Origin of the sequence: Pelomonas caseinilytica (genome assembly GCF_021353235.1) — a bacterium.
Classification (GTDB): domain Bacteria; phylum Pseudomonadota; class Gammaproteobacteria; order Burkholderiales; family Burkholderiaceae_C; genus Pelomonas; species Pelomonas caseinilytica.
In genome coordinates this window covers 110835-167191 of the sequence record NZ_JAJTWT010000005.1, presented here as the reverse complement: position 1 = coordinate 167191, position 56357 = coordinate 110835, and the positions used below count along the sequence as shown (strand labels likewise).

Below are 56357 nucleotides of genomic sequence, written 5' to 3'. Positions count from 1 at the left end.
ACGGAAGAGCATGTCACATCGGTCCTCCAGCGCAGCCTGCCCCTCGCCCGGCATCTGTTGCTGGATGGAGAGTTGGCACGAAGGGCCTTGCTGGACCGGCCCCGCGTCGAAGCGACGCTGGCTGGGCGCCCATCGACGAGCGACGCCTACGTGACCGAAGTCCATACCTGCATCGCCGTCGAGACCTGGCTGCAGCGCGCCGCAAACGTCAGGTCTCGCCCCGTAACGGGCTGAGTTCGACTCGCGATGCGTCGCGGCAGTGGGCTCCGAGCCGTTCTGCGCCTGATCAGGGAGGTCGCCGACCCCGTCATATGGCGCGAGATGGCTGCGGCGACCCTGCTCGTCGTCCTCGGGGGCGCCTTGTCGGCGCTTTCCCCGCTGGCACTGCAACATCTGGTCGATGCGGTGGCCGCTGCCCCGGGGGCCCGAGCCGCGTCGCCGTCGTCCATCCTGGCAGCCGTCGCGCTCTACATCGCAGCCCTGTGCGGTGCTCGTTTGTTGGGTGACCTGCGGCCACTGTGCACTGGAGCTGCTGACCAGCGTCTCGTGGCGGCCTTGAGACGACGCTTCTACGGGCACGTCCTGCGCCTGCCACTCTCCCGTCTGCTCAATCGGCGAAGCGGCGAGCTTCTGCACAGCCTCGACCTGTCCTGCGCGGGCATCCAACTGCTCGTGACTCATCTGGTCCACAGCCTCGCGCCGGTCGCCGTGGAACTCTCGGTGATGGCCTGGATCTTGACCCGGCTGCAGCAGCCGGCGCTGATGATGTTGTTCGGTGCCACCGCAACCCTGTACCTGGCTGTCTTCGCACAGGGCGCGCGGCGGTTGACGCGTCATGCCGATGCCGTCACGACGTCGAGCCTGGCCGTACACGGGCAGCTCGCCGACGGATTGGCCAATGTCGAAACGCTGCGCTGTCTGTGCGCGGAAGACGAGGCCGAGCAAGCGCTCGCGGTGGCCTCATCATCGCTGGTCGACCGTTGGCAGGGCTACTACCGGGCCAGCGCTGGCACGGGAGTCGCAGCGACGGCCGTCTTTGCGGTATCGCTGGCCACCAGCCTGGGAATCGCTGCGAACGGCGTGGCCAGTGGATCCCTGAGCGTCGGCGGCTTCATCCTGACCGGCATCTATTTGCTGCAGATGGTGAGACCACTCGAGGTGCTCGGGTCCGCCATGCGAGATCTATCGCGTTCGCTCAGGCTCTCTCAACCGCTGCTTGAGATCCTCCGTGAAGAGATTGAGGGTGCCGCGATCCTGACAGCGACCGTCTCCCCCGGACAGCCATCGGGCAGGCCGTCGCGGCAACCGTCCACGATCCGATTCGAAGGGGTGACCTTTGGCTACGACCCCGAGCGGCCAGTGATCCGTGGACTGGACCTCCATGTCGAGGCGGGGCGCACCATCGCTGTCGTCGGTCCCAGCGGCTCTGGGAAGTCATCGTTGATCCGCCTGCTACTGCGGTTGTACTCGCCGCAAGCGGGGCGCATCCTGCTGGACGGGAATCCGATCGACATGCTGGCGCTCGGCGCGCTGCGCAGGCAGATGGCACTGGTGCCTCAAGACACACCGCTACTGCATGCCTCCATCGGCAGCAACATCGCACTGGGGCGCCCGGGGGCCGGCATGGACAGCATTGTCAGTGCAGCGAAAGCCGCCAGACTTCACGAGGCTATCGAGTCATGGCCTGACGGCTACGGGACGATGGTCGGGGAGCGCGGCCTCAAGCTTTCTGGAGGCGAGCGCCAGCGCCTGGCCATCGCGCGCGCGTTGCTGCGCAGGCCCACCGTCCTCCTGCTCGACGAGCCGACCTCGATGCTGGACAGCAAGACGGAGGCCGAAGTCCTCGTCGAGCTCCGGCAGGCCGCGGCCGGCTGCACGACGCTGGTCGTGGCTCACCGACTTTCGACGGTGATGCGAGCCGACGAGATCATTGTCCTGGTTGACGGGCGAATCCACGAGCGTGGGCTGCATGCCGATCTGCTGGCCCGGGACGGACGGTACGCGCGGATGTGGCGGCAACAGATCGACGGCGCAAGCTGAGCGCGCTTAGCCGACGCTGGCCAGCGGGCAGCGCGGACGTCTGTCGTGGGTTCGCTTCATCGCGGCCATCTGGTCCCAGGCCTCGTACTGGGCCTGCAGCGTGGCGGCGGTCTCGGCTGCAAGCAGCGGCACACTGCGCTTCTCGTTATTCAGCCAGAAATTGAACCAGTCGACATTGCCCTGCAAGGAGATCATGCGCTCGCTGGGCGTTGCCAATCCGTGCGAGCCCCCCGGAATGAGGATCATGTCGGCCGGCTTGTATTGGCGGCGCATCAGCGCGTAGATGTCCCAATAGTTGTGCACCGGGATGCCGTAGGTCTCGATGCGTAGTGCCGCCTTGACGCAGTCCGTGTTCATCGAAGGGTCGGTTTCGATCCAGGCCCCGAGGTTCGGCCGGATAGGAAGGCCTCGGTTCACGGTCTCCTTGTGGCCCCAGGTGTAGTCCGAAAACCCATAGGTCACCGCGTACGAGAACAGTGTGTTGGCGTCGCCGTCGGCGATGGTCGCCGCTCGGATCGGCAGGTCGGAGAACGTGATGGCGTTGAGAACCTTCTCCCCCGTACCGCTCCAGCCGATGATGCCGACGCGCGCCGGGTCGACGCGCCCTGCCCTGACGAGCGCGTCCACGGCCCCTCTGACGCCCTCGTTGAACAGGCGATTCTGGTTCGCGTCATCGCGATGGGGCGCCGTGCCGGGCTGTGCGCGCATGGCAAGGACCAGCACCCCTTCGCGGACGAAGGCGCGTCCCGGGAAGGCGCTGGTGCCGGTGCGGTCGGCAAAGTTGGGGCCGTCCAGGTAGAAGGTGTCCGGGAAGTAGTTGTAGCTCTGGATGACCAGGGGTAGTCGCTTGCCGCGGTCCTCGACCGGCGCCATGAGGCCACCCTGCCACTGCCGTCCCTTGGCGTCGCGCCATTGAAAGGACGACATGGTGCCCCAGGTCTTGGGGTCGAATTGCGGATTCAACGTCGTCAGACGTACCGATTGGCCGGCTGGCCCGACGGCGAAGACATCCGGCGGTTCGTTGGGTCCCTCCTGCAACTGCAGGCGCCAACCCGATCCGGACGCTCGCGGCACCGGCGCCACCTCCTGCCAGCCCCCTGCGTCAAGGCGCTGGAACTGCCGCCTCTTGCCGCTGTCCATGACCACCACACCGTCGCCCGCCGGCAGCGCCTCCTCCAGGCGGCCGTTCAGTTTGGCGACGACGATCCAGCGTCCGCTGTCCGGCCAGTACTCGATGACATGCGAGGCGGCGGATACCTGGCGGCCGTCGATCAGCGGAAGATGCGTGCCGGCAAGCACGACGGAAGATCCCGTGGCCTGCCAGACCTTGTCTCGTCGGGATTGGCGGCCGCCCATGATCGAATCGTCGGGCGCATCGAGGATGGTCTGCTCGTGCGCATCGTCCAGGCGCCAGGCCACCATGCGCCGGGCCGCGAAGGACATGGGACCACTGAAATAGCCCAGCGGATCGCGGCGTATCGCCGGGCCGTATTCCTTTGCCGCCGCTTCGAGCAAGGGGTATTGCAGACTCCAGGCTCGCGTACGGCCGCGCTCGAACCGGGGCAGGATCGCCCAGCGTCCATCAGGCGAGATGTTGGCCTGGGGCCAGCCCAGATTGGCCTGGACGAAGGCGTCTCCGAGCGGCCGCGCCGGCTTGCCGGAGCCGACGTCTGCCACGTAGAAGCGGAAGGCCCGGACCTGTTCCTTCAGCGCCCGCTGTCCGTACAGGACGCCACGAAACCACTGGTTGCCCACCACGATGCTGCGGGCCCCCTCCTTCATGGGCGGATTGGGAACCTGTACCGCGTAGACCACCCGCTTGAGGTCGACCGAGGCGGCAAACGACTCGACCGGCGTCGGAGCGTTGGTCAGTTGCACCAGCTTGCGGGTCGGCAAGTCAAGGCTGTACACCTGATACACCGCGTCGCGGATCTTTGCCCGAAAGACCAGGGTGCGCTCGTCGGCCCACTGCACCTGGGCCAGGGCCGGATATCCCGATTCGTTGTCGTACCTGGCATCGAATGCGAACACGACCTCGGGCGCGGCCGGGCGGCGCTCCGCCAGCCGCTGCGGCGCGAGGTTGAGCATCAGGATCTCATAGTGATTCATGTCGGCCGCGACGTCGGCCTTGCGGGTGACGATGAAGGCGCGCGCGCCGGACGGTGACGTCTGCTGCCGGAACCCTTCGAGGTCGTGCGCCCGCGGAAGGATGACGGACTTGAACTCGACGACGTCGCGAACGGAAGGTCCGGTCGAAGGCTGAGCCCAGGAAGAAGATGCCGCGACGACGAGCCACGGCAAGGTGACGAACAGCGAGAAGCGCATGGTGGGCAGGTGGTAGGCAAAGGCGCAGCCCGCCCTCCTGCGCTCAGGCAGGCAGGCCGCGAACCGGGAGGAGGAAGAAGGAGGAAGGACGGGGAAGGGCCGCTGCGATGGCTACCAATCCAGCGACAGGCGGACGCTGACGTAGCGCCCGCGCCAGTCGGCCTGCGTGACGTCGTAGTAGGGGGCGCCCTGGGCGAACTGCGGCTCGCGATCCGTCAGGTTCGCGACGCTGGCACCGAGCGACGCCGTTCGGAAGCCCGGCAGCAGGTCAGGCCACAGCTTCTTCAGATCCAGCGAGCCGGCGAGGTCGTGCATCCAGTAGTCGCCAAGGCGCCGCTCGCTCGTACCGATGTCCTTGTAGCGCCCCAGATAGCGGCCGGTCAGGCCGAGATTCCAGCTGCCCTGGTCCAGCCCGAAAGAGAGGCGCCCCTTCCAGCGTGGCGCCCAAAAGTCCCTGAACCGACGACCGAGCCGGTCCACGGCCGCGGCGCCGGGGGCCAGCACGACCCGGTACTCATCGGTGCGGCTCGCGCCGCCCGCCGCCGTCAGCTTGCCCATGGCGGTCTTCCACACATACGCCACGTCGACGTCCGTCCCGGAGGTGTCCAGTCGGCCGAAGTTGACCTCGGTCGACTTCACGCTCGTGACCGCGCCCGGCTGGCCGTTCACAGCCGGCTCCCGCGTCACCAGACCCGGAAACAGGTTCTCATAGTCGAGGGCCGACTGCGTTGGAAGCACCGCGATCATGTCGCGGATGCGCATCTGCCAGTGCGTGAGGCTGAAGCGCGTGCCCTGCCCTCCCTCCGGCTCCCACACGACGCCCAGGCCCCTGGCCTGCCCATGCTCAGGCACCAGGTCGTGGTTGGTTGTCCGCACCACGGTGCCCGAAGTGATCGGCTCGCCGCCTCGCGCCGGATCGACGAGGCGAAAGATGGATGCCTGATAGACGATGTCGTTGACGTGGGTTTGCAGGATCGTCGGCGGCTTGAAGGAACTGGCCGCCGAGCCCCGAATCAGCAGGCTGCGGGTCGGCCGCAATTCGAGCCCACCTTGGAAGGTATTGGCCGAGCCGAAGTCGCTGTAGTGGTCACGACGGCCGGCGAGCGTCAGCGCGGCCAGGCTCCAGCCCCCGCCAGCCTCGCCACCGGCCCTCAGCAGCGGTGCCCGCAGTTCGCCATAGGCGGCCGAGCTGGTGCGGGAGCCATGGGTCTCGGTCGAGCTGGAGACGTCATAGGCGTCCCGGGCCGCCTCTGCGCCGACGACCGCATCTACCGCACCGGCCGGCAGATCGATCAGCGTTCCGCGCGCCTGTCCGGACACCTGGTCCTTGCGTCCCACACTGTGCCGCCGGTTGTCGGACCAGATGCCGCGCAGCACCGTATCGCTGGCCACGCGGCCGGACGTGAACGGGTTGAGGGCCGTGGCCGGCGTCGTCGAGGCCAACGCGGCGGTCAACGCCGCGGAGTTGACCGCCTCGTTCCAGGTCTGGGAACCGCCGCGATCGCTTGTCGTCGACGCGGAGACCTCGGCGTCCCAACCAAGGCCCAGCTCACCTCGAACGCCGACGAGGGCCCGGGTGAAGTGGGTCTGGCGCGAGAGCCCCTCCGTGCCATTGTCCGGGCTGAGGGCCGCCGTGACCCTGACGTCGACGCCGAAGGGGTTGAAGGGATTGCCTGCGGGCACGGTGACGTTGCCCAGACGAAGGCCGACGTCAGGCGCGTGCATGCGATCGCGGGTGTAGGTCAGTTCGGTGAATGCCGACCAGCTGCCCAGAATCTTGTGCTCGCCGAGCGCGTGCAATGCGAGGGTCTCGTAGCCATGAAACAGGGCGACGCCCCCGCCGGTGGTCCACACATTGCAAAGGTTCTGCGCGCCTGCCGTTGCCACGAAGTCGGAAACCTTCAACGGCTGCCCCGCGGCAACGTCCGGGATCGCCGCGACGTTCCCGTTCAGGCCCGGCAGGTTGCCCGTCACGCTCCGCACCGTCCCGGGCACGCAATAGCTCATTCGCTCGTCGGTGCTGCCGAACCGGCGGTAGTCCGCATCCCGAAAGAACTCGCGTTGCTGCATCGTCAGTGGCGAAGACCGGCTGTACGAGCCCATCAACAGGAACTCGCCCTCGGCGCTGCGCCCACCGGTGGCCAGAGACAGACTGCCGTCGCTGAAGCCGCGTCCCGAACCAACGCGGCCGGTGAACGACTGGCCGTTGATGGCCTTCTTCAGGATCACGTTGACCACGCCGGCCAGCGCGTCGCCGCCATACACGGCCGACGAACCCAACGGCACGACCTCGACGCGCTCGATCGCCGCCATCGGGATGAGATTGAGGTTGAACACGCTGCCGGTGAACGACCCCACGCCCTGGACCTTGCGGCCATTGACCAGCACCAGCGTCGATCCGAGCGGCAGACCACGGAGCTGGACCGTCCCCTGTCCAAGCGTCGTGCCGAAGCCGCCCTCGCCGGACGAGGCCGAGACCTCCGTGAGCGATGCCAGAAAGCGCTGGAGGTTGGGTTGCCCGCTCCGGTCGATTTCGTCCCGGCTGTAGACGTTCACCGGCGCCGGTCCTTCGGCATCCAGCCGCCTCAGCCGTGATCCGGTCACCTCGACGCGGATGAGTTCGTACGGCTGCCTTTCCTGGGCGGCACCGGCAGCTGCCGTCGACGTGTCCTGCGCCGAGCCCTGGACGCCCCGTTCCTCGCCGCCGTTGAACCGGCCATCGCGATCACTCGCCGGCAACATCGCGGGCGGGTGGCTGGCAGCCCCGGCAGGGGCGGCCGAAGTCGATGCCTTCACCACGACGGCGCCGTCCGCCATCAATTCGGCCGTCATCCCGCTTCCCTGCAGCGCCTGCCTGATGGCCTCGATGGCGGACAGCCTGCCCGAAACCGGGCGGGCCACACGTCCCGCGACGGCCTCCGGTTCGAAGAGCACCGACGTACGGGTCTGCCGCGCGATAGCGCGCAGTGCTTCGGCCATGCCCTGCGACGGTTGCTCGATGGCGTAGCGTGACACGGGCACCGGATCGGCGGCGAACGCAGAGCCGAAGGCGAGGAGGAGAGAAAGCCAGGTACCGTGCGGCAGGAGGTTCTGGCGTTCGGTGACTCGGCGAAAGGGCGTGTGTCTCATCTGATGTCCTTGTTGTGTTTGAGAGGGGAACAACAAGATGACGTTTCAGTCGAGTGCCACGTGGCCAGTGCTTCTCCCTACTGAGCTTTTCCGAGCTCCAACCGTCCGCCCTCCGTCTTGAGCCGCAGGCCATGCAAGTGGGCTACTGCACGGGCGAATCCAAGGTTGTCGCCGGTGCGATAGAGGCCGCTGACGCGCAGCGCCGAGCGACTCAGCCCGTCGACCAACACGATCGGCGTTCGGCTGTAGCGGTTCATCTCGTCCACGGCGTCCCGCAAGGCCGTGGCGTCGAAGACCGCCTCGCTGCGCTTCCAGGCGGTGACCTGGTCCACGTTGGGCCGATCCACCTTCGGCGGCTCGGTCGCTGCAGATCCAGCGCTGCGGTCCAGTCGCAGCCGCTCGCCCGCCTTCATCGAGATGGCCTGGGCGGGTGCGACCGCATCGGCACCGGCGTCGGTCGCCGGCCGGACGTTGACCAGCCCTTCGACGAGCGTCACCGTGAGCTCGCTGGGCGAACTGGCCTGCGCCGCTCCGTAGCGCACCGCAAAGGCCGTGCCCACGGCGACCACCTCGCTGCCGGAGACGCGCACCACGAACGGCCGATGCGGATCCTTCGCCACCTCGAAGAACGCTTCGCCGCGACGCACCTCGATGGTCCGCTGCCGGTCGTCGAAGGCCATCCGCAGCTGCGTGTCGGTGTTCATCAGCATGCGCGAGCCGTCGTCCAGCATCACCGCGCGCTGCTCTCCGATGTCGGTGGTGAAGTTGCCCTGCTCCCACCACTGGCGGCCGAGCAGCAGCATGACGGCCAACATACCCGCTGTCGCAGCGCCTGCCGCCCACCATCGCGCGCCGTGGCGCGGTCGTTTCCGCCAGCTCGAAGGCGACACCGTCTCATAGGCCGTGGCAAGCTTGATCTTGCCCACGTCGATCCAGACGTCGGTGCAGCGTTCGAAAGCCTCCCGATGGACGGCAGACTGCGCCTGCCAGGCGCGGAACTCCCGCTCCATCTGCGGCGACCGGTCGGGACCATGCAGACGCGTCACCCACACCGCCGCCTCGGCGGCGATCTCGCGCGTCACCTTGGGCTTCAATTCTGCACTCTCGGGAGTACCGGCGCGGGGCCGGGTCATGGCTACCAGCCCTCCATCCACGTGGCGGTCAGCATCACGCCTTTGGAGATGTGCTTCTCGACCGCACTCTTCGTGATGCCGTACTGCTGGGCAATCTCCTTGTAGCTCAGCCCGTCGACCTTGTGCGCGAGGAAGATGGCACGCGTCTTCTCGTTCATGCGCGAAAGACATTCGCTCAGGCGGGCCACGCGCTCGCGCGCCAGCACCACCTCGTCGGCGCTGGGACTGCCGTCCACGATGACCACATCCTCCAGCAAGACCTCTTCTCCTCGAACCGTCCGGGCGCGATGGGCGTCGATCGACAAGTTCAGAGCCGCCTTCATCAAGAAGGCCTCCGGCTGATCCACGGGCTGCTCGAGCGCGAACTTGGTGAGCCGGATCCAGGCCTCGTGCACCAGATCATCGGCATCCTGCTCCGAGCGGCCGCGACGCATCAACGCGGACCGCACCCGCAAGAATACGCTTTGCCAATCAATCAGCATCGCAATATCAGCTACGCCAACGTCGGTACGGCGAGGCTATGGGGGGCCGGGCCAGCGGCAACGGAGGCCTGCGCGGCTTGTCGGGCAGCCAGCGCCGCGGCGCGCGCGCGGTCCAGCCTTTGCTCGGTACGCAACAGCGTATCGGCAACGAATGCGAGCGCCGCGTCGGAGTCCACGAAAGGCCCATGCCGGAGAATTGCTCGCGTCAGCCGCTCACGCATGTCCGCGGCGGTCCGGTCGGCCGAACGAACCAGCCCGCGCAACCGCGGATGCAGCCTGTAGATCGGCTCAAATCCTGCCAGGGCGTCGCTCCAGTGCCGCACGACTTCCGGGTATCTTTCACCGAGTCTGGATCCTTGAAATTCCGCCAGTTGCGACAGCCCGGCTTCCTGAGTTGCGGCGTCCGCCGCTGCTCGCAGGTGGCGCGACACCTCTAGGCGGTATCGCGGCGGGACGCTGGCCAGGACTGATTCGAGAATCTGCTCAACAGACGCGACGTTGCGGACGCGAGGGAACGAGTTCGCTGGTGTTTGTCCTATTTCGCCAGCTGTCCCGACTCCAATTCCGATCTCCACCACCCCACGGACGTTCAAGTCGGCCACCGGAAGGATGGGTACCGTCACGGAGCCATGCGGGACGATCCAAACACCGAGCAACTCAAGTTCGCCGTTGCTTAGGCATCCAACGGCCCACCGGAGCGCCTGAAGGATCACCCCTTCTGGCGCCTCAACAGGCACTGCTGTTCTGCGCAGGACTACGGCAGCGTACCTGCGACAGAGCGGTCGCTGATGCGCCGCGACAGGGCGCCACCCACCAGACCAGCTTAAGGGAACGGGGTCAGCCATTTCGCTACTTTAAGTCTGCATACTCAAAGTCATCAAGTCAGAAGCCTCTCTATATGGCGAAGGATGGACCGACGTTCGGTGCCACGACATGGCTCACCGCCCGGCTCTGCATAGTACGGCGCCGTACCGGCCGCTCCGACCCCAGAGACGATCGTGCACAGGCGACGCCGAACCGTCGAAATCCGCTGTAAACCTGGCCTCATCAGTCGCCCTGGCGGCCCCGAGATGCTACTCTGAGTCTGTAGACCAATAATCGTCCTCAGACCAACCTCCGATGCATGACAATGCGCCGGATCACTGGGGGAACCGCAAGAGAACGAGTAGCTCGTCACCTCCGAACCCTGCGCGCCGAGCAAGGGCTTTCGCAAGAGTCTTTGGCCGAGAAGTCGGAGCTCCATCGGACCTACGTGGGATCCATTGAGCGCTGCGAAAGGAACGTCTCCTTGGACAACGTTGAAGCGCTAGCCGCTGCCTTGGGCGTCGACATTAGCGATCTACTTGCGCCATTGGAATTGAATCGCTAACGAGCTCACTTCGCGAAATACTTCTCTGGATCACGGTGTTGCATCGCGACAGGGCACGGTAGCGTGACCACCACGGTGTCAGCGATCCCGATGAGTAGATCACTCGCAACGCTGATCAAAGTCGGCGAGTCTGCACCCATTACGTCTCCTGCCACCTGGTCGTGGTCACACTAAGAGCGGGCGATCAGGCAGCTCGTTTGTTTCTTCCGGAAGGCGCCGGGGAAAATGCCGCACCAGCAGCTCCCCGACGGCCCTGACGCCTGCCAAGGAGCCTTCGGCAAGACGCCCCTCGGTGAACTGGCTCTGCATCTCGACGCAGACCTCGCGCCAGGCTTGGTCGCCGCAGCAAGCATGGATCCCGCGGTCCGCCACGATCTCGACGGCGCGATCTGCGAAAAGCACGTAGATCAACACCCCGCAGTTGTGCTCAGTGTCCCAGATCCGCAACTGCGAGAACAGATCGACGGCCCGCTCGCGCGCAGGCTGCCCCTGCCAGACCGGCGGGCCGTCGAGACCGCCTTCCACCACGAACCGCAACTGGCCACCATGGGCCTGCTCGCCGTCACGGATGGCTTGCTCCACGGCGGCCAAGGTCTCGGACGAGAAGGCGGCCCGGACGGCATGCTGGGTCGTGAATAGATGGCGAAGGATTCGTTGGCCGAGCGTGATCTGGACATCGAGGTCCTCAAGGAGATCAACGCAAAGAATGGCGAGCCCGCTGGCTCGACCTGGAGAGCAGATTTTGCCCGGCCCTGGGGGCCGCCTCAGGCGCGTTGCTGCTGCGACTCAGCGCTCAGGCTCCACAGGTTTCGATGTCGCTGCCGTAACGGGCGTCACCACGACAGGACGGGTCGACAAGGCGCTCGCGGCCATCTGGGACTTGCCCTCTTTCAACGCCGCGCTGTCGGACAGGATGCTGACCGCCTCGTTCAAAACGACGTCGTTGACGGATTTCCGGGTCTTCTCCAGGGCGAGGTCCTTGCTCAACTTACGTTCATTGAATTGCAAGCCATCGTCTGCCAGGGCGCCGCTCTCGGCCGCCCCCTCCGCGCCCAACATGGCGGTCAGGCGGGCCTCCAATGCGGCGCGCTCCTTGCGCCGCACCGCTTCGTTGAGTGAGATCACGTTGTTCTTGCGCCGCTCCCGTGCCTTGGCCAGGTCGTCCAGCAGGCCCTGGTAATCGCGGTCGCGCTGGACGCGGCTTTCGTGCCACGCCAGCAAGCGCGGCAGCTGCGCCTTGATGTCGCCCACGGGCACGTAGTCGGCCGCCTTGATGCGGGTCCAAGGCAAGGCGTTGTCAAAGGTCGACTCGCCGAACAAGGCGTCGTTGTCGCTTTGCAGATAGCCGATGTCCGGTGTCACGCCACGCAGCTGCGTGGTGCCACCGTCCACCCGGAAGAACTGCGCGATGGTCATCTTCAATTCGCCATAGACCGGGCTGGCATTGCGGGCAACCTGGTCAAGGCTGGCCACGGTCTGGACCGTCCCCTTGCCGAAGCTGGGCTCGCCCATGATCAGGCCGCGGCCATAGTCTTGAATCGCTGCCGCGAAGATTTCGGACGCAGAGGCGGAGGCCCGGTTGATCAGCACGCCCATCGGCCCGTCCCAGGACACGGGGGTGTTCACGTTTTTTTCCACGGTGACGTCGCCCTTGGCGTTGCGCGTCTGAACCACCGGCGCCCTCCCAACGAACAGGCCGGTCAGACCGACGGCCTCCCGCAGCGAACCCCCGCCGTTGTTGCGCAGGTCCATCAAGACGGCATCGACCTTCTGGGCCTTTAGGTCCGCCAGCAGCCTGGCCACGTCGCCGCCGGCGCTGCGGTAATCCTTGTTCCCCTTGCGAAGGGCATCGATATCCTCGTAGAACGATGGCAAGGTGATCACGCCGATCAAGCGCTTGCCTTCGCCGGTCGCCACCGAATAGACCTTGGCCTTGGCCGCGCTGTTCTCGATCTTGATCGTGTCGCGCACCAGCACCACCGTCTTGCTCGGCGCGTCGGCGCCCTTGTCGGCGGGCAGCACGTCCAGCCGTACCGTCGAACCCACCGCGCCGCGAATCAGCGCTACCGTGTCGTCCAGCCGCCAGCCCACGACGTCGTCCACCGGGCGGTTCGCACCTTGCGCAACGCCCACGATGCGGTCGCCCACGTGCAGTTGCCCGGAGACGGCCGCCGGCCCGCCCGCGACCAGCTCGCGGATGGTGGCGTAGCCGTCGATGTCGGTCAAAACGGCGCCAATGCCCGCGAGCGACAGCCGCATCGCGATGTCGAAGTTGGCGGCGGCGCGCGGTCCCAGGTAGTTGGTATGGGGCTCGATCGCCATCGTGTAGGCATTCATGAACGCCTCGAACGCATCGGCGCCGGTGATCTTGCCCAGGCGCTTGGCAGTGTTGTCGTAGCGGTTGTCGAGGACTTTCGCGATTGCCGCGTCATCCTGGCCCGCGAGCTTGAGCCGCAGCCAGTCGTTCTTCACGCGCTTGCGCCACAGGTCGAGGGTCTCTGCCTCGGTCGCAGGCCAGGCCTGGTCCTTGCGGTCGATCATCAGCGTCTCGTCGCTATCGAAACTGAACCCCTTGCGCAGCAGGCTGCGGGCATAGGTCAATCGCTCGACGGCCCGGCGTTCGTAGAGGTTGAAGAACTCGAACGGCGCGCGCAGATCCTCGGTCAGGATCGCGTCGTCAAGCCGGGTGCGTTCGGCGGTCAGGCGGTCGACGTCAGCCTGCAGGAAATAGACCTTCTCGGGGTCGAGCGCCTTCAGGTATTGGTCGAACACCTTGCTCGACAAGGCATCGTCCAGCGGCACGGCCTTGTAGTGGTAGCGCGAAAGCAGCTCCGCCGCCAAGTGGGCCGCCTTGGCTTCCTGCACCGCCGGCTTCAGCGGCGGTGGGTAAGCAAGCTGCGAATCCGCCGCGGCGCCCTGCGCCGCGACCGCCAGGGTCAACAAGAACCCGATCAGCTGTTGTTTCAATCTCGCTCCAGAACGTGGCAAGTCGCATTCCAAGACCATGATCCCCCGACGGCGACGCTTCAATACACTCGCAGCACCTCAAACCGCTGTCGGACGGGAGCGCCCTGCAGCGACACCTCATCGCCCTCGCACTTGCCCAGCAAGGCCCTGCCCAACGGGGCGTCGCTGCTGATGACCTGCACCGCCTCGGCGCCGCAGACCAGCTTCATGCTGCCCCCAGCCGGCCCCAGAAAGAGCTGCTGCTCGTTGCCGTCGGCACCTGCCAAGCACACCAGCGCGCCGAGTTGAATCCCCTTGCCGGCGTCGTAGGCGCCCGGGCGGAACTGGCGCCAGTTGGCCATCGCCTGGCGGATCTCCTCGGCGCGGCGCGCCTGTCCGGTCGCCAGGTAGGCGGCTTCGAGGCCCAAGGTGTCGTACTTGTTCTCGGCGATGTTTTCTTCGTGCGTCGCCGTTTCATGCGCCGTCCGCGCGGCCCGCTCGGTTTGCAGCAAGTCTTCGGCCAGCCGTTCCAGCACCTGCTGCTGCAGCAAGAATTTGTCCATGATGAAAGGTGGGTGCATCGAACCGGCGGGGGGCCTGATTATCCGGGGCCGATCTGAGCGAGAGACGCGGCCGCGTTCTCCGTGTGCCGTTCAGGCTCCGCGGTGTGCAGATGGTTTGCTTGGCCGCAGGTCATCGACCGTTTCCGACGGCTGATTCAACCGGTCAAAAGCGCGGTCGTGGTGGCCAGCGGCGGCACGTCTGGTGGCGGCACGTCGGCCGCCAGGTCGACCACGCCGCGTGGCAGCCGCACGGTAGACAGGAAAGGCAGGTGGCGCGAGTAGGCCTCGCCCTGCCCGATGGCCATCAGCGCGATCGCCGGGTCACGCAGTAGCGTGCGGATGAGGCCTGCTTGAGGCGCCGAAATTAGCATGGCGGCGTCCAGCTGACCCTGCCGCAGGGCGGTGCCGGCGGCGTCAGGGGCGAGGTTGGACAGCTGCAGGTCGGTCGGCTTCAGCTGGTTCAGGGCCAGCAGCTTCTCCATGATCTGCGGCACACCGCTGCCGTCCTGATCGACGTTGACACGCAGGCCGCGCAGCTGCGCCAGGCGCTGCAGTTCGCCGCCGGGCTGGCGGCGTGCGATGGCGAGGTCGCGGCGGTAGAAGATCCAGATCGGCTCGTAGGCTGCCCAGCGAAACGATGCCCGCCTCGGTATCGGCCGCGGGGTCGGCCATGCCACCGCGCACGAACCCACGTCGGCCTCGCCTGCGCGCAGCAGGGCCAGGTCGTCCTGCGCACCTTCGGTGGCCCTGAGCTGCACCTGGATGCGTTCGCGCGCCTACGCCTTGGCATAGCCCTCGCCGAAGGCGGCGCAGGCGCCTCCCGCCGGGCCGGTGGCCAGCCTCACCTGGCGCGGGGGCTGCGGGTCCAGCCACGCATACGTTGCGACCAGCAGGCCGCCGCCGAGCAGCAGCAGCGGGCCCATCGAGACCATCATGTCGCGCAGCGTCTGCAGCAGCAGGCGCAGGCGACGGGTGGCATGCCCCGGCTGAATCGGGGTCATGGCTTGCCGTGGTGCGCGGGCAGGTTGAAGGTGTGGGGGTTGCAGAGCCACGCGCACGCGGGTGTACATACGGGCGTGCCGATCGCAAGGGGGCGGAAGGTTGCGATACCGAGGCGTCGCACGGGCGAGGCCTTTACCGATGGAGGACCGGTCCACCGTAAGCAAGGCATGCGGTCCCCATGGTTACAGCTTCCTTCGTCCTGCCGGCGAGCGCCCCCAAGCCCTGCGGCGCCAGCCGCGACTACGCCGAGGTGGGCCTGGAGCGCCGTAGCCGCCGCGGCAGGCCGAGGGCGAGCGCGCCGCTCGTGCGCCAGGCGCGCGGCGCAGGGCCAGCGGCGAGCAGGGGGCGGGACAGGGGCAGCAGCGATGCCAGGGCGAGCGCGGCGGCGGCCAGCACAAAGGCCGTCATGCGGAGTCCTTGCGGCGGCGGCCTGGCGCCAGTAGATGAGCCCGCCCAGGCAGCGCCAGCGGCCCGAGCCACAGCGGCGCGGTGGCGGCATGCGGCCGGGGGCGGAAGAGCATCTGCTTGCCATAACGCTGCACCAGCTCGGCACGCAGCGGCTCTTCGCTGCCGCCGTCGACCGGGCCTTCGCGCAGATCTCGAATGAAACAATTGGTAAAAGCATCTTTGCCCGGCCGACGATGGAAATCGCTGGACGGGTGAGACCGCGGAAATCACCGTCACCGAACGCGTAGACGTCACCAGTTCATTCGTGAAACAGGTCCTAGCAACTCACCATTCGTTCGGTCGACGTTCCCGTCAATGAAGTCTCTTCCCGAAGAACGCGCGTCGAGTCCCCATTACGGCATTCGGTCGGCCTGTAGACAGAACCGCCCGTCGCGATCTGCAATGCAATGGCCTTCGGGTTCGACGGCTTCGATGAGCCGGCGGCACCCGCATTGAGCGTGGGAGCAGGGAATGGAAACAATGACTGGCACCAGCCGTTGGCATGGTCAGACGCCGCCTGAGGTTCACCTTCGGCGTGCGGCCACGCGGCTCGTTTCGGTAGGGTCGTCCGACGGGCGGCTTGGCGCAGCAGCCGGGGCCGTGCCCCAGGAGAGGCTCAGACACCCGTCGTTGCGCCGGCACGCGCTCACGGGATGGAGCCGGTGATGGACGAGAAGTTCGGTTCGGCCGACATCGATCTGTTCACCCAGCCTGGATCCCAAGCGGAACACAGCACTCCGCCATCCAAGGTGGACGCTGCGCTACCGACGAAGCGAGCCAAATTGCATGCGCGCAGGTTCCCGCATCTGACGTCGGCATGGCGCGCCGGCTTGTCGCTGAAGGCCGGGGGTCCGGGAGGGCATCTCCTCACCTCACGCGACGGGACGCTGGCCATCGCGATTCGGCCGACACCGGTCGGACTGTGGGTCGAGCGGCGCCATTGCCCCTTGAGCGGGCCGCGCACCGCGCACACGCTGATATTCGAAAGCCCGGCGACCTTTGACAAGTGGTGTGCGGCCGAGCCTCTGAGGTTCGACGATCCGATCCTCTACGACGCGCTGCGCCGAGAAGGCCATGAAGCATTCGGTGAACCAGGATGACCTGTTCAGCCTGGCCGCGTTCACATCCGCCGCAGACTATGCGGAGCGCACGCTTGCAGCCTTGAACAGCATCGAGGACTCGGATAACGCCGCGGTCGCGGTGGTTCGGTTCCGAAGCGCCTTCCGGCTGATGGGGGCCGACGCCGGCGTCTTTCTGAGCGTCGTTCGAGACGGGCCGGGCCGCACCACGTTTCGATCACTTCTCGCCTGCGACCCCTTGTGGGCCATCGAGTACACGAAGGGCGACTGGGAGGAGCGCGACCCGTGGCTCCGGCATGCCATGAATCACACCGAGCCGGTCCGCATCAGCGAGTTGAGGCTCCGTCCAGACGACGAGCCGTTCATCAGGGCCTCAGCGAAGCTGGGCTTCGCGTCCGCCGTCGTCGCTCCCGCCCCAACATCTGCTGGAGATGCCCGGGTGGGCGTTCTCTGCCTGGGATCGCATCAGCCAGGCTTCTTTGAATGCGACGCCTACCGGTCGGTCCGGGTTATTGCCCGGGCGCTCTCCATGGAACTGCACCGGTGGCTCTTTCAGGCCGCTCGTCGGGAATTGCTGACGCTCTCCGGGCTGACCCCCGATGACGTGGACCTGCTGCGGCACGAAGAAGCGGGTCACAGCACCAAGGTGATATGCGCACGACTGAACATGGAGGCTTCGACCATCAACTGCCGATTCCAGCGTCTGCGCGCCAAGCTCGGGGCGCCTGACCGGCGAACTGCAGCGCGAATCGCACGGCTGTATGGACTGCTCTGACGCTCACCGGGGCCGGAGATGTCCTGGCGCGCCTCTCGCCGCTCAGCACACTGGATGCGATGCCAGGACGCCCACGCCCAATACGCATCAGGCTCCCGATCGACAACGGATTTGCGCCCCGTTTCCCGACATGCATTCGCGGTAATCATGGCAGGAACCGGCCGGGCACGAGAGGCCACTCACCGCGTGCTTGGGCCAGCTGGCAGGCGGCGGGCGCCGAGCCACTCGCTATCCGCCTGCACGGGAGAGGAAACATGGACGACTGGCTGACCGTGAAGGTCATCAAGCAGATTCTCGAGATGTTCGGCTCCAGCATCCTGGTGCTGATCGTGCTGAACAGCGATTGGCTGGGGCCGCTGTCACTGCGGCTGATTCAGATGCTGCAGTTGGTCATCGCGCAGTTGCGCGGCGGCGGCGATGCGGGACGGGCCGACATGGGAAGGCGCCGGCGCATGGCCACCATGAGCGGCGAAGTGAAGGCGCTTTTCGAGCGCCTCCTGGCGCTGGAGCGCGGCAAGGGCCTGCTGCTGGCCAAGGGCCTGGGCGTCCTGCAGGCCATCGCGGGCGGCGCGCGACAACTGGTGGGGGTCTAAGCCATGGCTGCCGATGACATCAATGCAATCGTGGTCGATTTCCAGAGTGCTCTGGCCAAATCGACCGAATTTCACAAGAACGGCAAGAAGGTTCTGGCCGAGCTGCAGACACTCAAGAAGAGCATTGACGGCTACAAGCTCGCCGGCCCTGACCTGAAGAAGAAGGGTTGGCTGAAGTCCTGTGAGACCTTGGGCGCCGACAAGACCGTGCTGCAGGCGCTGAAGACGGTTGAGACCAAGAACAGCCGTGCCAGTTGTGAGGCGGCCTACAAGCTGATGAAGGACGACAAGAAGCTCAAGAAGGTGGCCGACGAGATCCAGGCGGTGCTTCGGGCCGATGAGAAGCTCGCGCAAGGTCTGTCAAAGGCGCTGGGCGACGCGAAGGTGCTGGCCAGCGACTCGCAAAAGCTCAAGGCCGCCTCCCACGACATCCCGGCGATGTACACGAAATATGCGAAGGAGATCGCCCAACTCGCGAAGGAGCTGCGGGACGACAAGGGCTGAGCGCCGCCGCGGCGACCTGCCCCACCAAGGAAAAGCAGGGCGGCAAGGCAGACGACTCTTGTGGCCCGTGACACCGGGCCCCCACGGCGTGACCCTCGTTCAATAACCCCCTAACTATGCTGTGCATAGTCACGTCTGCCCTTGCATGGAATCGCCGTCTACACTTCCCTCACGATGTCACGCCTGCCTGGTCTGGCCCAGCACTGGGCCATCGTCAGCCGACTGCTTGACGAGGCATTGGCCCTTCCTGCGGAGGCACGCGCTGCGTGGCTCGACGCCTTGGAAGGCGACGCCCGCCAGCATCGCGAAACGCTGATGGCGCTGCTCAAGACGCAGGCGGGGCTGGACACCGACGATTTCCTTGAGACGCTGCCGCCGGGCGGCGCGGCGATTCTCGGCGCCTCTGGACTTGAGCCTCGTGCGGGTGAGCAGATCGGCCCTTACCGGCTGATCAGGGAATTGGGTCGTGGAGGCATGGCGCTGGTCTGGCTGGCGGAACGCAACGACGGCGTGGCGGCGCGGCGTGTCGCGCTCAAGCTCCCGCGCCTGGCCTGGGGACAGGCGTTTTCCGAGCGACTGGCAAGAGAGCGGGAGATCCTGGCCGGACTGGAGCACGAGCACATCGCGAGGCTGTACGACGCCGGCACGGACTCGCAGGGGCGACCTTTCATCTCGATGCAGTACGTCGAGGGGGAACCGATCGACGCCTATTGCCGGCGCCATGCGCTTTCACCTGCCGAGCGCATCGGGCTCTTGCTGCAAGCCATGTCCGCGGTGGCTCACGCCCATGGCCGGTTGGTGGTGCACCGCGATCTGAAGCCGGGCAATGTTCTGGTGGACGACCAGCGGCGCGTGACGCTGCTGGACTTCGGCGTCGCGAAGCTCCTGGACGACGGGCTCGCCGGCTCAACGGCGCTGACTCAGCTTTCCGGGCGCGCGCTGACGCCGGATTACGCCAGCCCGGAGCAGATCCGCGGCGAGCCGCTCGGCACCGCGAGCGATGTCTACAGCCTGGGCGTACTGGCCTATGAATTGCTAGCCGGTACCAAACCGTACCGGTTGACGCGCGGTACGGCGGCTGAGCTCGAAGAGGCGATCACCACGGCCGACCCGCCTCGCGCCAGCGACGCCGCGGCCACGCCGCTCCTGAAGAAGGCCTTGCGCGGCGACTTGGATGCCATCCTCTCGCGAGCGCTCAAGAAGGAAGTGGCCGACCGGTATCCGAGCGTGGATGCTTTCGCGCAGGATTTGCAGCGCCACCTCCGTGGTGAGCCCGTGCTGGCCCGGCCCGACAGCCGGGCCTACCGCCTCGCCAAATTCGTCGGCCGCCACCGGTTGGCCGTGGCGCTGGGATCTGCGGCGACGCTGTCGCTGCTCGCGGGTGGCGTGCTGACCGCCTGGCAGGCGCACCAGGCCCGCGAGCAGGAGCAACGGGCGTCAGCCGAGGTGCTACGGCAGCGGGCGACGCAGGATCTGTACATCGAGACGCTGTCGCGGCTCTCGGTGTTGGCAGCCGAGGAACCCCAGGCGCTGACACGGCCTGGCGCAGTGACGTCGGTACTGCTGGAAAAGCTGCACGCGTTGGCACCGAGCGTCGCCGACCGTCCCGACGCCCGCGGTGCGCAGCTTGAAGCGGTGATGGTGCAACTGAACTACGACCACCGCTTCAAAGAGTCGCTTGCCGTCGGCCAGGAGTACCTGGCCCTGCTGAAGGAGCATGGCGCGCCGCCCTCGCAGGTCATCAACGCCTTTGCCTCGCTGGGGCGCACGCTGTTCCAGTTGGGGCGGCTCGACGAGAGCGAGGCGATGCGCCGCGCCGGCCTCGCATGGATGCCAGACGCGCACGACCGTGAGACTGAATTGCTGCGCATGACCATCGCCGCCGACCTCGGCGGCCTGCTGACCAACCGCGGCCGGCGCGAGGAGGCACTGTCAGTCCTCACTCAGGCGGACCAGTTGGCAACGAAGTACGGCGGTGCCCAGCACCTGCGCTACGAGTCGCTGATGCGACTCGGGATGTTCTATCTCGGCTTCGACGACACACGGGCACTGCAGCTGCTTCGGCAGGCCCGCGTCGAGCTGCGCGCCAACGGTGCTGCAGATGAGGACACCGTCGCACAGATGGAGTGGCAGCTCGGCGATGCGCTGCTTGCGAACGGCCTGACGTCCGAGGCCGAAGCGGCAATGCAGGCGTCGCTGGCCAGCTATCGTCGCGCCTACGGGCGAGAGAGTCGCAGCGCCGTTCGGGCGTTCGGACGCAGCGTTGCAGTCACCGCACGGCTGGACCCTGCCCGCGCCGAAACGCTGATTGCGGAGGAGCGTGAGGCGCTTGTCCGGCAGTCGGGCGCGCTGTCCGTCCAGTCCGACGGCCTGTTGCGGGCGCGAGAATTCGAAGCCGCCTGGCTGAGCGGCGATGTGAAGAAGTCGCACTCATTTGCCCTGCCAGATGAGTCGGCGCTCAAGTCGCCCGCCGCGGTGCGCGAGAACGAGGCGCTGATCCTGCTGGCGGCCCAGGCCGCCGTGCAGGATGGGAGGGCCCAGGCGGCGCAGCGGCCACTGGAACTCCTGCTGACGCATTGGCCCGACGGGCATACGCCCAAGCGCACGCGCCTGCGCATGGAACAGGTGATGGCCGAAGCTCAGCTGGCCGCTGGCGCGCCTGCCGACGCACAACGGACGGCTCAAGTGCTGGCCACCATGATCGAAACCGCTCACGGCACCGCGAGTCCGAGCTACAGGGCCGCGCTGTCCGTCGTGGCACTGGCCGCTGCACAGGCCGGCGATTCGAAAGCCGCGAGCCAGGCGCTCGCCGTCATTGCGCCCTTGCCACGGCCGCCGTTTCCGTCTGCGGCGGAGCGAGCCGACACGGAACTTCGGCGCGCCGAGGCGCTGCGCCTGCTGGGCCGCGCTGAGGAAGCTGCGGCCATTGCCCGTGAAGTGCTGCCCACCCTGCGAGCCCAGGATCCACTCAGCCCGCGGTTGGCACTCGCCCGCCGACTCGGCGCGCTGAGCCGCTCCGACGCCTCGCCCGACGTCAGCCGCAGCACAGGCCAGGACAAGCGCGGCGGCGCAACCTGAACAGGTGGGGGACGTGTGCAACCCGTGAGGCATTAGGAACCACGGTGCTCATGCGAACGGCCTGTTTCAGCAGCGTGCGCCTGGCGAGCTTGACTTCGATGGCGGCGATGGCCATCTAGAGGGATGTCCGCGTCGTTGTCGTTTGCATTCTGGAAGCCATCGCAGACGAGATGACCGGTCCGGCGCCCACTTCAGCGTAGCGACCTAATGGCCACGACACGCGGCCCACTCGACGGGCCTGCCTGACGCTGAATTTCTGCAGGAAATCAGCACGTGATCCAGGCCTGACGGCTTCTAAATTGACCTCATGAAGGCCCGGCTGGCCCTGAAAGAACAGTGCCAGCCGAGCCGACCGTGATGAGGTCATACGCCATGAAGCCAAACAGGACACCGGACCCGGCAACGCATGAAGCCGCGGCAGTACGCGCCGATCCAGGCATGCGCAGACTCCGCCTCGCTGGCGCATTCGCGGCCACCGTAGGGATCCTGGGTTCACCCCTTGCCCATAGCGCTGACGGATGTCTGGTTCTGCTCTGCCTCGCGGCCCCGAGCTGGCGAGCCATTCCGCAATGCGTGCCGCCCGTCAGGCAGCTGCTGCGCGACCTGGCCAAGGGAAGGCCCTTCCCGACTTGTGCCATGGGCGGCACCGGCAACTCCGCCGAGCATCAATGGTCGGCCGCGCCGACCAATTGCCCACCGCAGTACACGAGGACGATCGACGGGCCGAGCGGCCCCATCTATCGATGCGACTACAGCGGCTCGATCTCGGTCACGGTGAACGGCCGGCTCTTCACGAAGACTTGGTGGGGTGATTCCGGAGACTCGGTGACCCAGTTCACCGAGTCGGCGAAGGCGACCCTCGGCCGGTGGGATACGAGATTCGACGACGAATACACCGACTGGCTCGCCAGGCAGGCGGCCGGGACGATTCCGGACTGAGCGCGCCATGGACGCATCGGCATTCCTCGCCCTCGCCTTGAAGTGCGCGCCGGCGATTCATACCCAAACCGCGCGGGCCCTGGTTCAGGTCGAGAGTGGATTCAATCCCTGGGCCATCGGCGTCGTCGGAGGGCGCCTGCTTCGGCAGCCAAGAACGCAGGCTGAGGCACTCGCGACAGCACGCGCCTTGCGAACCGGGGGGTGGAACTTCAGCGTGGGCCTTGCACAGATCAACTTGCTCAACCTCCACCGGCTGGGTCTGACGCTGGAGACGGCATTCGAGCCTTGCACCAATCTCGGTGCGATGCAGGCCATCTTGGACGAATGCTTCCAACGCGCCACCGCCACCGGGCTCACGTCGCGACGCGCGCTCGGCGCGGCGCTCTCCTGCTACTACAGCGGCGACTTCGAAACCGGTTTCCGTCACGGCTATGTGCTGAGGGTCGCGATGACCGCCTCCGCAGGCCGAGTTTCCACCACGTCATCAAGGAGCTGACATGAACCGCATTGCGCAAATCAAGAGTCTGGTGTTCCCGTTGCGACCGCTCTTGGTCGGACTGGGCTGCCAGATGGCGATCGCTCAGAACTTTGACAAGATCAACCAGACGACGAACAACGTCGTGGCGATCCTGGTCACGATCGCGGTCGCGGTCGTCACGGCCGCGATCATGTGGGCCGGCTTCAAGATGATCTTCCAGGCCGCGCGCCTGGCTGACGTCGCCAACATCCTGTTCGGCGGCACGCTGATCGGCGGTGCCAGCGGGTTCGCTGCCTACATCGTCTCCTGAGGGACGGGGACCATGCTTGCAGAGGCGATCTACAAGGGCGCGACCCGGCCGGCCATGAAGCTGGGAGTGCCGCTGGTGCCGCTCGTCCTCCTCGTCGGCGCCGGGATGCTGCTGGCCATCTGGGGCGGCGTGTTCCTGAGCTGGTCGGTCGCCGTGGCCGCCATCGGCGGGATCGGACCGGTGCTGCTATGGATGCGGGTGGTCACCGCCTCGGATGACCAGCGCTTGCGGCAGATGTTCCTCGCCCTGCGGTTGCGACTGCGCGATCGCAATCACGAACTCTGGCAGTGCCGCAGCTATTCGCCCAACACGTTCGGAAAGGCTCGCGATGCTCGGCATGTCTAGCAAGAAGGGCCGCCCCGGATGTCGGTCCACGGGCTCAGGGCCCATGCCTCGCTTCTGGTCGCTCGCCATGAACGAGAACCCCTTGGGAGCCTTCGTTCCCTTCTCTTCGATGGTGAGCGCACACGACGTCATCACACGCGGCGGGGACTATCTGAGGGTGTGGGCCCTGGACGGCGTCAGCTTCGAGAGCGCTGACGAGCGGCTGATCGTCGAGCGGCACGAATCGCTGTGCAGCCTGCTGCGCAACCTCTCCGGCGGGCAATGGGCGGTCTGGACTCACCGCCTGCACCGTTTGGTCGAAGATGCGCTGGACCACCCTCCCCAGGCGGGCTTCGCGCGGGACCTTTCCGAGGCGTATCAGGCCAAGCTCGGCGAGCGGCGGATGATGAGCAACGAGATCTACCTCACCCTGGTCTACCGCCCCAGAGCATCCGCGGTCCATGGGGTACTCGGGACAAGGCCGCGTACACGGGAGGCGATCGCCGATGCGCAGGCCGATGCCATCCGGGTGATGGAGGAGCGTTCAGCCCTGGTCGCTCGCGTCCTGCGCAGCTTCGGACCGCGGTTGCTCGGCAGCCGTACGCAGGACCAGCGGCGCTATTCAGAGGTGGCGGAGTTCCTCGGCTACCTCGTGAACGGGTCCTGGCGTCCGGTACCGATGGCGGCCGGCCCGCTGTACCGGACGCTGCCGTCCGTTCGACTGGGCTTCAGCGGCGACAAGCTCGAGTTGAGGTCGGGAGACCACCGCCGCTACGCGGCCCTGGTCGACATCAAGGAGTATGCCGACGCGGTCGAGCCGGGCGTCCTGGACTCGCTGCTCTACGAGGAGACCGAGTTCATCGAGACCCAAAGCCTGTCCATCCTTCCCCGACGCGACGCGATGCGGGCGCTGGAGCTCCAACGCGATCAACTGATCGCCAGCGACGATGTGGTCGCCACCCAGATCGCCGACATGGACGCGGCCCTGAACGACCTCGGGGATGGGCAGTTCTGCATGGGCGAATACCACTATTCGCTCATCGTCTTCGGCAGGGATGCAGGCGACGCCGGGTCCCGGGCCGCGAGGGCCATCGGCGCCATCAGCGAGACCTCGAGTCTCCAACTTGCCCCCGTGGATCTGGTCGCGGATGCCGCATGGTTCGCGCAGATGCCAGGCAACTGGCGCTGGCGCCCCCGGGAGGCCAAGCTGTCCTCCCGGGCCTTTGCCGCGCTAGCCAGCGCCCACAACTTTCCGCGCGGCAAGCGGGACGGCAATCCCTGGGGCCAGGCCCTGGCCCTGATGCGCACGCCTTCCGGCCAGCCGTTCTATCTGAACCTGCACAGCAGCCCGGTCGACGAGAACTCGGAAGACAAGAAGCTGCCGGGCAACACCTTGATCATCGGATCGACGGGCGTCGGCAAGACGACCCTGGAAATGTTCCTGTTGACGCTGACACGGAAGTGGGACCCGGCACCCCGCCTCGTGCTCTTCGACCTCGACCGCGGGTGCGAGATCGCGATGCGAGCGCTTGGTGGGGTCTACTTCACGATGGAGGCCGGCCAGCCCACCGGCTGCAACCCACTGCAGTGGGAGCCAACGCCCGCCAGGATTCAGTTCTGGGAGCAATGGGTACGCACCTGCGTCGCGACGCCGGCCATGCCCCTGTTGCCCGCAGACGAACGAGCCATCGCCGACGCCCTCAAGGCCGTCGCCAGCCTGCCTGCCCCGTTGCGCCGACTGTCCACCGTTCGCCAGAACCTGCCGAAGTCGGGACAGAACAGCCTGCACGACCGCTTGGGCCGCTGGTGCGAAGGAGGTGCGCTCGGCTGGGTTTTCGACGAGGGGGATGACCGGCTGCGCGAGCTGGACTCGGCGCCGGTGATCGCCTTCGACACCACCGAGTTCCTCGAACTCCCTGAGGTTCGCACGCCCGTCATGATGTACCTCTTGCAGGTGATGGAAGAGCTGGTCGACGGCAGCCGCCTCATCTACGTCATCTCCGAGTTCTGGAAGGCCCTGGATCACGAGGTCTTCAGCGATTTCTCCAAGCAAAGGCAAAAGACGATCCGCAAGCACAACGGCCTGGGGATCTTCGATACCCAGAGCCCGTCCGACGTCCTCAGGCATCCCATCGGCCGCACCATGGTCGAGCAAAGCGTCACCAAGATCTTTCTTGCCAACCCGGAAGCGGTGCGGGAGGAGTATGTCGAGGGCTTCGGCCTCAGCGAGGCGGAGTTCGACATTGTCAGAAGCCTGGGTTCGCAGGGTGGCCGACGCTTCCTGGTGAAGCAGGGGCACGGCAGCGCGATCTGCGAGCTCGACCTGGCCGGTCTCGACGACTACGTCACGGTGCTCTCCGGCACGGCCGACAACGTCGCGCTGCTGGATTCCCTACGTCAACGGCTCGGCGACGAGCCGCGGCGGTGGCTCCCCGAACTTCAGAAGGCGGTCCGCGATCGCCGGCTCAGCAGTCAAAGGAGAAGCGCATGACTTCGACGGCAAACACGACGGCTCATACGTTGGCGGTCCGGGCATCGATGGGCCGCGGCCGCCTTGTCCAGGGAAACGACGCGGTCGCCCGGCTGGCCGACGGCATCGTGAGCCCCGACAGCACCGCTCATTAGAAGGAGCCCGCCATGTTCTCCTGGGTCGGATCTCAGCTTGACTCCGCGCTGAACCTCTACGTCGTCGGTGTCGTTCAATCCCTGACGGCCGCGATCGCTCCGGTCGCGGTGACCGCGACGACGCTGTGGATGCTGCTCTACGGCTGGGCGGTTCTTCGGAACGAGGCCCCGGAGACGCTGCCCGTCTTCATCTGGAAGTCCTTCAAGATCGGCCTGGTCCTCGTCTTCTCCTTGCAGTCCGGCTTCTACATCAGCAATGTGTCCGATGCGGCCAATTCGCTCGCAACCGGCATGGCGACGACCTTCCTCGCTCCGAATTCCGCACCGGCAACGATTGACAGCCCGTATGGCGTCCTGGACGGATTCAACGACAAAGCGAGCCAGCTCGTCGTCGATCTCTTGAAGGATGCCGGCATCACCCGGCTGGACCTGGTCTTTGCGGCGGTCGTGACGGCGTTTGGCAATGTCGTATTCCTGTGTCTCGCCCTGTTCGTCGTCACGCTGGCAAAGATCTTCCTGACGTTCTCGATAGCCGTCGGGCCGCTGTTCATCTTCTGCCTCGCCTGGCGCCCGACGGCAAGATTCTTCGACAGCTGGCTGTCCATGGTCGTCAACGCCGTCGTCCTCACCTGGTTCGCCTTCTTCGCACTCGGCCTGAGTTGCTTCATGGGCGACACCCTGGTGCAGGCCATCCACGACCAGGGTGGCTTTCTGGGGCCGACGTTCAATGCGGTGGCGGAGTCCATCAAGTACTGCGTCGTGATGATCTTGATGGCGATCCTGTGCTTCCAGGCGCCCAGCCTCGCCTCGGCGCTCGCTGGCGGCACGGCGATTCAGCAGGGTGTCCAGATGGTCCAGAACGTCCTGATGGCGTCGCGCTTTCGCTCATCAGGACGCCACCAGCCCCCGCTAGCCGCGGCACCGGGTGGCACGGTCCGCGCCGGTACCGGCCTTCCCTATGCGGCGGGTCGCCTCGTGGCCGGCATGACGGCGGGGGCCGCTGCCGTTCGGCCGGGCACCGAGCCGGCGAAGGTACCTGCCTACAAGCAGGCGGCACAGCGGGCCAGGTCCTGACGGACTCGTACAAGGAGATGTCCATGACCACCTTCCAAAGACTCTGTGCGGTCCTGATCGCCGCCGCTGGCGTCGGGAATGCCGCCGCTCAGGGCATTCCCGTCATCGACGTCGCCAACCTGGTCCAGACGGTCCAGCAGGTCGTGAACGGCATCACCGAGATCAACAACCAGGTCCAGCAGATCGCCCAGATGCAGGCGCAGCTGAACAGCATGAACGGCATGCGCAACCTGGGCAACGTCTTCAACGACCCGTCGCTGCTGAATTACGTGCCGCCCAAGGCGTTCGTCCTATTGAACGCTCCCGACTCGAGCGGGTACGCCGGCCTGACCCCCACGGCGAAGACCTTGCGGAATGCCGGCATGGTCTACAACTGCATGGACATGGGCGGCGGCGCGCGCCTGGATTGCCAGGCGCGTCTCGCCCGGCCCTACCAGCACAAGGCGATGCTGCAGGACGCGATGACGGCCGCTGCCGGCAGGCTGAGCCAGATTCACTCTCTCATGGCCATGGTCAACGCAACGACGGATCAGAAGGCCATTCAGGAGATCACGGCGCGCATCGGGGCGGAAAACGCGCTGCTCGCCCACGAGATGTCCCAGATCCAGATGCTGCAGGGCGTGGCGGAAAGCGATGAGCGCATCGCGCGCTCGCGGGACCGCGAGCGTCAGTACGAAATGCTCAATCGCACGGGCAAGGTTTCGGACTACCTGCACTGAGGACGTCCGGCCACAGACGATTCGAGAGGTATCCCATGAATGCCGTCCTGAAGACAGGCAGAGCTGCCGCATTGCCTACGCATCCGTCCGAGGACGCCGGCGCCGAAGAGGACGCGGCGATGCTGGGTGCAAACCGCGCCTGGGAACTGGACCGAGCCGAGATGCTCCAGCGGTCCGAGCGGCATGCCTGGCAGATCGCAGCGGCGGCCTTTGCCGCCGCGCTCCTTGGCGTCGGGGCGGTGTTCGTCCAGGGACCCTTGCGACGCATCGTTGAAGTTCCCATCGTCGTGGACCGCGTCACCGGCGAGACCACGATCCAACAGCGATTGAGCGTCGAGACCGTCCCTGCCATGGACTCGATGGACAAGCACAACGTAGCGACCTTCGTACGGGCCCGTGAGGGATACAGCTGGTCCTTCCTCCAACGCGACTTCGACCAGGTCGCACGCATGGCGGTGCCCGCCGTGTTTGCCGCGTACAGCCGCCAGTTCGAAGGTCCGGATGCCTTGCAAAAGAAGATCGGGGCGACGGAGGAGCGCCGCATCAACGTGATCAGCGTCCGCCTGCCCGCCACCGGCCGGGCCGGCAACCACGGCGAAGCGACCGTCACCTACGAGAAGCTTGTCCGCCTCACGGATCGCAATCTCCCAGAGACCCGGACGCGCCACACCGCGACGCTGATCTTCGAGTACCAGCCCAGGGCCCTGACGAAAGAGAGCGACCGCTTGGACAACCCTTTCGGGTTCGTCGTGACCGCCTATCGATCCGACCCTGAGATCAATACCGCCACGGTGGAGGCCAAGCCATGAGGACGGGTCACTGGATGCCCTGGACCGGCGTGGCCTTCGCGCTCACGATGCCGGCCACCTTGCCTGCCGCCCCGGACTCGCGACTGCGCGAAGTCCCCTACGACGCGGGCGCCATCATCACCGTGCCGGTCAAGCGCGGTGCGGTCACGCTGGTATTGCTTGGAGCGGACGAAGCGATTTCCGAGGTGGCGGCCGGTCTCGGCAGTGACTGCGCCAAGCCGGAGGCATCGTGGTGCGTCGCAGCGCAGGCTGGTGGTCGCACTCTTTTCGTCAAGCCGAAGAGCACGGCGAGCGCCGCCAACAACCTGGCGGTCGTCACCGACCGGCGCGTCCACAACCTGCAGTTCATCGTGCTGAACGACGGCGACCCGCGCCCGCCGGTGTATCGATTGGTCGTGCGCCCACCAGCGCCGCCACCTTCTGCCCCCGCCCCAACGCCCGGGCTCGTGCCCGTGCTGCCCGTGCTGCCGGCGGCTCCGCATCCTCCGACTGTCGAGCAGGTCGTGGCCGAGCGGCTGCAGGCCAAGCCGGGAGTCTCGAACACCCGGTACTCGCTGGCCACGGGGGCAGGTTCCGAGGACATCGTTCCAAGTCTGGTCTTCGATGACGGCCGCTTCACCTATCTGCAGTTCCGCGGCAACCGCGAGATCCCGGCGGTGTTCCAGGTGCTGGAAGACGACAGCGAGACGCTGGTCAACACCCGGATGGAGGACGAGCTGCTGGTCGTCGATCGCGTGAGTCGCCGGCTGGTGCTCCGCTCCGGCTCGGCGGTCGTGGGTCTCTGGAACGACGCCTTCGACGGGGACGGTGCGCCGCCCGAACGGGGCACGACCGTGCCAGGCCTGCGTCGTGTCATCAAGCCGTCTCGACCCGCACCGGCCCGCTCGCAGGAGGACACCCCATGACGGACACAGTGCAGCCCGACACGCGGGATCCCTCAGAAGGGACAGACTCCGGCGGAGCCGCCCCCGCGGCCTCGCCGACTCGCGGCAAGCGGCGTATTCCGAGCATCGCGGCGCTGTGGCGCTCGGCATGTTCATGGTGTGGGAAGCGATGGCTCACCGTGTCCATCGCTGCGGTCATTGCCATCCCGGTCAGCACTTACGCGATCTTTGGTGCCTTCGGTCGCGGGAGCCGCTCCGGCAGCGACGAAACCCCTCTTGGCCGAAACCGGCCGCTTGCCGCGAGCATGGAACCCCACAGGCTCGACATGGCGCGCCCTGCAGCGCCGCCGGCCTCCGGCATCGGAGAGCCCCGGGTGCCGGCCATCGGCATGATGGACGAGGGCGAGGCGGAGCCCATTGGCGTGCGGCGCAGCGGCACCGGCTCGTCCGTGGCGACCGGACCGGCCGCACCTCGGCCCGAGGACGCGCCGGTGCTGCTGGTCGCCACACGTCCCACTCAGGGGCTTGCACCCCATCCGTCCATCACGCCCCAGGATGCGGGGCTTGGACAGGCGCGGACGCCTCCCATCGATGCGGACCCATCCGATCCGATGGCCGCGACGACGCGCAATCTTCAGGCCTACCAGCGGCAGCTGGCAGGGTTGCTGGAGAAGTTGACGCAGTCTGCCCCGCTTGCCGGGCCCTTGGGTGGCGAGGTGCCGTCGTCGACCGCGGACGCCGGCCTGCGACGGAACGGCGTACCGGCCGACAACCCGGTCGGTCCGCTGAAGGCCTCGGCGACGCCACGTGTCGTGGCAGGGTTGCTGGGGAACCGGAGCCTGACCCTTGCCAAGGGCACGGCTTTCACCTGTGCCCTGAAGACGCGCGTCATCAGTGCGACCTCGGGCCTGGTGGGATGCCAGGTTCAGCGCCATGTGTTCAGCGACGACGGTCGGGTGCTGCTGATCGAGCGCGGCTCCCACCTCGACGGTGAGTACCGGGTCACCGGCCTGCGTCCTGGGTCCGTTCGCATCCCCGTTCTCTGGACCCGCATCAGGACACCGCATGGCGTGACCGTGGACATCGATTCACCGGCCACCGGCAAGCTGGGCGAGTCCGGCATCGAGGGCCATGTCGACAACCGCTGGACCGAGAGGATCGGCGCGGCGATGCTGTTGTCGCTCATCGACGATTCGGTCAAGCTCGTCATCGAGAACCAGTCCCGCGACCGGCAGGCCGACACCATCGTCCTGCCATCGACCACGGCCAACACGAGCAAGCTGGCGGAGAAGGTGCTGGACAGCACCATCAACATACCGCCGTTGATCTACCAGAACCAAGGCGGCATCGTCGGCATCTACGTCGCGCGCGACATCGACTTTTCCGGAATCTATGCGCTGGTGCCGGAGACGGATGCCGACGCGGGGGAATCCCGGTGAGCGCCGACCAGGAGGAGCGCTCGACGGCCTGTTGGCGGGGCGATGCCACCTCGGTGTTGGAGTTCATCCGGCCGCTGCGGGAGCACCTGGACGAAGCCGGCGTGACCGAGGTCTGCGTCAACCGGCCCGGTGAACTGCATGTCGAAACGGCGATGGGTTGGCGCGTCGTGATCGCACCGGAGATGACCTACGAACGATGCATGTCCCTGGCCACCGCCGTGGCGACCTTCTGCGATCAGCGCGTCAACCAGGAGACGCCGCTGCTGTCGGCCACCCTGCCGACCGATGAGCGCGTGCAGTTCGCGATTCCCCCGGCGGTCTCCCGCGGGTGCGTCTCCATCACGCTGAGAAAGCCGGCACGGACGATCAGGCGTTTGGCCGAATTCGAGCAGGAAGGCCTGTTCTCGCGCACCCAAGCCGTCACGGCTGGCGATGACGAGCCGGATCGGGCGGAGCAGGAGCTGCTGGAGTTGCACCGGCAAGGGCGATTTGCGCAGTTCCTCAGGCAGGCTATCCGCCGTCGCCAGACGATGGTGATCAGCGGCCGTACCGGCTCCGGCAAGACCACCTTCATGAAGGGCCTGGTCGAAGAAGTGCCGCGCGACGAGCGCCTGATCACGATCCAGGACGCCGCCGAGCTGACCCTCCCCCATCACCCCAATGCGGTCCATCTGTTCTACAGCAAGGACCAGCAGGGCACGGCCAAGGTCACGGCGAAGTCGCTGCTGGAAGCCTGCCTGCGCATGCGACCCGACAGGATCTTTCTGGCGGAGGTGAGGGGGGACGAGTGCTTCCACTTCGTGCGGCTGGCGGCCTCGGGGCACCCAGGCAGCCTCACCAGCGTGCATGCGGGGAGCTGTGCCCTGGCCTTCGAGCAGCTCGCCTTGATGATCCGAGAAAGCGGAGCAGGCGGCGGCCTGACGATGGAGGAGATCAGGCGCCTGCTCGATCTGGTCGTGGACGTCGTCGTCCAGCTGGACCGTGACGAAGGCGGGCGCTACATCGCACAGATCCAGTATGAACCGAGGTCCAGGCGCGTGGCGCGCTCTCGCGCCGACGGGGGGCACCATGGATGAGCCTGCAGTCAGGACGTTCGCGACGTGGTCGCCGGGCCGGAAGATCGTGGCGGGCCTCTTTGCGCTGGGCGCTCTGGTGCTGTCAGCCGGCGCCGCCTTCTACCTGGCCGGCGTCCTCTTCCTGCTGCTCAACAAGGCGAGCCCGGCACAGGCCCGGTGGGGCAGCATCGTCCACTACTGGAAGCTCTACGGCGACGATCCCCGGCTTCGCAAGAGACTCATCACCGCCATCTCCGTGTCGGGCGCTCTGCAGCTGGCCCTGCCTTCGGCCATGGTCCTGGCGGCTCGCCAGCGCCGAAGTCTCCATGGCGATGCCCGTTTCGCGTCGGCGGCAGAGGTGATGGCGTCGGGGCTCACCGACAGCTCGGAGCCGGGCATATTTGTCGGTCGCTACCGCGGTCGTGACCTGCACCTGCCCGGGCAGCTGTCCGTCATGCTGTCGGCCCCGACGCGCAGCGGCAAGGGCGTGTCCGTGGTCATCCCCAACCTGCTGAACTGGCCCGATTCGGCCGTCGTCCTGGACATCAAGGGGGAGAACTACGACATCACCGCGGGCTGTCGGTCTGCGCGCGGCCAGGAGGTCTATGCCTTCTCCCCGTTCGACCACGACGCGCGCAGCCACCGCTGGAACCCGCTGACGGCGGTTCGAAGCAGCCCGCTGCACCGCGTGGGCGACCTGCTGACGATCGGCCAGGTGTTCTATGCGAACGACGGCAGCGGCACCGCGTCCGAAGGCTTCTTCAATGACCAGGCGCGCAATCTCTTCCTGGCACTCGGACTGCTGCTGCTCGAATCGCCGAACCTGCCGCGAACCATCGGCGAGATGTTGCGCCAGTCGTCCGGGAAAGGCCGGCCGCTGCTCGATCACCTGACCGACTGCATCTCTTCACGCGCCGGGACTTCCGAGGCGCTGTCCGACGAATGCCGTGACGCGCTGCAGCGGCTGCTGTCCAACTCGGACAACACGATGGCCAGCATCGTGGCGACCTTCGTCGCCCCCCTGACGCTGTTCGCCGACGCGATCGTGGATGCGGCGACCAGCTGGGATGACTTCAGACTCGAGAACGTGAGGCGGCGCCGGATGACGGTGTATGTGCGCATCCCGCCGAACCGCCTGGCGGCCGCACGCCCGCTGCTCGATCTCTTCTTTTCCCAACTGGTCAACCTGAACACGCAGTTCCTGCCCTCGCAAGACAGCGCGGCCCCGTTCCAGTGCCTCATCGTCGCCGACGAGTTCGCCGCGCTGGGCCGCGTCCGTGCCATCGTCAATGCCGCTCCCTACCTGGCCGGATACGGCCTGCGCCTGCTCACCGTCATCCAGGCGATGTCGCAGCTCGATGCAATCTATGGCGACCGGCAAGCCCGGACCTTTGCGACCAACCACGGACTGCAGATCCTCTTCGCCCCCCGCGAGCAGCGAGATGCGGACGAATACAGCGCCATGCTTGGCCACTACACGGCGCGCGCCACCTCGCACGGCCGCAGCCGGTCCTCCGGCGTTCTGGGCGACACCAGCGTCAGCACCAATGAAAGCGACCAGCGCCGGGACCTGCTGCTGCCACAAGAGATGAAGGAACTCGGCAGCGAACGGCTCGTCATCATCCTGGAGAACTGCAAACCCATCCTCGCGGAGAAGGTCCGCTATCACCGCGACCCCGCCTTCAAGGCGCGATTGCTGGCCGCACCTGAGGTGCCGCGCATGGACATGGCTCTGCACCTGGCCAAGGTGCATCAGCGCTGGCGCCATGCCGATCCCGAGCTGCCGCCTGGCAAGAAGAAGCTCGACATCGAAGAGCTGGCCAGCAAGCTCAACAAATTGCCCGACTTGATCAAGGCGCCGGTAGGCGAGGCGGCGGAAGGGCTGATTGACGTTGTTGCGGATACCCAGACCGGCCCATCGGCGGGCGGCGCGATCGATGCGGTCGCCGACGCCGAGGGTGTCCTGATCGGTGAGCCCCCCCTGGATCGCGCGCGCCAAGGCGACGCGCAATGGAGCCTCTCATGAAAAGTCGAACTCGGGCCTTCAACGGCCTCATCTGCGCGTTGGCGCTCGCGTCCTGCAGCGCGCCGCCCAAGCCCCCGGTGGTCGACCCAGCCAGCAAGCGACCTGCGAACGTTCCAGCGATCGTCGAGCTGCAGATCTGCCGGAACGACCTGCACGACGCCCGACTGCTGGCGGCGAAGTCGGACCGACTGGCCCAGGCCAACGCGGAAATCCTGGCCCAACTCTCCCAGCGCCAGCAATCGCTGGCGGCTGCCCAGGAGGCGGCTGCCCACCAACGCGAGCCGCGCAATCGCGTGTTCACGGTCCTGTTCGCCTTCGGCAGCGCGGACGTCGCCATCCCCTCTCCCGACGCCCAGGCGCTCGTCGAAGCCGCAAGGCTCGCCGCGCTGGTGCTGCTACGGGGCCGGACGGACGGCAGCGGCGACAGCCTGGTCGAGACGCGGATGGCCCGGGCGAGAGCGGTGGCCGTGCGCGACTACCTGGTCGCAGCCGGTGTCGCGCCGCAACGCATCCGCACGACCTATCAACCGACGGGCGACCACGCCGCCGACAACGAAAGTGCTGCAGGCCGAGCCGTGAACCGTCGGGTCGAAGTCGAGCTCTACCCTGCCCTGCCACTCCCCCTGGGGCCGAGCCAAGCGCGCCGCCCCTGAATTCCATCTCGTCGAGACCTACACCATGGACACATCACGACCGCGTGGCCAATTCGGCAATGAAGCACCCGGTGGAACCGTCGAGTCGGTACCGAGCACGCCAGCACCCAGCAAACGACCCCGGACGCCCAAAGAACCGGCCGGCGAGCGATACGAGTTGCGAGACCGCACCACGAAAGAGGTCCATCGCGCGAACACCTTCTCCGAGATGGCGGCGAAGGCGGAAGGACTCGGCAGTGACCTCTTCGTTGCCGTGGCCGCCGATGGCAGGCGCACGTCGATCGAGAAAATCGACGGCCAGTGGCGGCGCGGTCCGCAGCGGCCGGCGTCGTCCGTTTCCCCGGCCTCACCTTCGGGAACGCGGGATCCGTCGTCGGTGCCGACGCAGGGGCCGGCGCCCGCCCTGTCATCTCGGCGGGAAGCGCCCCAGCGCCAAGGTGCCGGGACGCTCGGGCATTCCGAGGCCGAGCATGAGCGCGCCGCCCATGTCGCCCGGCTCGAGGCCGCCTTGCGGGAGCGCTACACGATCCACCGGGCCCCGGTGAGCGTGGGGGACGCGATGATCGGACGGATCGAATATCGGTTTCGGGGGGACGGCGTTCGCGTGGCCTTCACCGAATCCAGGTTTCGGCTGGCAACCGACAACAACCTTCCGTCCGTCGCTCGCTCGATGGTCGATGTGGCAGAGGCTCGCGGCTGGCAGGGGCTGCGGGTCTCCGGTCATGAGGAATTCAAGCGCAGGGTCTGGTTCGAAGCGACCCTGCGTGGACTCAAGTCCGTGGGCTATGAGCCCTCGCCGGACGACTTGCAGCAGCTCAGGCGCGAGCAGGACGCCAGGCAGGCGAATCGCGTCGAGCGCGTGCAGCAACCCGGCGGCACGTCGCCCCCGCAAGCCGAAGCCTCGGCACCGGCTCCCGGCAGGCGCAAGACGGTCCTGGCAGCCGTCGAGGCCGTGCTCGTCGCCAAGAACGTGCCGGAGCAACGACGTGAGGAGCTGATGGCGGCGGTCGCAGAGAACCTGGCACAACGCATCCGCGAAGGACGCGAGCCGCGGGTCAGGATCTATGACAGGGACGCCGTGGCGCCGCTGGCGGGCGCCACGGCGGTGCCGGCGCCCACGCGCGCGGTCGAGCGGTCGGACCCCACGCCGCAGCGATGAGTGACCTGGCGCCCGTTCCAGCCCTCGCCATCTCGGCCGCTGGCGCGGTCTATGAGATCGATGGTCAACGCTTCGAGGTGGCGGGGGCCGCCGCCGCGTTCGCGGACGCGGTTGCCCAGGCCCATGCCTGCCATCGGCGGCTGCGCTGCCTGTGCCAGGCGGACGGGGTGGAGATGTATGTCGCCCGGCTGGCGCCACCGCACGGCGGCTACGCCGTCAAGCGTCTGCCCGACACCGGCTGGCATCACGCGCCAGCCTGTCCCTCCTATGCGCCGCCGGCCGAGCTCTCCGGCCTCGGACAGGTGCTTGGCAGTGCCATCGCGGAGGACCCCACCACCGGGGAAACCACATTGGCGCTCGACTTCGCGCTCTCCAAGATCGCCGGCCGCACGAGCCCCACCCCGTCGGACACGGTGACGTCCAGCGTCAGCACGACGGGGATTCGCTTGTCGTTGCGCGGCCTCCTGCACTACCTGTGGGACGAAGCCGAGCTGACCCGCTGGCATCCGGGCTTCTGCGGCAAGCGAAGCTGGGGGACCGTGCGCCGCCTCCTGCTCGCGGCGGCGGAACACAAGCGCGTTGGCGGTGACCCGCTGAGGCTGCGCCTGTACATCCCGGAGCCGTTCTCGCTCGAACGGCGTGAGGCCATCAACGAGCGGCGCCTGGCCGAGTGGTCGCGGGCGGTCGCACAACCTAAAGGGCCTTCACCGCTGATGCTGCTCATCGCGGAAGTCAAGGAGATCGTCCCGTCTCGCTACGGATACAAGGCGGTCGTGAAGCATCTTCCGGACCACGCTCTGATGCTCGACGAACATCTCTACAAGCGGCTCGGACGCAGCTTCGAGCCTGACCTGGCTCTCTGGGCCAGCTCGGCCGACATCCGCATGGTGATGATCGCCACGTTCGGCCTGAGCGGCGCCGGCGTGGCGTCGATCCATGAACTGTGCTTGATGCCGGTGTCGATGCAGTGGCTGCCGGTAGGCGACGGATTCGGACAGCAGCTCATCGACAAGCTGGTCGCCGAGGAGCGCGTGTTCACGCGAAGCCTTCCCTACAACCTCCGCCCCAAGGAACCGTTGGCTTTCGCGGTACTGTCCGACTGCGGCGCCGATGCCGTGACGTTGCGTCTGATCTATCAGCCCGAAACAGGCGGGCGGGCCACATCGAGTCGGGCGCAAGGCGACGGTTCCACAGGTTGGACATGGCGTCCGGAGATGGAGCAACTGCCTCGACTACCGGGGCCTGCAGTTGAGGTTCGGCGCATTGAAGGCACTGCGGCGTGAAACCGTGGCGCAGAGCCGCTCATCGCAACGGCTCACGGTCTGTGAGAGCGAGTCCCATTCTCGTCGCGGTCACTGGGGTAACGCCCTGCCGGTTCGATTCTTGGGAGAAGACGCGGTCCGTAAGCTCGGTGAGATGGCATTGCACTAAAGTCGTCCTGCCGATTCGCAGAACGGTTTCGCAGTTTCAAAAACTCAATAAGGGCTCCTCGCAATGGCCAAGTCGCTTACATCCCTCCTGAATCAAATCGAACGCCTCCAGAAAGAGGCTTCGTTGATCCAGTCCGAAGTCATCGACCGCATCAGAAAGGAGATCGCCAAATACCATCTGACGCCCGAACAGCTGTTTGGCGCGGCTGTAGGCAGTGGCGCGAAGAGAGCCAAGCCGACCCGTAAGTCCTCGACGCCCCGTGTCGCCAAGTACGCGGACCAGGCGGGAAACAGCTGGGGCGGCGTGGGCAAGCGCCCCGAGTGGCTCCGGCAGGCTCTGGCCGCAGGCAAGGCCCTCGAAGACTTTCTGGTTGGCGGCGCGGGCTCGCAGTCGGTCGCGGCGACCGACGCTGGCAAGCCAGCGTCAAAACGGACACGCAAGGCCCCCTCGGCGGCCAAACCCGCCGTGGGCAGGAAGACGAAGGCCACCAAGCGTGCCGCTGCAAGGAAATCTTCCAAGGCAAGGCCGCGCGCCGCTGCTGCCGCCACATCGGCGTCCGAGTGAATACCACGGGCCCGGGCCGGACTTGCATGCTGGTCGCGGTCCTCGCTGCCGTGCGGCCTCGCCTGGGCGGCCTGGTCATTAGCCGGAAGGACCGCGCCAAGAGCTTGCCGGCGTACGTCGACATCGGCGCGTGCGCGCTCGCGAATCGGTCTCGGGGTGTCGGGTCCGCGGCAGCACCCGGTTGAAGCACACCCCCTGCGCCGATTGAATCCGCTCGGCTCGAGCCTGCCGTTGGCCGAGTTGCGGGCATCACCGACTTCATCTGCGAACGGTGCCCGTTGCGTTCTGGCGTCCGGATGGGATGGACGCCACCGATATGGAGGGGTTGTACCGGGAAGGCGGTATAGCCGCCCCTGGACCCTGCGTGCTGCGCATCTGACAGTCGATCCAGGGCCATGCTCAGTTGGCCCGCACATCACTGTCTCGGGAGGGTTCATGAAGTCCACAGCCAGGCGCAGTTCCGCGCTTCTCTTCTCCGCCATCGGCCTGTCACTGATGCTGGGCGCAGCGTCCGGAGCGCGGGCCGGTGTCATCAGCGCCAGCCCATTCTTCGATGTCTATGGCGTCGACAGCAACGAATGGACCCTCACCACGCGCACTTCCACGGTGCTGAGCGAAGGCAGCGGGTTCATCGACCTGGTCCTGACCCCGACCGAGGTCGGCCAGATCGATATCAGCATTGGTGGCGGCAACTGGCGGATCGCCAATCTCATGCTGGTCTTGAAAGGGCCGCAGACGGGTCTCAGCCAAGATGGACGGATCGCCACCGAAACGCTGGACGGCGCCGCGACGGTCATCACCGCGACGGCCTCCTATGCGAAGCCGCGCGACGCCCAGCTTGCCACGTCCTACGGCCAGAATTACCTGGTCGCGATGACGAGCCTCGGGGGCGTCGCTTATGGGACAAGGAAACTCGGCAGCATCCTGGCAGACGGTGAAGTCGCCAACTCGCTGAAGCGCCGGGGTTCGACCATCACGTTTGATGAGGTACCCACTTACTACCTGGGCGGCGGCGTCATCGGAGCGAATTACCTAGTGCCGTCGTCCGACCCGGCCTGCGCGTCGGTGCTGTGCATGCCCGCCGCGCGTGCCGTGGCGACGCTGGAGTCGGTCGACCTCCGGTTCGCAGTCACGACGACGTTCGCCGCCCCCGTGCCCGAACCGACCCTGGCGTCGCTGATGCTGGCTGGGCTGGCCGCACTGTGCGGGTTCGTGAGCCTGAGGCGCAGACGCGGGTGAGCATCGGGCCGGGCTGGCGACGGTGTGCTCGTCGTGGTCGGAAATCCGAGCGGCGGAGGCGCGTATACAAGTCCGCCAGCTGGATGCCACACCGCCTGACAAGGCTACCGCTGCGGCCATATCGCCAGGCCGCATGGGCAGCCTGAACGCCGGAAGGCCTGGCCACATCGCCCGCATACAACCACCTTCCCTCAACACCGACGAGGAGTACACCCATGAGAATCGCCCAGCCCCTCACGATAGTCGCGGCCCTATTCGGAATGGCGGCTCATGTGCAAGTGTCCGCCCAGACCCGTCCGGCCTTGGTTCAGGATGTGGACCAGGCCGATCGTCATGCGTATTGGGAGGATGCGGATCTGCGGTCGAACGCTGGCAGCTGCATCGGTAACAGCTGTAGCCTGACTTTCGCGACCGTGCCCTCCGGGACGCGTCGAGTCATCGAGTACGTCGCCTGCACCTTCTCGGCGTCGTCATCGTCCGATGTCATCACCTTCGTCGAGCTCAACACGCAGTCTCCTTACGGAAAGTCCAGGGCAAGATTGCCGGCGGCGCAGAGCGTGCCCGGAATGTCGCCGTTTTTCACCAACCAACGGCTGCTGGCCTACTACGCCAGCGGCGAACAGGTGGCGGTGATCGCCTATGACTCTGGCAATGCATCACCTCGCAACATGCATTGCAGTTTGAGCGGGCACGACGTCACCTTGCCATGATGGCGCCGGCAGAAGGCGTCGACTCCATGCCTGCTACGGCGTTGAAGGCGGGGCGCGACCACCAGATTGGCGACGGCCATCAATTTCGTGGATTGGGATGTCGTACTGACGCGCTGAAACTGCCTTGGTGGTGCTCTGCGTTACGCCTTCGGGTGGGATCATGAAGCCTTGACGCTCAGGTCGCGTTTTGCGAGGGCAAGTGGTGAACCTCCCAGCCTACTCGCTCCGATGTCTCGACCTCGCAAGGCTGATCCCCGCTCTCCGGCAAGGTGCCCAGCCTTTCTGGATCACCGGTGCATGGGCCGGAGCCTAGCCGGGGTGATGGTCATAATTGGAGATTCCATTCCAGTTGCCTCCTTACCAAGGGCAACGTTTCGCCTGCCTAGAGTGATCCGCATGGAGCCCACCGTCGCCAGTGTCGAGCACGATAGCCGCTACCGCGTCACAGAGCGGCAGCCGACGGGTGACGATGTCGGGCCGTCTTCGGAGATGGGCAGCATGAGCCCTTCGGAGCAGCCTCCAGGCATAACGGGTCAACTGCCTTGAGAAGTCAGTGGCCGCTTGCCGCGAGTCTGCCGATTCCGGCCGCCTCTGGTTTCCTCTTCTTCGAGTAGGCATGGCGGTCGGCTCGGCGCTCGAGATATTGCCCGCCCGCCTGCTCGGCGTGGCTGACGCGGCTGGCAATGAGCTGTTTCGCCGCAGCATGCGGACGTGGCGCATTTCGCTGAGTGGCTCAGCAATTCTGTCGGCTGCGCTGGCGGCAACCTTCAATGCGCTCATCCCCGGATCTTCTCTGTGGACGTGGGCGGCGCTGGGCTGGCTGGTCTATGTGGTTCAGGCGCTGCTGTGCTTGAATTTGGAGCGTCAGTGTCAAGCTGCCAGTCCTCCGCCTCCATGGTGCGCCGCCACACTGGTCCTGACGATCTGCGTCGGTGCGCTGTGGGGTTCTCTGGTGTGGTGGATGCCGGCGGAGTCAAGGTCGGCTGAACTGCTTGGGGCATTCGGCACGGTGATGTTCCTTCTGGGTGTCTCCAGCGCCAGCACCTCGGTGGGCATGCTGTTGGCGGTTCTGGTTCCGGCCGGTGTCGTGTTGGCCTCGGCTCTGACTTGGCATGCCGGCCTGCCGGTCGCCGGCGGCCTCAGCCTGCTGGTGTTGGTGCTCATCGTTCAGCATGGCCGGGTGCTGCAGGCCAACATGCTCGAAGTCGTGCGCCAACGCCGCCAGCTGCAGGCGCTGTCCGAAGAGTTGCAAGCGCAGCAAGCCAAGGTAGAGCAAGTGAGCCGGGAACGGGCACTCGCCGAAGAGCGCCAACGCTTGCTGCGTGACATGCATGACGGCATAGGCTCTTCGCTGATCTTCGCGATCAAGGCTATCGAACAGAAGCGCCTCGACCTGGACGAAGCGTCTAAGGTCCTGCGCGACTGCCTCGATGAACTGCGCCTCGTGATCGACTCGTTGGACCCGATGGGCAACGACCTCGTGGCCTTGCTGGCCACCCTTCGATACCGGCTCAACCACCGGCTAGATGGCGCCGGGATCGAGCTGGAATGGTCGGTCGGCGACGTACCGCCGCTGCCCTGGCTCAATGCGCCTGAGGCCTTGGACGTGCTGCGCATCGTGCAGGAGGCCGTCGCCAATGCCATCAAGCATGCGGGTGGTCGGAAACTGCGGATAGCCGTCGTGCGAAACGACGGTATCGATGGGCAAGCCACCGGAGTCGTCGTCCTCGTCGAGGACGATGGCCAGGGGCTCACGGACGAGCAGTCTCCGGACGGTCGCGGCTTGTTGCACATGCGTCAACGGGCCGAGCGCCTCGGCGCGACCCTCGAATTCGTCAGTTCGCCGCTCGGGGGCTTGGGCGTGTGCCTGCACATGCCGTTGGAGGCGCCCTTGAAGTCCCCGGACAGGGCCTAACGCCGACGGCGCCCGGCGGTCTGCTTACAGCACCAGCGGCCCTTTTACCGCGCCTCCGTCGAGTGGCGCTGTTTCGCCAATCGTGGACGTGTCTTTGAATATCGAGGCCCGAAAGTTCATAGTCCGCGGCCCCACATTGTCCGTGGCCCATAGTGCGAGCGCCTTGGCCGACATGGGCTTGGCGAACAGGTACCCTTGAAGCTGGTCGCAACCGAATTCACGCAGGATGCGGTTCTGTCCTTCAGTCTCGACACCCTCGGCCACGACCTTGCGATCCAGGGCCTTTGCGAGGTTCACGACGGCGCGTGCGACTTTGCGGGCGTCCTCATTGGTCTCCAGGTCGAGCACAAAGCTGCGATCGATCTTGAGTTCATCGGCAGGCAGAGAGCGCAGGTACGCCAAGCTGGAATGCCCCGTGCCAAAGTCGTCGATGGACAGCTGGATGCCCATGGCGTGCAGTTTCTGCAGTACACGGACCGTGGCGTCCACGTCGACCATTGCCGATGTCTCGGTCACTTCGCACGTCAGCAATTCGGGATTGATCTGGTGCGTGCGCAGCGCACTGGCGATCCGGTCAGCCAGGTCCGGCTGTCTCAGCTGGTGCACGGACAGATTGATCGCGATGCGCATCCGGATGCCTTGATCGCGCCAGATGCGCAATTGGCGGCTGGCGTCTTCGATGACCCAGCGTCCGATCGGGATGATCAGACCGCTGCGCTCGGCAAGAGGGATGAAGGAGGCCGGACTGACCATGCCGCGGGTCGGATGATTCCATCGCAGCAGCGCCTCGGCGCCGGTGATCTCTCCCGTGGGCGCATGAATCTTCGGCTGGTAATGCAGTTCGAGCTGGTTGAGTTCGACCGCGAGGCGCAATTCCCGCAGCAGCTCGATCTGATCCGGCGGTCCTTTCGTCATGCTTGCGTCAAAGAAGGCATACCTCGCGCCGCCAGCCGCCTTGGCATTGGCCATCGCGACTCTTGCACGCGGGATCATGGACTCGACAGCGCCGCAGTCCGGATACATCACGACGCCGACCGAACATGCCAGCGTCACGGATTGGCCTCGCCCGACGCCGATAGGCAGCCTCATCTCCCGCAACACCTTGGTCGCCAGGACTGCAGCATCTTCCGGCTGCGGATCTTCATTCATCAACAGCGCGAACTCGTCCGCTGCAAGCCGCGCGGCCATGAAGGGCTGCACGAGCGGCCGCATGCGTTTGGCGGCTTGGCGCAGGACCTCATCGCCCTTGAGGCTGCCAAACGTACTGTTGATCGACTTGAAGTCGTCGATGTTCACCAGAAGAAGCGCCAGCCGACGGGATTTGACGTCGGCCTGGCGCACCGCCTGTTCCAGCGTGTTCTCGAATGCGTTGGGGCCGGGCAGGCCCGTGACGGGATCGTTCGCGCCGACGAGCAGTCGCAGGTCGAGCTTGGTTCCGGGTCCAACCTGCTCCCCACCGAAGGGCAATTTGGCGCGAAGCGCCCTAAGCCAATCGATCATGCCGGATGGCCGCCATGACGGCAGGTGTGCCGTTCGGCTGAGCGACTGCCCCGTCGACGGCGAGATGAGGTTCCGTCCTTGGGGGCGTTCTTAGCAAACGAAGATGATGGGGCCCTGATGCCGTCATCGGCGCAACGACGCAAGGTGCCGCCGGATCGGCGCGCCCTGCCAGCCACAGCCAGCGTTCTAGCGTCCGACGCTGACCAGAGTGTCTGATGTGCGGGTACGGCCATGCCCGTCTTCTTCCAGATCATATTGTGAAATTAGCCTTGGCTCGAGAATGAGAGGGCCAAAGGGATCGTAGGCGGCTGAGCTTCTTAAGTCGATGCCGTTTCGTTCTGAGGGATGTGCCGTTTTGCACGGTGAGCCGCCCCGGGTTTGAGGTTCAACACTCTGAGAGGATTGAGACGTGGGCACGTCGAACAAGTTCCGGCAGATCTTGGCAAAGGAAGCGCATTTGAAGCGTCCACCGTCAAAGGGCCAAGCAGCGCATCGGCGAGGAGGTGTCGGAGAAGCCAGCCTACCGGCCGGGCGCGTTCACCGTCGAGCGCCATGTGCGTGGCAAGTGGGTCTGCAAGCGCCGCGAGCACATCGTGCAGGCACCGGCGCCGGCCCGCGTGATCGCCAAGGGCATCCCCACGGTCGGCCTGCTGGCCCACCTGCGGGTGGCCAAGTTCATTGATCACTTGCCCCTGGACCGCAGAAAGAGCTCCCTGCACGTGGGCTCGGACATGGGCGGGCAGATCGCGGCGGTCATGTATACGTCGCTCGGCACTGCCCGGTTGAACAGCATCAACCCGCAGCGCTAACCACGTTCCCAGCTGTGGCATCGCAACGTCCATCACCGCAACGTAGCCGCCTCGAGGATTGTGATGTCCTCCGGGATCCTCACGTCCTGCGAGAAGAAATCTTCCGGGGCGTGAGCAATGGCACCTGGACGGCAGCTTGCGTCCTCCGAGGCCGTCCGGGAAACATTTGCCCTGAACCACCCCACACGAGAGGACGTCATGCCGAGTATGAGGATACTGTCACACATCTTCGCTGCTGCATTTACTGCAGCGTCTGCTGTTTCAGCTGCAGCGCCCTTGACGGTTGATTCCTCTAGTATTGGCTCGGTCAAGATCGGCATGCACTTGACCAAGATTCCGATACGGCTGGAGGAGCCGATTCAGAGAACTGCTTTCAACGACACCGGAAGCTGCTATTACGTCAACCCGAGCAGCGGCCCTCGCTTTTACATGATGATTGAAGGCGATGTTCTTACGAGATTCGATGTGACCGAGCCAGGGATTGAAACCAAGGAGGGCGTGGCGGTTGGCGATCCGATCAAGAAGGTCAAAGACACCTATGGGCAAGCGGCAATTGAGACTCCGAACTTCTATGACGAAGCGCAGCCGGAATTCACCATCAATTCAAAGGACGGGCAGTATTCGCTGCGCTTCAGCACGTCTGACGGCAAGGTCGCGGCCATCATTGCCGGGCGCTCAAAGTCAGTGAGGTATGTGGAGGGATGCTTGTGAGCTTCCGGTCTCGCCGACGACGCCCGCCAACCTAGGTGCGAGAGACGATATGGATGGCGTACCTGCGGGTCGAAGGCCGTGACAGCTGGCTGACGCAAGCGTTCACCGACCCGTCATGCGACAGGTCGAGACTGTGCGGCTTTCGTGATTTCGGACCGCTCATGCGCTTCAGCCTCACCCCCCTTCACTTGGCCCTGGTCTCCGCTCTGGGAACTCTGTCGTTTGCCGGCTGCAACAGCGGCGACAAATCCAATGACATCCCGGAAGGCACGACGATGGAAGTCGCCGTGCTCAGCACCACGGACCTGCACCAGAACCTGCTGAGCTACGACTACTACCAGCTTGCCAACCTCTCCGGCTCCGGCACCTTGGGCCTCGCCGCTACGGCCAGCGTCATCAAGGCAGCGCGCGCCGAGAACCGCAACACGCTGCTGCTGGACAACGGCGATGCCACCCAGGGCACGCTGCTGGGGGACTTCCAGGCCCTGGCCCAGCCCGTTTCCTGTGCCCAGACCCTGGCCATCTACAAGGCCATGAACTCCCTCGGCTTCGACGCCGCAGGCCTGGGCAACCACGAGTTCAACTACGGCCTGCCCTTCCTGAGCCAGACGCTGAACGCCGACCTCGGTGTGGCCGGTGTCGTCAAGCCGGCCGGAACCTGCGGCGCGCCGAGCTACCCGGTCGTCAACAGCAACGTCACCAGCGCCACGAGCGGCAACCCCATCCTGCCGCCTTATGCGCTGCTGAACCGCAACTTCGTCGTCAAGCTGCCCACCGGCGAGTACGCCACGCTGCCGCTGAAGGTGGCCGTCCTCGGCTTCGTGCCGCCTCAGATCATGGACTGGGACGCCAAGAATCTCACCGGCAAGCTGGCCGTGAACGGCGTCGTCGAGTCGGCACAGAAGTACGTGGCCGAGGCGCGCGGCAAGGGTGCGGACCTCGTCATCGCCCTGTCCCACGGCGGCCTGGACGCCAGTCCCTACAGCCCCAAGATGGAGAACGGCAGCCTGCACCTGAGCACGGTGGCCGGCGTGGACGCCCTCGTGACCGGCCACTCCCACCTCGTCTTCCCCGCTCCGCGCGAGCCCAATGCGCCCAAGCTGGACGCCTCGCTGGCGGCCCTTCCGGCAGCCACCGTCGACAGCGCCAAGGGTATGGTCAACGGCGTGCCCACCGTGATGGCCCAGAGCTGGGGCCGGCGGCTGGGCATCATCAAGCTGACCCTGGCCTGGCAGGGCGGCAAGTGGGTGGTGCAGAAGGACAAGACCACGGTCGAATCCCGCGGCCTGGCCTGGCAGGATGGCAAGACCTTCGTCACGCCTGACGCCGACATGGCCAAGCTCGTCGATGCCGAGCACCAGGCCACCATCGCCTACGCCAAGCAGCCGCTGGGCGTCGCGACCGACTTCGAGATGTCGGCCTACTTCGCGCTGGTGGGCGACGTCAGCGCCATCCAGATCGTCAACCAGGCCCAGATCGACTATGTGAAGAACTTCATCGCGACCAGCACCGACGCCACGCTGAAGAGCTATGCCGGCATCCCCGTCATTTCCTGCAGCGCGCCCTTCAAGGCGGGCCGCAATGGCGCGGGCGACTTCACCGACGTGGCCCCGGGCGCCAGCAGCACCAGCCCCTTCGCGCTGCAGGTGCGCAACCCGGGCGACCTCTACCTCTACGGCAACAACAACATCCAGGCCGTGAAGATCAAGGGCTCGGACCTGAAGAACTGGCTCGAGACCTCGGCCAAGCAGTTCGGCCGGGTCGACCCCACGAGCACCACGACCCAGGACCTGGTGCCGAGCTACTCCACCATCTACAACTTCGACGTCTTCTACGCCGAGGGCAATGCGCTGACCTACCAGATCGACGTCACCCAGCCGGTCGGCTCCCGCATCGTCAACCTGCGCTACCAAGGCCAGCCGGTGGCCGACGGCGCCGACTTCATCGTCGCCACCAACGACTACCGCGCCGGTGGCGGCGGCGCCTTCCCCGGCATCGACGGCAGCAAGACCATCATCAAGTCGCCCGACGCCAACCAGGCCGTCGTGGCCGCCTACCTGCGCAAGCAGACGGCGTTGACACGGGCCGCCAACGGCGCGGCACGCTCCTGGAGCTTCGTCAAGACGGCCACCGCCGGCCCCGTGGTGCTACGCAGCGCCCCCGGCAAGCTGGCCGTGGCCCAGCAGCTCGGCCTGGCCACCGTGACGGCCGAGGGCACGGTGGACGCTTCGGGCTACGCCCGCTACTCGATCGACCTGAGCAAGTGAGGCTTCGGCTCCTGATTGCCGCGCTGGCGGCGGCGGGGCTGTCGGCCTGCGCGCCGGCACCACCGCGCGATGCGGCGGCCGTGGAATCGCTCGGCATGCAGGCCGCGCAGACCCACCGGCCTGAGGCCCTGCAGCGCCTGGCGCGCTGGGCGGAGGCCGGCGGTCCGCTCGCGCCGCTGGCCGCCCGTGAACTGGGCCTGGCCCTGGCTCGCGACGCTGCACAGGCCGACGAAGCCGTGCGCTGGCTGACCCGCGCCGCGGAGGCCGGGGATGCCGAGGCCGCGTTCACGCTCGGCGAGGCTCACCGCGGCGGCGGGCTGGGCTGGCGGCCAGACGCGGCCGCCGCACGGCCGTGGTTCGCGCGGGCGATGCAGGCCGGCCATGCCGGCGCCACGCTCGCCCTGGCGCTGGCAGCGCGCAACGGCGATGGCGTGCCTCGGGATGCGCGGCAGTGCGTGTCCCTGCTGGAGCTCGCGGCACGGCGCGGGAATGCCCGCGCCATGTATCTGCTGTCCCAGGCCTATGCCCAGGGCGAGGGCACGCCACCCGACGCAGGACTGGCCCGCCATTGGCTGGAGCAGGCCGCCGAGCAGCATCTGCCGGCGGCCATGCAGGACTGGGCCCTGGCCCTGGAGGACGGCCGCCTGGGCGTACAGCTGGATGCGCAGGCGGCGCGCGAGCAGTGGCGCGAGGCCGCGGAGGAGCGGCGCAACCGTTGGAACGTTCGCTGAGCGAGGGCCCGAGGTTGCGGTGTTGTTCGTCGGCCTGCCAAAGTGCCACCCGATGACCGGTGTCGCACAGCAAAGGACGCAGCAAGGTTCCTGAGACGCGCGTGAGGCTCCAGTTGGAGAGCAGCGCTTGCTGCCCGTGAAATGGCGGAGCCGTCAGTTCGGGCGAACGCCCTTCCTGCATTGGAGGCGCTGATTTTCGGATCGGAATCAGCGCCTGCGGCAACCGTGGAACCGTCGAATATGTCTACATGACCGACGCCACCGAAGTCGAACCGCCAAAGTCCTCGAGTTCAAAGAGAGACCAGTTCAACGTCAATCTTTGCGGGCTCGGCACGAGCCTGCGTGCGTACGCCGCAGACAAGAGGATCAGCGCGTCATGCGCCATCCGGATCGCGATTGCACGGCTGCTGGAGACGGCCGCAAGCACACCGGCCGGACCAAGTGTCGATGAGCCGACGCACGCCGGATCGGCCGTGAGGGTGCTGCTTCGCATGTCGGAGCCCGCAGCGGCCATGTTGGTGGGCCGCGCACGCAACGCAGGGGTGTCAAGGAGCCAGTACGTCGTGCTGCTGATGGAGGGCGAGACGCCCGCGCCATTGCCCCTCGATCATGAGCGCCTGATCGCTTCGCTCATGGCCTCGACGGTCCAACTCGCCTCGCTCTCCGCCGACCTGAACGCCTTCATGCGCCTGCTCGGCCGTCTTCCGAGTGCCGCGCTCGAACCCTATCGCGCGGGGCTCCGATCACTGATCCCCGCCGTCCATGCACATCTTGAGCGGGCGGCGGCCTTGCTGGCCTCACTCGAACGGACCCAAAGGTGGCGAAAATGAGCGATCCCATAGTCGGAGGCATCCTCGTGCGATGGGGAGAGCCGTTGTTCTATCCCGCCAACCGGATCGTGAAAGCGGATCCGACGCCGAGGCTGGCCGTCCTGGATCGACGCAAGGCTGCAATCATCCGACAGCGCATCGAAGCCCTCGTGGTGCGGCGGGCGCCGCAGGTGATGGTCAAGATCGTCGGCGGTGGCCGCGGCATGCGTGCCATCAAGGCCCAGTTCGACTACATCACCCACCACGGCAGTCTTGAAATGGAAGACGACCGTGGCGTGCGGACCCAGGGCAAGGACGCACTCGACGACATGGCGTACCGGTGGCGCGTTGGCGGCTCCTTGATCGACGAGGTGTCGCATCGGCATGAGGCGCTGTACGTGACCCTGTCGATGCCATCTGGCGTCCAACCTTCTCTCGTGCTCCAGGCCGCGCGCGCGTTCGCGCAGGAGGAGCTGCCTGACAGCCAGTACGTGATGGTGCTTCACGAGCATCAGGCCAATCCGCATGTGCATCTGGCCGTCCGGGCACAGACCAAGTCCGGCATGCGCCTGAACCCGTGGAGCGACCGTCATCGCTGGCGAGAGACGTTCGCAGAAAAGCTGCGCGATCTCGGTGTCGACGCTGAAGCCTCCTCGCAATCCACCCGTGGCGAGGTCCGGAAGTACGAGTCGCCCTGGCTCGTCCGCAATGATGAACAGGGACAACACGACGTCGGGATCACCATGGAGATCGGAAGCCAAGGTTTCAATAAGCGTGCGAAAGCCATGCAGTGCTGGTCCCACATCCTGACGGCTCTTGCCCGGTCCCCCGACCCGGCGGACCGCGCCTTGGCCGAACACGTCGCGGCCTTCCTTCGCGAGACGCCTTTCGTCACGGAGATGCTGGGACCACCACCCGAGCGGGACGTTGCGCCAGCACACAACGTTGCACCGGGGATCCACGCCATGGAGCACGACCGGGCGGCGCGCCGGTTGACCGTGGAATGGTCGATGCAGCGCTGAGCGAGCAGCGACGGTGTGGTCGCCTGGCTCCACGCCCCCGGCGTGAGGAGCGATCAGCCGGCGATGCGCGCGTAGACCGCCGTATCGCGTGGCGCGCCGTCGACGCCGAGTGTGTTGTTTCGCAGGACGCCCTCGAGCTCGAAGCCGCAGCGCTCGGCCACGGCCCGGCTCTTCAGGTTGCGGGGGTCGCAGCGGATCTCCACGCGGCGCGCCGCCAGCGGGCCGAAGGCCAGGGCCGTCAGCAGCCGCACCGCTTCGCTCACATGGCCCTGGCCCGCCGCCTCGGGACGGATCCAGTAGCCGATCTCGAAGCGCCGGACGGCCCAGTCGATGCGGTGCAGGCCGGTACCGCCGAGCAGGCGCCCGGGGCTGCCGTCGGCACGACGGGCGTAGATCTGGAAGCACAGGTCGCGCCGGGCGATGAAGTCGGCCTGCATGCGCCGCACGACCAGCTCCGCGTTCTCGGCCGTCGGCGCCTCCTGCGCCCAGGGCATCCAGGGCCGCAGGTGGGACAGGGACTGGCCGATGACGACGGCCATCTCGGCGCCCAGGCCGGCATGGGGCGCCAGCAGCACGGTGCGCTCACCGTCGAGGCGCTCCGGGACGTCGATGAGGACGGGATCGATAGTCATGCCGTCACGACCTCCACAGGCTTGGGCAGTTCGCGCACGCCGCGGATGGCCTCGTGCCGCCAGGCGAGGAAGGCCAGCAGGCAGGCACCGACGCCCGAGAAACCGAGTGCCGAACGCAGGCCGACGTGTTCGCCCAGCCAACCGCCGATCAGGGCCCCGGGCCCCGCCGGCAGCAGGATGAGCCAGCGCATGGTGCTGGTCATGCGGCCCAGCATGGGGGCCGGCGTGACGGCCTGGCGCAGCGACAGGAAGTTGATGAAGATGAGCACGGCCCCGACGCCGAAGGCGAACAGCATCAACCCGAAGCTGATGACGCCGAGTCGTCCGGCGGGCGCGAGCGCGAGCTGCAGCCAACCGAGGCCGCAGGCGGCGTAGCCGAGCACCAGGCAGGGCCCCGGGCCGATGCGGCGGCTGATGCGGTGGCCGAAGACGCTGGCCAGCACGGTGCCGGCGCCCAGGGCCACGTAGGACAGGCCGACAGTCTGCGGGCTCAGGCGCAGCTCGCGCGTGGCGAACAGGATCTGCACAACCAGGGCGGCGTTGTGGAAGAGCTGCCAGCTGCCGCAGGCCGTGGCCAGGCTCACGAGCAGCCGGCGCTCGCGCACGAAATGCAGGCCTGCCTTGAGTTCGGTCCAGAAGTCCTGCCCTCGGCGCTCGGCCAGGGTCTCATTGACGCGGATGCCACGCAGGATGGCGGCCGAGGCCAGCAATAGCAGGGCATCCGCGGCCAGGGCCAGCGGCGCGCCGACGAGCTTGATCAGCGCGCCCGCCAGGCCGGGGCCGGCCACCTCCGCACCGGAGGAGGCCAGCGCGTTCTTGGCATGCGCCTCGACGAGGCGTTCGCGAGGCACGACCTGGGTCAGCACGATCTGCGCGGCACTGCCAGCCACCGTGTAGACGCAGCCGAGCACGAAGCCGACGACGTAGAGCCAGCCCATGCCCAGCGCCCCCAGCCAGGCCGCCAGCGGCACGCTGGCCACCGCCACGGCCAGCAGGCTCTCGCCAGCGACGTAGACGGGCAGCTTGCGCACGCGGTCCAGCAGCACGCCGGCAGGCAGCGAGAAGAGCACGAAGGGCAGGATTTCCATGGCCTGCAGCCAGCCCATTTGCGTCGGGCTGGCCTGCAGCAGCACGGCCGCAGTCAGCGGCAGGGCGAGCATGGTGATCTGGCCGCCCAGAGACGAGATCAGGATGGACGACCACAGCCGCCGGTAGACCGCATCGCGCAGCAGGTCGCCGGGCGCGAGGGTGAAGAACTTGGAGGACATGACGCTCAAGGCTCCGACAGGACTCGACAGGCGGGAGGCTCCCGCCGGTGTGGGGTGACGCGCAGGGGCGTCAGTCGAGGTCGAGCAGCTTGGTCATGCGACGCATGCTAGCAGTGCGGCGCCGTGGCGTCGCGTGCCGACGGTCATGGGCGGCGCACGACGAGCTCGGCGTAGCCCGTGGCGGGGTCGAGCTCGCGCGCCAGCGATCCGGCGGGCAGCGATGCGATGAGCAGTTCGGCCGTGGTGCGCACGAGGCAGCCAACGCAGACGTGGCCGCCGAACACCCGGCCCGTGGCGTCGGCCAGGCTGGCGTGCAGGTGGGCGCCATCCGGCGCGAGGCTGCCGCTGAGCGTGAGGATTTCGAGCGGTCCTTCGACGACGGCTGGCTCGGCTTGACCGGCGTAGCGCAGCCGGGCACTCGACAGGCTGCCCATGCCGACGACGACGAAGCCGCAGCCACCCTGCCCTTCCAGCGCCAGGCGCAGGTCGTCGCCAGGATGCAGCCTCAGCGCCTGCATGTTCAGAAACCCACCGCCGCGCCGTCGCGCCGCGGGTCGCTGGCGGCGACATAGCCGTCCACGCCCGGCTCGCCCAGGCGCCAGATGAACTGGCCGGCGCCGAAGTCCTGGTAGCTGTCGTGGATGTCGCCGACCTGGTGGCCACGAGCGCGCAGGGCCTCGATGGTGGCGGCCGGCATGTGGGGCTCGATGTTGATCGACAGCCCCTCGTTGAAGCGCCAGCGCGGCGCGTCACACGCGGCCTGCGGGTTCTGGCCATAGCAGAGCATGCGCACCAGGGTCTGCATGTGGCCCTGCGGCTGCATGTTGCCGCCCATCACGCCGAAGCTCATCACCGGGGCACCGTCCCGGGTCAGGAAGGCCGGGATGATGGTGTGAAACGGGCGCTTGCCGGGCGCGACCCGGTTGGGATGGCCGGCCTCGAGCGTGAAGCAGTGGCCGCGGTTTTGCAGGCTGACGCCGTAGTCCGGCAGCACCAGGCCCGAGCCGAAGCCCATGTAGTTGCTCTGGATGAAGCTGACCATCATGCCGCTCTCATCGGCCGCGGTCAGATAGATGGTGCCGCCCTTGACCGGATTGCCGGCGCCGAAGACCTGGGCGCGCTGCGGATCGATGAGGCGCGCCCGGTCGGCGAGGTAGGCGGGGTCGAGCAGCTGGGCAGGACTGACCGCCATCGCGCCGGGCTCGGCGACGAAGCGGTAGACGTCGGCGAAGGCCAGCTTCATCGCCTCGATCATGAGGTGCTGGGCCTCGGGGCTGTCCACCTCATGGGCCGCCAGGCCGCAGTGCTCCAGCAGTCCGAGTGCCATCTGCGCCGCGATGCCCTGGCCATTGGGCGGGATCTCGTGCAGCGTGTGGCCGGAGAAGTCCTTGGCCAGCGGCGTGACCCATTCGGGCCGGTACGCCGCGAGGTCGGCCTCGGTGAGGGTGCCACCGGTGTCGCGCGCGAAGCGGGCCAGGGCCGCCGCGATCTCGCCGCGGTAGAAGGCCTCGCCACGGGACTCGGCGATGAGGCTGAGGCTGCGCGCCGCGTCCGGGAAGCGGAACAGTTCGCCGACCTCGGGCGCGCGGCCGCGGGGCAGGAAGGCCTGGGCGAAGCCGGGCTGCGAGGTGATCTCGTCCAGGCCGGCAGCCATCGCCCATTTTCCTTGCACGATGGGCGGCACCGCATAGCCACGCTCGGCGATCTCGATGGCCGGCTGCATCAGCTCGGCGAACGGCAGGCACCCGAAGCGCTCGCTGAGCGCCGCCCATGCGCCGACGGCCCCGGGCACGGTCACTGCGCCCCAGCCGCGCCGCGGCATGACCTGACCCCCGAAGAAGTCCGGCGTCCACGCCGCGGGAGCCGGCCCCGAGGCATTGAGGCCGTGCAGCTGATGGCCGTCCCAGAGGATGCAGAAGGCGTCGGACCCCAGACCGTTGCTGCAGGGCTCCACCAGCGTCATGCAGGCCGCCGTCGCGATGGCGGCGTCGACGGCATTGCCACCGGCCTGCAGCATCCTCAGGCCGGCCTGGGCCGCCAGCGGATGCGAGGTCGACACGATGTTGCGTGCGAACAGGGGAGTGCGCCGGCTGGGGTAGCCGGCACGCCAGTCGAAGCGGAAGGCGGTGCTCATGCGCTCCGATTCTGCCGGTGTAAACCTTTGCAACCGAACGGGGCGTCGTCAACCGCGGCGCTGCAGGGGTCGTTGTGGACACAAGCTTTCGCGAAGCCCCAACCCGAAACCCAAACCACCCTGGAGCCCTCAAGATGAACACGCTGAAGACCACCATCGCAACCGCCCTCATCACGCTCGTCTCGGGCGTGGCCCTGGCACAGAACCCGGCCCCGGCCACCGCGAAGACTGCCGCCCCCGCGACCACCGTCGCCCAGGCTGCCACGCCGGCCACTCCGGCCACCGCCGCGACGCCCGCCACCAAGGCTGCTCCGGCCGCGATGCCCGCCTCCGCCGCCACGCCGGCCGAAGCCGCCAGCGCCACCAAGCATGGCAAGAAGCACCACGCCAAGAAGCACGCCAAGACCGAGGCCGGCGAGGCCGCCAAGACCGAGACCAAGACGCAGTAAGCGCGACAGCGCTCCGCGCAAGGCCGCAGTCCGAAAGGGCTGCGGCCTTTCTCATGTGAAGGGTACGCAATCGGATGGACGCACATCCGAAGAGGGCATCACCTTGGGCGTGTAATCGACGATGTCCTCGGCCTTGACGACCTCGCCTTGCGTCCCATGCCGTGGGTCATCGCTACCTTGGCCACCGACGCGCCGGGCTCGCACATTCGGCCAGCACCTGCGCCTTCTTTGCCTCGCTGTATCGCCGCCGTGTCTTCCTGTCGCTTGTCATGCGTCCACCTGCGTGACGTGGAAATCGGCACTGATCCGCTTGGATTCTTCGAGCCACCCGAAGCGCTAGTCCCGGCTGGTCTCCGGGGCCACTAGGCAGGCCCCACCTCCTTGATCCTACGGGGGGCCACCGCCGATGCCACAGCCGAAGCAGTGCCACAGGTTCTTCGGCGCCGTCACGACCAGGCTGGCCGTTTCGTCGGCATGGAAGGGGCAGCGGCCCAGCAAGTCCTTGCCCGCCTTCTTCAGCTCGATGCCGGCGTCCTCCACCAGGCGCTGCACGCTGACCTCGTTCTTCAGCCGCTCCAGCTCGTCGTTCGGGATGCGGGGCATGGCGGGCGGGCTCCTTTTCCGAGTACGGCGCAGGGTCTTTTCTGCAATCGACCGAGCAAATAAATAACTTCGCATCAATGTACCACGTTACGTGGTAATGTCGTGCCAGCCCCTCCCACCCGCTCGGTATCGTGATGACCATCCCAACGCATCCACCCCCATCTGTCGTGGCCATCAGCACCGAGGAACGCCTTTTCTTTGTCGAACTGGGCGGGCGCATCGCCCAGCTGCGCAAGGCCGCCGGCCTGACGCAGGTCCAGCTCGCCGAAGTGCTCGGCCTGGCACAGCAGACCGTTCAGGCCTACGAGGCCGGCGCGCGCCGCGTGCCGGTGTCGTCAATGCCGCAACTGGCCAGGACGCTGGGCGTGTCGCTGGAGGAGCTGTTTGGCGAAGAGCCCGCCAAGCCGGCCCGCAGCCGCCGTGGCCCCGTGCCGCAGTGGCAGGAGCACATCGAGGCCATCGCCAAGCTGCCGCGCACGCAGCAGCGCTTCGTCACGCAGATGCTGGAGACGGTGCTGGCCCAGCAAGCGCGCTCATGACCTCGCCGGTGCTGCATTTCGAGTGGGACCCGAACAAGGCTCGCACCAACCTGACCAAGCATGGCGTGGCCTTCGAGACGGCGGCCACCGTGCTGCAGGACGCGCTGGCCCTGACGGTCTACGATGAAGCGCACAGCGAGTTCGAGGAGCGCTGGTTCACCATCGGCCGCGCCAGCAACGGCACGCTGCTGGTGGTCGTGCACACCTACGAGTCGCTCAGCGCCACCGAGGCCCGCGTGCGCCTCATCTCCGCCCGCGAGGCCACGCCGCGCGAACGTCGCAGCTATGAGGATGAACCTCGCTGAACCCCTCTTGAGGCAGCCCACATGACCGCAAGCACCACCCCCGACGACGGCATGCCCGCAGAGATCGACTTCTCCAAGGGCGTGCGCGGCAAGTTCCACCGCGCAGGCGCCGCGCTGCGCATGCCGGTCTACCTCGATGACGAGGTGCAGTCCTTCCTCGCCGAGCGCGCCCGCGCCAAGGGCGTGGAGGTCGCAGCGCTGGTCAACAGCCTGCTGCGCAAGGACATCGAACTCATCCAGGCCGTCGCGAAGTAGGCCTGCCGCCGCACCTTCTTTAGCGGCTGAAGAAGCCCCGCATGAGCGGGGCTGGGACAGCGCTTTGTCTTTTTAAGAAGCTCTACGCACCGAGCGCCATCTCTCGCGAGGCCTGCTTGTCCTTCTCCGGCTGCAGATCAAGCGCGGCCGTCTTGCCATCCTCCCGGCTGAGCGTCTCGGGCAGGCGCTGCGCGTCGTCGGTGTAGATCCTCACCTCGTGCGTGGCACGGCTGATCGCCACATAGTGGCTGGACTCGTTGCCCACCCCGCTGCCTGCCGGCGACTCGATCAGCACGCGCTCGCAGGTCTGGCCCTGGGCCGCATGCACGGTCTGGCAGTAGCCGTGCTCCAGGTACAGCGGCTTGTCCGGGTCGAGCACCAGGCGCGAGCCGTCGAGCTTTTCCAGGAGGAGGCGGCCCGGCTCGACGGCCAGCACCGTGGCGCGCTCGCCGTTGACGAAGCCCTGGGCGTAGTCGTTGCGGGTGAAGCGCACCAGGTCGCCCTC

The 56357-nt window shown here is 66.8% G+C and carries 55 protein-coding genes and 1 pseudogene (2 of these 56 cut by a window edge); 37 read left to right on the top strand and 19 right to left on the bottom strand.

Features of this window, described 5'->3' with window-relative positions:
• Nucleotides 1-234: the end of an asparagine synthase-related protein gene (locus tag LXT12_RS13595; protein ID WP_233392727.1), read on the top strand. It extends 1590 nt beyond the left edge of the window; 234 of the gene's 1824 nt are visible here — the last part of the coding sequence; its start codon lies beyond the left edge, outside the window; its stop codon occupies nt 232-234.
• A gap of 87 nt (nt 235-321) precedes the next feature.
• Nucleotides 322-2040 (top strand): ABC transporter ATP-binding protein, encoded by a 1719-nt coding sequence (locus tag LXT12_RS13590; RefSeq protein ID WP_233392726.1) that lies wholly within the window; start codon nt 322-324, stop codon nt 2038-2040.
• Nucleotides 2041-2046: 6 nt separating this feature from the next.
• Here the strand turns inward: LXT12_RS13590 and LXT12_RS13585 are convergent, their stop codons facing one another.
• The 5 genes from LXT12_RS13585 to LXT12_RS13565 form a co-directional block, all read right to left on the bottom strand.
• A complete protein-coding gene (locus tag LXT12_RS13585) occupies nt 2047-4365 on the bottom strand; it encodes a hypothetical protein (protein ID WP_233392725.1) in 2319 nt (772 codons plus the stop codon).
• A gap of 111 nt (nt 4366-4476) precedes the next feature.
• Nucleotides 4477-7494, bottom strand: coding sequence for a TonB-dependent receptor (locus LXT12_RS13580; protein ID WP_233392724.1), 3018 nt, complete (start codon nt 7492-7494; stop codon nt 4477-4479).
• Nucleotides 7495-7571: 77 nt separating this feature from the next.
• On the bottom strand, nt 7572-8588 hold the full coding sequence (locus LXT12_RS13575; protein ID WP_233392723.1) for a FecR family protein: 1017 nt from the start codon (nt 8586-8588) through the stop codon (nt 7572-7574).
• 41 nt (nt 8589-8629) lie between these two features.
• Entirely contained in the window at nt 8630-9109 is a 480-nt protein-coding gene (locus LXT12_RS13570; RefSeq protein ID WP_233392722.1) for an RNA polymerase sigma factor, read from the bottom strand.
• Between the two features lie 11 nt (nt 9110-9120).
• The gene (locus tag LXT12_RS13565) at nt 9121-9954 is read right to left on the bottom strand and encodes a transposase (RefSeq protein WP_233392721.1); all 834 of its coding nucleotides are present in this window, start codon (nt 9952-9954) and stop codon (nt 9121-9123) included.
• 278 nt (nt 9955-10232) lie between these two features.
• Here LXT12_RS13565 and LXT12_RS13560 point away from each other — a divergent pair, with 278 nt between their 5' ends.
• Entirely contained in the window at nt 10233-10478 is a 246-nt protein-coding gene (locus tag LXT12_RS13560) for a helix-turn-helix domain-containing protein (protein ID WP_327574534.1), read from the top strand.
• A gap of 165 nt (nt 10479-10643) precedes the next feature.
• Here the strand turns inward: LXT12_RS13560 and LXT12_RS13555 are convergent, their stop codons facing one another.
• The 7 genes from LXT12_RS13555 to LXT12_RS27135 all read right to left on the bottom strand — a co-directional run bounded on the left by LXT12_RS13555 (nt 10644) and on the right by LXT12_RS27135 (nt 15585).
• Nucleotides 10644-11147 carry a TPM domain-containing protein gene (locus LXT12_RS13555; RefSeq protein WP_233392976.1) on the bottom strand — a complete coding sequence of 168 codons (504 nt, stop codon included), beginning with the start codon at nt 11145-11147 and terminating at the stop codon, nt 10644-10646.
• A 117-nt stretch (nt 11148-11264) separates the two neighbouring features.
• Nucleotides 11265-13445 carry a carboxy terminal-processing peptidase gene (locus LXT12_RS13550; protein WP_233392720.1) on the bottom strand — a complete coding sequence of 727 codons (2181 nt, stop codon included), beginning with the start codon at nt 13443-13445 and terminating at the stop codon, nt 11265-11267.
• 59 nt (nt 13446-13504) lie between these two features.
• The gene (locus tag LXT12_RS13545) at nt 13505-13987 is read right to left on the bottom strand and encodes a GreA/GreB family elongation factor (protein WP_233392719.1); all 483 of its coding nucleotides are present in this window, start codon (nt 13985-13987) and stop codon (nt 13505-13507) included.
• Nucleotides 13988-14142: 155 nt separating this feature from the next.
• Nucleotides 14143-14745, bottom strand: coding sequence for a TAXI family TRAP transporter solute-binding subunit (locus LXT12_RS13540; protein ID WP_233392718.1), 603 nt, complete (start codon nt 14743-14745; stop codon nt 14143-14145).
• Between the two features lie 18 nt (nt 14746-14763).
• Nucleotides 14764-14988 (bottom strand): hypothetical protein, encoded by a 225-nt coding sequence (locus LXT12_RS13535; RefSeq protein WP_233392717.1) that lies wholly within the window; start codon nt 14986-14988, stop codon nt 14764-14766.
• A 241-nt stretch (nt 14989-15229) separates the two neighbouring features.
• A complete protein-coding gene (locus tag LXT12_RS13530) occupies nt 15230-15397 on the bottom strand; it encodes a hypothetical protein (protein WP_233392716.1) in 168 nt (55 codons plus the stop codon).
• Entirely contained in the window at nt 15394-15585 is a 192-nt protein-coding gene (locus tag LXT12_RS27135; protein WP_419964778.1) for a cytochrome c-type biogenesis protein CcmH, read from the bottom strand. Before LXT12_RS27135 ends, LXT12_RS13530 begins: the two co-directional genes overlap by 4 nt.
• A gap of 516 nt (nt 15586-16101) precedes the next feature.
• On the opposite strand from LXT12_RS27135, the gene LXT12_RS13525 reads away from it, so the two are divergent.
• From LXT12_RS13525 to LXT12_RS13410, 24 genes are all read left to right on the top strand, one after another.
• On the top strand, nt 16102-16536 hold the full coding sequence (locus LXT12_RS13525) for a hypothetical protein (RefSeq protein ID WP_233392715.1): 435 nt from the start codon (nt 16102-16104) through the stop codon (nt 16534-16536).
• The gene (locus LXT12_RS13520; RefSeq protein WP_233392714.1) at nt 16511-17290 is read left to right on the top strand and encodes a helix-turn-helix transcriptional regulator; all 780 of its coding nucleotides are present in this window, start codon (nt 16511-16513) and stop codon (nt 17288-17290) included. Before LXT12_RS13525 ends, LXT12_RS13520 begins: the two co-directional genes overlap by 26 nt.
• Nucleotides 17291-17544: 254 nt before the next feature.
• A complete protein-coding gene (locus LXT12_RS13515; RefSeq protein WP_233392713.1) occupies nt 17545-17883 on the top strand; it encodes a hypothetical protein in 339 nt (112 codons plus the stop codon).
• A gap of 3 nt (nt 17884-17886) precedes the next feature.
• Entirely contained in the window at nt 17887-18387 is a 501-nt protein-coding gene (locus tag LXT12_RS13510) for a hypothetical protein (RefSeq protein WP_233392712.1), read from the top strand.
• 174 nt (nt 18388-18561) lie between these two features.
• Nucleotides 18562-21465 carry a serine/threonine-protein kinase gene (locus tag LXT12_RS13505; RefSeq protein WP_233392711.1) on the top strand — a complete coding sequence of 968 codons (2904 nt, stop codon included), beginning with the start codon at nt 18562-18564 and terminating at the stop codon, nt 21463-21465.
• Between the two features lie 438 nt (nt 21466-21903).
• Nucleotides 21904-22404, top strand: a complete 501-nt coding sequence (locus LXT12_RS13500) for a hypothetical protein (protein WP_233392710.1) — start codon at nt 21904-21906, stop codon at nt 22402-22404.
• A 7-nt stretch (nt 22405-22411) separates the two neighbouring features.
• On the top strand, nt 22412-22900 hold the full coding sequence (locus tag LXT12_RS13495) for a lytic transglycosylase domain-containing protein (RefSeq protein WP_233392709.1): 489 nt from the start codon (nt 22412-22414) through the stop codon (nt 22898-22900).
• 1 nt (nt 22901) lies between these two features.
• Nucleotides 22902-23192 carry a TrbC/VirB2 family protein gene (locus LXT12_RS13490; RefSeq protein ID WP_233392708.1) on the top strand — a complete coding sequence of 97 codons (291 nt, stop codon included), beginning with the start codon at nt 22902-22904 and terminating at the stop codon, nt 23190-23192.
• A gap of 12 nt (nt 23193-23204) precedes the next feature.
• Nucleotides 23205-23537, top strand: coding sequence for a VirB3 family type IV secretion system protein (locus tag LXT12_RS13485; RefSeq protein ID WP_233392707.1), 333 nt, complete (start codon nt 23205-23207; stop codon nt 23535-23537).
• A 67-nt stretch (nt 23538-23604) separates the two neighbouring features.
• Nucleotides 23605-26007 carry a VirB4 family type IV secretion/conjugal transfer ATPase gene (locus tag LXT12_RS13480; protein ID WP_233392706.1) on the top strand — a complete coding sequence of 801 codons (2403 nt, stop codon included), beginning with the start codon at nt 23605-23607 and terminating at the stop codon, nt 26005-26007.
• 146 nt (nt 26008-26153) lie between these two features.
• Nucleotides 26154-27215 (top strand): TrbL/VirB6 family protein, encoded by a 1062-nt coding sequence (locus LXT12_RS13475; protein WP_233392705.1) that lies wholly within the window; start codon nt 26154-26156, stop codon nt 27213-27215.
• Nucleotides 27216-27238: 23 nt separating this feature from the next.
• Complete coding sequence (locus LXT12_RS13470) at nt 27239-27934, top strand: TrbJ/VirB5 family protein (RefSeq protein ID WP_233392704.1); 696 nt, start codon at nt 27239-27241, stop codon at nt 27932-27934.
• Between the two features lie 35 nt (nt 27935-27969).
• Nucleotides 27970-28743 (top strand): VirB8 family type IV secretion system protein, encoded by a 774-nt coding sequence (locus tag LXT12_RS13465; RefSeq protein WP_233392703.1) that lies wholly within the window; start codon nt 27970-27972, stop codon nt 28741-28743.
• 14 nt (nt 28744-28757) lie between these two features.
• Nucleotides 28758-29648, top strand: coding sequence for a TrbG/VirB9 family P-type conjugative transfer protein (locus LXT12_RS13460; RefSeq protein WP_233392702.1), 891 nt, complete (start codon nt 28758-28760; stop codon nt 29646-29648).
• Nucleotides 29649-29806: 158 nt separating this feature from the next.
• On the top strand, nt 29807-31066 hold the full coding sequence (gene virB10, locus LXT12_RS13455) for a type IV secretion system protein VirB10 (protein WP_233392701.1): 1260 nt from the start codon (nt 29807-29809) through the stop codon (nt 31064-31066).
• Entirely contained in the window at nt 31063-32142 is a 1080-nt protein-coding gene (gene virB11 / locus LXT12_RS13450) for a P-type DNA transfer ATPase VirB11 (RefSeq protein ID WP_233392700.1), read from the top strand. Before virB10 ends, virB11 begins: the two co-directional genes overlap by 4 nt.
• Nucleotides 32135-34147, top strand: coding sequence for a type IV secretory system conjugative DNA transfer family protein (locus LXT12_RS13445; RefSeq protein WP_233392699.1), 2013 nt, complete (start codon nt 32135-32137; stop codon nt 34145-34147). Before virB11 ends, LXT12_RS13445 begins: the two co-directional genes overlap by 8 nt.
• Nucleotides 34144-34800, top strand: a complete 657-nt coding sequence (locus LXT12_RS13440; RefSeq protein WP_233392698.1) for an OmpA family protein — start codon at nt 34144-34146, stop codon at nt 34798-34800. The genes LXT12_RS13445 and LXT12_RS13440 overlap by 4 nt, the downstream gene beginning before the upstream one ends.
• 25 nt (nt 34801-34825) lie before the next feature.
• On the top strand, nt 34826-35959 hold the full coding sequence (locus tag LXT12_RS13435) for an LPD7 domain-containing protein (RefSeq protein WP_233392697.1): 1134 nt from the start codon (nt 34826-34828) through the stop codon (nt 35957-35959).
• The gene (locus LXT12_RS13430) at nt 35956-37242 is read left to right on the top strand and encodes a DUF1173 domain-containing protein (protein WP_233392696.1); all 1287 of its coding nucleotides are present in this window, start codon (nt 35956-35958) and stop codon (nt 37240-37242) included. Before LXT12_RS13435 ends, LXT12_RS13430 begins: the two co-directional genes overlap by 4 nt.
• 211 nt (nt 37243-37453) lie before the next feature.
• Nucleotides 37454-37954, top strand: coding sequence for an H-NS histone family protein (locus LXT12_RS13425; protein WP_233392695.1), 501 nt, complete (start codon nt 37454-37456; stop codon nt 37952-37954).
• A gap of 435 nt (nt 37955-38389) precedes the next feature.
• The gene (locus LXT12_RS13420; RefSeq protein ID WP_233392694.1) at nt 38390-39193 is read left to right on the top strand and encodes a PEP-CTERM sorting domain-containing protein; all 804 of its coding nucleotides are present in this window, start codon (nt 38390-38392) and stop codon (nt 39191-39193) included.
• Between the two features lie 215 nt (nt 39194-39408).
• Nucleotides 39409-39903, top strand: a complete 495-nt coding sequence (locus tag LXT12_RS13415; RefSeq protein ID WP_233392693.1) for a hypothetical protein — start codon at nt 39409-39411, stop codon at nt 39901-39903.
• Between the two features lie 616 nt (nt 39904-40519).
• Nucleotides 40520-41818, top strand: coding sequence for a sensor histidine kinase (locus LXT12_RS13410; protein ID WP_233392692.1), 1299 nt, complete (start codon nt 40520-40522; stop codon nt 41816-41818).
• A gap of 24 nt (nt 41819-41842) precedes the next feature.
• Here LXT12_RS13410 and LXT12_RS13405 read toward each other — a convergent pair whose 3' ends face one another.
• Nucleotides 41843-43318 (bottom strand): putative bifunctional diguanylate cyclase/phosphodiesterase, encoded by a 1476-nt coding sequence (locus tag LXT12_RS13405; RefSeq protein ID WP_233392691.1) that lies wholly within the window; start codon nt 43316-43318, stop codon nt 41843-41845.
• A gap of 485 nt (nt 43319-43803) precedes the next feature.
• On the opposite strand from LXT12_RS13405, the pseudogene LXT12_RS13400 reads away from it, so the two are divergent.
• From LXT12_RS13400 to LXT12_RS13375, 6 genes and pseudogenes are all read left to right on the top strand, one after another.
• A pseudogene (locus LXT12_RS13400) lies at nt 43804-44025 on the top strand (IS66 family transposase zinc-finger binding domain-containing protein); the annotation flags it as partial.
• A 378-nt stretch (nt 44026-44403) separates the two neighbouring features.
• A complete protein-coding gene (locus LXT12_RS13395; RefSeq protein ID WP_233392690.1) occupies nt 44404-44838 on the top strand; it encodes a hypothetical protein in 435 nt (144 codons plus the stop codon).
• A 161-nt stretch (nt 44839-44999) separates the two neighbouring features.
• Nucleotides 45000-47105, top strand: a complete 2106-nt coding sequence (locus LXT12_RS13390; protein ID WP_419964775.1) for a bifunctional 2',3'-cyclic-nucleotide 2'-phosphodiesterase/3'-nucleotidase — start codon at nt 45000-45002, stop codon at nt 47103-47105.
• Nucleotides 47102-47836, top strand: coding sequence for a tetratricopeptide repeat protein (locus LXT12_RS27040; protein WP_233392688.1), 735 nt, complete (start codon nt 47102-47104; stop codon nt 47834-47836). Before LXT12_RS13390 ends, LXT12_RS27040 begins: the two co-directional genes overlap by 4 nt.
• 248 nt (nt 47837-48084) lie before the next feature.
• Entirely contained in the window at nt 48085-48666 is a 582-nt protein-coding gene (locus tag LXT12_RS13380; protein WP_233392687.1) for a hypothetical protein, read from the top strand.
• A gap of 44 nt (nt 48667-48710) precedes the next feature.
• Complete coding sequence (locus LXT12_RS13375; RefSeq protein ID WP_233392686.1) at nt 48711-49667, top strand: relaxase/mobilization nuclease domain-containing protein; 957 nt, start codon at nt 48711-48713, stop codon at nt 49665-49667.
• Nucleotides 49668-49720: 53 nt separating this feature from the next.
• Here LXT12_RS13375 and LXT12_RS13370 read toward each other — a convergent pair whose 3' ends face one another.
• The 4 genes from LXT12_RS13370 to LXT12_RS13355 all read right to left on the bottom strand — a co-directional run bounded on the left by LXT12_RS13370 (nt 49721) and on the right by LXT12_RS13355 (nt 53701).
• Nucleotides 49721-50299, bottom strand: a complete 579-nt coding sequence (locus LXT12_RS13370) for a GNAT family N-acetyltransferase (protein ID WP_233392685.1) — start codon at nt 50297-50299, stop codon at nt 49721-49723.
• Nucleotides 50296-51567, bottom strand: coding sequence for an MFS transporter (locus LXT12_RS13365; protein ID WP_233392684.1), 1272 nt, complete (start codon nt 51565-51567; stop codon nt 50296-50298). Before LXT12_RS13365 ends, LXT12_RS13370 begins: the two co-directional genes overlap by 4 nt.
• A 143-nt stretch (nt 51568-51710) precedes the next feature.
• Complete coding sequence (locus LXT12_RS13360; protein WP_233392683.1) at nt 51711-52085, bottom strand: PPC domain-containing DNA-binding protein; 375 nt, start codon at nt 52083-52085, stop codon at nt 51711-51713.
• Between the two features lie 2 nt (nt 52086-52087).
• A complete protein-coding gene (locus LXT12_RS13355; protein WP_233392682.1) occupies nt 52088-53701 on the bottom strand; it encodes a gamma-glutamyltransferase family protein in 1614 nt (537 codons plus the stop codon).
• 134 nt (nt 53702-53835) lie between these two features.
• Between LXT12_RS13355 and LXT12_RS13350 the strand changes: the two genes are divergently transcribed.
• On the top strand, nt 53836-54150 hold the full coding sequence (locus LXT12_RS13350) for a hypothetical protein (protein ID WP_233392681.1): 315 nt from the start codon (nt 53836-53838) through the stop codon (nt 54148-54150).
• A 387-nt stretch (nt 54151-54537) separates the two neighbouring features.
• Here the strand turns inward: LXT12_RS13350 and LXT12_RS13345 are convergent, their stop codons facing one another.
• Nucleotides 54538-54753: a CHC2 zinc finger domain-containing protein gene (locus LXT12_RS13345; RefSeq protein ID WP_233392680.1), complete on the bottom strand. Its 216-nt coding sequence runs from the start codon at nt 54751-54753 to the stop codon at nt 54538-54540.
• A 167-nt stretch (nt 54754-54920) separates the two neighbouring features.
• Between LXT12_RS13345 and LXT12_RS13340 the strand changes: the two genes are divergently transcribed.
• The 3 genes from LXT12_RS13340 to LXT12_RS13330 are packed head-to-tail and all read left to right on the top strand — an operon-like array spanning nt 54921 to nt 55852.
• Nucleotides 54921-55292 carry a helix-turn-helix domain-containing protein gene (locus LXT12_RS13340; RefSeq protein ID WP_233392679.1) on the top strand — a complete coding sequence of 124 codons (372 nt, stop codon included), beginning with the start codon at nt 54921-54923 and terminating at the stop codon, nt 55290-55292.
• Complete coding sequence (locus LXT12_RS13335; protein WP_233392678.1) at nt 55289-55597, top strand: BrnT family toxin; 309 nt, start codon at nt 55289-55291, stop codon at nt 55595-55597. The genes LXT12_RS13340 and LXT12_RS13335 overlap by 4 nt, the downstream gene beginning before the upstream one ends.
• Before the next feature lie 21 nt (nt 55598-55618).
• Complete coding sequence (locus tag LXT12_RS13330) at nt 55619-55852, top strand: hypothetical protein (RefSeq protein WP_233392677.1); 234 nt, start codon at nt 55619-55621, stop codon at nt 55850-55852.
• An 82-nt stretch (nt 55853-55934) separates the two neighbouring features.
• On the opposite strand, the gene mobF is transcribed toward LXT12_RS13330, so the two are convergent.
• A protein-coding gene (gene mobF, locus LXT12_RS13325) for a MobF family relaxase (protein ID WP_233392676.1) crosses the window boundary here: on the bottom strand, nt 55935-56357 show its 3' end. 2202 nt of this gene lie beyond the right edge of the window; the window shows 423 of its 2625 coding nt (coding positions 2203-2625); the start codon falls outside the window, past its right edge; it ends in the stop codon at nt 55935-55937.

Bases quoted from the DNA above. Each gene is read 5' to 3' on its own strand.
- LXT12_RS13585 (WP_233392725.1), bottom strand. From the start codon at position 4,365: ATGCGCTTCTCGCTGTTCGTCACCTTGCCGTGGCTCGTCGTCGCGGCA.
- LXT12_RS13505 (WP_233392711.1), top strand. From the start codon at position 18,562: ATGTCACGCCTGCCTGGTCTGGCCCAGCACTGGGCCATCGTCAGCCGA.
- LXT12_RS13420 (WP_233392694.1), top strand. From the start codon at position 38,390: ATGAAGTCCACAGCCAGGCGCAGTTCCGCGCTTCTCTTCTCCGCCATC.
- LXT12_RS13490 (WP_233392708.1), top strand. From the start codon at position 22,902: ATGAACCGCATTGCGCAAATCAAGAGTCTGGTGTTCCCGTTGCGACCG.
- LXT12_RS13560 (WP_327574534.1), top strand. From the start codon at position 10,233: ATGACAATGCGCCGGATCACTGGGGGAACCGCAAGAGAACGAGTAGCT.
- LXT12_RS13410 (WP_233392692.1), top strand. From the start codon at position 40,520: ATGGCGGTCGGCTCGGCGCTCGAGATATTGCCCGCCCGCCTGCTCGGC.
- LXT12_RS13500 (WP_233392710.1), top strand. From the start codon at position 21,904: ATGCGCAGACTCCGCCTCGCTGGCGCATTCGCGGCCACCGTAGGGATC.
- LXT12_RS13475 (WP_233392705.1), top strand. From the start codon at position 26,154: ATGTTCTCCTGGGTCGGATCTCAGCTTGACTCCGCGCTGAACCTCTAC.
- LXT12_RS13480 (WP_233392706.1), top strand. From the start codon at position 23,605: ATGAACGAGAACCCCTTGGGAGCCTTCGTTCCCTTCTCTTCGATGGTG.
- LXT12_RS13520 (WP_233392714.1), top strand. From the start codon at position 16,511: ATGAAGCATTCGGTGAACCAGGATGACCTGTTCAGCCTGGCCGCGTTC.
- LXT12_RS13345 (WP_233392680.1), bottom strand. From the start codon at position 54,753: ATGCCCCGCATCCCGAACGACGAGCTGGAGCGGCTGAAGAACGAGGTC.
- LXT12_RS13580 (WP_233392724.1), bottom strand. From the start codon at position 7,494: ATGAGACACACGCCCTTTCGCCGAGTCACCGAACGCCAGAACCTCCTG.
- LXT12_RS13440 (WP_233392698.1), top strand. From the start codon at position 34,144: ATGAAAAGTCGAACTCGGGCCTTCAACGGCCTCATCTGCGCGTTGGCG.
- LXT12_RS13425 (WP_233392695.1), top strand. From the start codon at position 37,454: ATGGCCAAGTCGCTTACATCCCTCCTGAATCAAATCGAACGCCTCCAG.
- LXT12_RS13365 (WP_233392684.1), bottom strand. From the start codon at position 51,567: ATGTCCTCCAAGTTCTTCACCCTCGCGCCCGGCGACCTGCTGCGCGAT.
- LXT12_RS13530 (WP_233392716.1), bottom strand. From the start codon at position 15,397: ATGACGGCCTTTGTGCTGGCCGCCGCCGCGCTCGCCCTGGCATCGCTG.
- LXT12_RS13590 (WP_233392726.1), top strand. From the start codon at position 322: ATGGCTGCGGCGACCCTGCTCGTCGTCCTCGGGGGCGCCTTGTCGGCG.
- LXT12_RS13465 (WP_233392703.1), top strand. From the start codon at position 27,970: ATGAATGCCGTCCTGAAGACAGGCAGAGCTGCCGCATTGCCTACGCAT.
- LXT12_RS13535 (WP_233392717.1), bottom strand. From the start codon at position 14,988: ATGACCCCGATTCAGCCGGGGCATGCCACCCGTCGCCTGCGCCTGCTG.
- LXT12_RS13565 (WP_233392721.1), bottom strand. From the start codon at position 9,954: ATGGCTGACCCCGTTCCCTTAAGCTGGTCTGGTGGGTGGCGCCCTGTC.
- LXT12_RS13370 (WP_233392685.1), bottom strand. From the start codon at position 50,299: ATGACTATCGATCCCGTCCTCATCGACGTCCCGGAGCGCCTCGACGGT.
- LXT12_RS13525 (WP_233392715.1), top strand. From the start codon at position 16,102: ATGGACGAGAAGTTCGGTTCGGCCGACATCGATCTGTTCACCCAGCCT.
- LXT12_RS13435 (WP_233392697.1), top strand. From the start codon at position 34,826: ATGGACACATCACGACCGCGTGGCCAATTCGGCAATGAAGCACCCGGT.
- LXT12_RS13360 (WP_233392683.1), bottom strand. From the start codon at position 52,085: ATGCAGGCGCTGAGGCTGCATCCTGGCGACGACCTGCGCCTGGCGCTG.
- LXT12_RS13415 (WP_233392693.1), top strand. From the start codon at position 39,409: ATGAGAATCGCCCAGCCCCTCACGATAGTCGCGGCCCTATTCGGAATG.
- LXT12_RS13390 (WP_419964775.1), top strand. From the start codon at position 45,000: ATGCGCTTCAGCCTCACCCCCCTTCACTTGGCCCTGGTCTCCGCTCTG.
- LXT12_RS13510 (WP_233392712.1), top strand. From the start codon at position 17,887: ATGGCTGCCGATGACATCAATGCAATCGTGGTCGATTTCCAGAGTGCT.
- LXT12_RS13570 (WP_233392722.1), bottom strand. From the start codon at position 9,109: ATGCTGATTGATTGGCAAAGCGTATTCTTGCGGGTGCGGTCCGCGTTG.
- LXT12_RS13430 (WP_233392696.1), top strand. From the start codon at position 35,956: ATGAGTGACCTGGCGCCCGTTCCAGCCCTCGCCATCTCGGCCGCTGGC.
- LXT12_RS13545 (WP_233392719.1), bottom strand. From the start codon at position 13,987: ATGGACAAATTCTTGCTGCAGCAGCAGGTGCTGGAACGGCTGGCCGAA.
- LXT12_RS13350 (WP_233392681.1), top strand. From the start codon at position 53,836: ATGAACACGCTGAAGACCACCATCGCAACCGCCCTCATCACGCTCGTC.
- LXT12_RS13495 (WP_233392709.1), top strand. From the start codon at position 22,412: ATGGACGCATCGGCATTCCTCGCCCTCGCCTTGAAGTGCGCGCCGGCG.
- LXT12_RS13515 (WP_233392713.1), top strand. From the start codon at position 17,545: ATGGACGACTGGCTGACCGTGAAGGTCATCAAGCAGATTCTCGAGATG.
- LXT12_RS13445 (WP_233392699.1), top strand. From the start codon at position 32,135: ATGGATGAGCCTGCAGTCAGGACGTTCGCGACGTGGTCGCCGGGCCGG.
- LXT12_RS13355 (WP_233392682.1), bottom strand. From the start codon at position 53,701: ATGAGCACCGCCTTCCGCTTCGACTGGCGTGCCGGCTACCCCAGCCGG.
- LXT12_RS13405 (WP_233392691.1), bottom strand. From the start codon at position 43,318: ATGATCGATTGGCTTAGGGCGCTTCGCGCCAAATTGCCCTTCGGTGGG.
- LXT12_RS13485 (WP_233392707.1), top strand. From the start codon at position 23,205: ATGCTTGCAGAGGCGATCTACAAGGGCGCGACCCGGCCGGCCATGAAG.
- LXT12_RS13460 (WP_233392702.1), top strand. From the start codon at position 28,758: ATGCCCTGGACCGGCGTGGCCTTCGCGCTCACGATGCCGGCCACCTTG.
- LXT12_RS13330 (WP_233392677.1), top strand. From the start codon at position 55,619: ATGACCGCAAGCACCACCCCCGACGACGGCATGCCCGCAGAGATCGAC.
- LXT12_RS13380 (WP_233392687.1), top strand. From the start codon at position 48,085: ATGACCGACGCCACCGAAGTCGAACCGCCAAAGTCCTCGAGTTCAAAG.
- LXT12_RS13470 (WP_233392704.1), top strand. From the start codon at position 27,239: ATGACCACCTTCCAAAGACTCTGTGCGGTCCTGATCGCCGCCGCTGGC.
- LXT12_RS13335 (WP_233392678.1), top strand. From the start codon at position 55,289: ATGACCTCGCCGGTGCTGCATTTCGAGTGGGACCCGAACAAGGCTCGC.